The sequence below is a fragment of the Myroides sp. TSA_177.3 genome, from assembly GCF_052691955.1.
The window spans coordinates 1-52,734 of record NZ_JBQZGD010000024.1; the positions used below are offsets into that span (position 1 = coordinate 1).

The 52,734-nt window shown below is 36.6% G+C and carries 32 protein-coding genes and 1 pseudogene; 30 read left to right on the forward strand and 3 right to left on the reverse strand.

Annotated features, from left to right (window positions below):
- From ACUTSE_RS15960 to ACUTSE_RS15995, 8 genes and pseudogenes are all read left to right on the forward strand, one after another.
- Window positions 1-203 (forward strand): annotated as a pseudogene (locus tag ACUTSE_RS15960) (hypothetical protein); the annotation flags it as partial.
- Between the two features lie 484 nt (window positions 204-687).
- On the forward strand, window positions 688-1,050 hold the full coding sequence (locus ACUTSE_RS15965) for a hypothetical protein (protein ID WP_445640943.1): 363 nt from the start codon (window positions 688-690) through the stop codon (window positions 1,048-1,050).
- Window positions 1,051-1,337: 287 nt separating this feature from the next.
- Window positions 1,338-1,580, forward strand: coding sequence for a hypothetical protein (locus ACUTSE_RS15970; RefSeq protein WP_445640944.1), 243 nt, complete (start codon window positions 1,338-1,340; stop codon window positions 1,578-1,580).
- A 162-nt stretch (window positions 1,581-1,742) separates the two neighbouring features.
- Window positions 1,743-2,198 carry a hypothetical protein gene (locus tag ACUTSE_RS15975; protein WP_445640945.1) on the forward strand — a complete coding sequence of 152 codons (456 nt, stop codon included), beginning with the start codon at window positions 1,743-1,745 and terminating at the stop codon, window positions 2,196-2,198.
- A 379-nt stretch (window positions 2,199-2,577) separates the two neighbouring features.
- On the forward strand, window positions 2,578-3,099 hold the full coding sequence (locus ACUTSE_RS15980) for an STM3941 family protein (RefSeq protein ID WP_445640946.1): 522 nt from the start codon (window positions 2,578-2,580) through the stop codon (window positions 3,097-3,099).
- Between the two features lie 26 nt (window positions 3,100-3,125).
- Complete coding sequence (locus ACUTSE_RS15985) at window positions 3,126-3,452, forward strand: hypothetical protein (RefSeq protein ID WP_445640947.1); 327 nt, start codon at window positions 3,126-3,128, stop codon at window positions 3,450-3,452.
- A gap of 429 nt (window positions 3,453-3,881) precedes the next feature.
- Window positions 3,882-4,397, forward strand: coding sequence for a hypothetical protein (locus tag ACUTSE_RS15990; protein ID WP_445640948.1), 516 nt, complete (start codon window positions 3,882-3,884; stop codon window positions 4,395-4,397).
- Between the two features lie 489 nt (window positions 4,398-4,886).
- Entirely contained in the window at window positions 4,887-5,207 is a 321-nt protein-coding gene (locus ACUTSE_RS15995; RefSeq protein ID WP_002985127.1) for a hypothetical protein, read from the forward strand.
- Between the two features lie 259 nt (window positions 5,208-5,466).
- On the opposite strand, the gene ACUTSE_RS16000 is transcribed toward ACUTSE_RS15995, so the two are convergent.
- Window positions 5,467-6,693 (reverse strand): MFS transporter, encoded by a 1,227-nt coding sequence (locus ACUTSE_RS16000; protein WP_445640949.1) that lies wholly within the window; start codon window positions 6,691-6,693, stop codon window positions 5,467-5,469.
- 693 nt (window positions 6,694-7,386) lie between these two features.
- On the opposite strand from ACUTSE_RS16000, the gene ACUTSE_RS16005 reads away from it, so the two are divergent.
- The 4 genes from ACUTSE_RS16005 (at window position 7,387) to ACUTSE_RS16020 (ending at window position 12,402) form a co-directional block, all read left to right on the forward strand.
- The gene (locus tag ACUTSE_RS16005) at window positions 7,387-8,256 is read left to right on the forward strand and encodes a helix-turn-helix domain-containing protein (protein WP_445640950.1); all 870 of its coding nucleotides are present in this window, start codon (window positions 7,387-7,389) and stop codon (window positions 8,254-8,256) included.
- Window positions 8,257-8,341: 85 nt separating this feature from the next.
- Window positions 8,342-9,661 carry a TolC family protein gene (locus tag ACUTSE_RS16010; RefSeq protein WP_445640951.1) on the forward strand — a complete coding sequence of 440 codons (1,320 nt, stop codon included), beginning with the start codon at window positions 8,342-8,344 and terminating at the stop codon, window positions 9,659-9,661.
- Window positions 9,662-9,678: 17 nt separating this feature from the next.
- A complete protein-coding gene (locus ACUTSE_RS16015) occupies window positions 9,679-10,806 on the forward strand; it encodes an HlyD family secretion protein (RefSeq protein ID WP_445640952.1) in 1,128 nt (375 codons plus the stop codon).
- Between the two features lie 18 nt (window positions 10,807-10,824).
- On the forward strand, window positions 10,825-12,402 hold the full coding sequence (locus tag ACUTSE_RS16020; RefSeq protein ID WP_445640953.1) for an MFS transporter: 1,578 nt from the start codon (window positions 10,825-10,827) through the stop codon (window positions 12,400-12,402).
- A gap of 104 nt (window positions 12,403-12,506) precedes the next feature.
- Here the strand turns inward: ACUTSE_RS16020 and ACUTSE_RS16025 are convergent, their stop codons facing one another.
- Window positions 12,507-13,274, reverse strand: a complete 768-nt coding sequence (locus ACUTSE_RS16025; RefSeq protein ID WP_445640954.1) for a sulfite exporter TauE/SafE family protein — start codon at window positions 13,272-13,274, stop codon at window positions 12,507-12,509.
- Window positions 13,275-13,326: 52 nt separating this feature from the next.
- Window positions 13,327-13,866: an AAA family ATPase gene (locus tag ACUTSE_RS16030; protein WP_445640955.1), complete on the reverse strand. Its 540-nt coding sequence runs from the start codon at window positions 13,864-13,866 to the stop codon at window positions 13,327-13,329.
- Between the two features lie 580 nt (window positions 13,867-14,446).
- Between ACUTSE_RS16030 and ACUTSE_RS16035 the strand changes: the two genes are divergently transcribed.
- From ACUTSE_RS16035 to ACUTSE_RS16120, 18 genes are all read left to right on the forward strand, one after another.
- Window positions 14,447-14,779 (forward strand): hypothetical protein, encoded by a 333-nt coding sequence (locus ACUTSE_RS16035; protein WP_445640956.1) that lies wholly within the window; start codon window positions 14,447-14,449, stop codon window positions 14,777-14,779.
- Between the two features lie 68 nt (window positions 14,780-14,847).
- Window positions 14,848-19,185 (forward strand): CusA/CzcA family heavy metal efflux RND transporter, encoded by a 4,338-nt coding sequence (locus ACUTSE_RS16040; RefSeq protein WP_445640957.1) that lies wholly within the window; start codon window positions 14,848-14,850, stop codon window positions 19,183-19,185.
- A gap of 12 nt (window positions 19,186-19,197) precedes the next feature.
- Complete coding sequence (locus tag ACUTSE_RS16045; protein ID WP_445640958.1) at window positions 19,198-20,367, forward strand: efflux RND transporter periplasmic adaptor subunit; 1,170 nt, start codon at window positions 19,198-19,200, stop codon at window positions 20,365-20,367.
- Window positions 20,368-20,567: 200 nt separating this feature from the next.
- A complete protein-coding gene (locus ACUTSE_RS16050; protein ID WP_445640959.1) occupies window positions 20,568-22,010 on the forward strand; it encodes an SWIM zinc finger family protein in 1,443 nt (480 codons plus the stop codon).
- Window positions 22,011-22,029: 19 nt separating this feature from the next.
- Window positions 22,030-23,862: a HEAT repeat domain-containing protein gene (locus ACUTSE_RS16055; RefSeq protein ID WP_445640960.1), complete on the forward strand. Its 1,833-nt coding sequence runs from the start codon at window positions 22,030-22,032 to the stop codon at window positions 23,860-23,862.
- Between the two features lie 24 nt (window positions 23,863-23,886).
- Complete coding sequence (locus ACUTSE_RS16060) at window positions 23,887-24,984, forward strand: ATP-binding protein (RefSeq protein ID WP_002985106.1); 1,098 nt, start codon at window positions 23,887-23,889, stop codon at window positions 24,982-24,984.
- 10 nt (window positions 24,985-24,994) lie between these two features.
- Complete coding sequence (locus ACUTSE_RS16065; protein WP_445640961.1) at window positions 24,995-27,286, forward strand: DUF5682 family protein; 2,292 nt, start codon at window positions 24,995-24,997, stop codon at window positions 27,284-27,286.
- 30 nt (window positions 27,287-27,316) lie between these two features.
- Complete coding sequence (locus tag ACUTSE_RS16070) at window positions 27,317-28,471, forward strand: VWA domain-containing protein (protein WP_445640962.1); 1,155 nt, start codon at window positions 27,317-27,319, stop codon at window positions 28,469-28,471.
- A 210-nt stretch (window positions 28,472-28,681) separates the two neighbouring features.
- A complete protein-coding gene (locus ACUTSE_RS16075) occupies window positions 28,682-30,607 on the forward strand; it encodes an LTA synthase family protein (protein ID WP_002985104.1) in 1,926 nt (641 codons plus the stop codon).
- Window positions 30,608-30,862: 255 nt separating this feature from the next.
- Window positions 30,863-32,476, forward strand: coding sequence for a CTP synthase (locus tag ACUTSE_RS16080; RefSeq protein WP_445640963.1), 1,614 nt, complete (start codon window positions 30,863-30,865; stop codon window positions 32,474-32,476).
- A gap of 48 nt (window positions 32,477-32,524) precedes the next feature.
- Entirely contained in the window at window positions 32,525-34,423 is a 1,899-nt protein-coding gene (gene yidC / locus ACUTSE_RS16085; RefSeq protein WP_002985102.1) for a membrane protein insertase YidC, read from the forward strand.
- A 265-nt stretch (window positions 34,424-34,688) separates the two neighbouring features.
- Window positions 34,689-35,468, forward strand: coding sequence for a hypothetical protein (locus ACUTSE_RS16090; protein ID WP_445640964.1), 780 nt, complete (start codon window positions 34,689-34,691; stop codon window positions 35,466-35,468).
- Between the two features lie 355 nt (window positions 35,469-35,823).
- Entirely contained in the window at window positions 35,824-43,254 is a 7,431-nt protein-coding gene (locus ACUTSE_RS16095; protein WP_445640965.1) for an MBG domain-containing protein, read from the forward strand.
- Window positions 43,255-43,481: 227 nt separating this feature from the next.
- Complete coding sequence (locus tag ACUTSE_RS16100) at window positions 43,482-44,342, forward strand: hypothetical protein (protein ID WP_445640966.1); 861 nt, start codon at window positions 43,482-43,484, stop codon at window positions 44,340-44,342.
- A gap of 328 nt (window positions 44,343-44,670) precedes the next feature.
- On the forward strand, window positions 44,671-45,885 hold the full coding sequence (mnmA, locus tag ACUTSE_RS16105) for a tRNA 2-thiouridine(34) synthase MnmA (protein ID WP_002985096.1): 1,215 nt from the start codon (window positions 44,671-44,673) through the stop codon (window positions 45,883-45,885).
- 16 nt (window positions 45,886-45,901) lie between these two features.
- Window positions 45,902-46,846, forward strand: a complete 945-nt coding sequence (locus tag ACUTSE_RS16110; RefSeq protein WP_445640967.1) for an NAD(P)H-dependent flavin oxidoreductase — start codon at window positions 45,902-45,904, stop codon at window positions 46,844-46,846.
- A 175-nt stretch (window positions 46,847-47,021) separates the two neighbouring features.
- On the forward strand, window positions 47,022-48,929 hold the full coding sequence (acs, locus tag ACUTSE_RS16115; RefSeq protein ID WP_002985092.1) for an acetate--CoA ligase: 1,908 nt from the start codon (window positions 47,022-47,024) through the stop codon (window positions 48,927-48,929).
- A 580-nt stretch (window positions 48,930-49,509) separates the two neighbouring features.
- Window positions 49,510-52,734: hypothetical protein (locus ACUTSE_RS16120; RefSeq protein ID WP_445640968.1), on the forward strand; the 3,225-nt coding region annotated here is incomplete at its 3' end.

The window sequence follows — 52,734 nt, forward strand, 5'->3', positions numbered from 1 at the left end:
ATGTATTCTCAACCTTTCCAATAGGATTAAAGGGGGTTTTTATTGGAGAATGGAGTAAGGAAGAAATGGATACAGTACAAATTGGTGGAGTAAAAAAAATATCTAAAAATTATATTTTTACAGATTGGAATAATAAGAATATTTTGGTTTTAGATTCAATGGAATATTTACCATTACTTTCTGAAAAAAGTACCATTAAATAATATAGAGGGGCCTATGATAGATACGCTTATGATGGAATCAGATAAATCCATAGATTATGGTAGAAGTAATTTAGGTAGATCATTTTATCCTGGATATGATAAGTAGAGTTTTAGTATATATATTATTGTTGTTATGTGTTTATACAGTTATTTACACAATAATGAAAAAAGATTTTTGGGATAAAAATAGAACGCTTTATAGTAATTTATTTACTCTTAAATCTTTTATTATGGGAGTGATTTTTGGTTTAATTTTAATTTTTTTGATTGCAAAAGACAATGGTTTAATATGAAGTATTAGCCCCCTTATTGCATGGATTTACAGTCCGTACGCATAAATTATAAAAGAAGAAGATCGTAGTGAATATAAAAGGCTCATCGACGTGCTCTAAGTCAAGGAACAACAATTACTGGTTTATATTGGTATGCTGGAGGTAATCCTTTACCAAATGAAAGGAGTGTCTAAGTAAAAACGTGAAAGAATATGTCAAATAAAAAGATATTTAGTTTGTTGAGAAAGAGTATTGTATTCGTTTTTGTTATATTTTATGCTTGCCATACTTCTTCTGTTGCATTCTTGAAAAATGATATAATTTGCCATACAGGTTTTGAATATGAAGATTTAGTCTTTAATAAGAATAAAGAATTTAAGAAGATAACAAGATTTGTTGAAGAAAAATACCAGGCGAAAAAGATTAGGAACCTTTTTTATATTAAATCTCAAAAACAATACTATTGTGAATTTTATGTACATGACCATGCAATAGAATGTGTACTTATAAACCTAGATACGAAAGTTGAGTACTATAATAAAGCTGAATTTGATTGGTCAATGGTTGTTCAATAAAGTCATTATAGCAGCCCATTCTTGACATTAGTATGACGGAGTATATGGACTAGGTGTGATATTCAATAAAACAATCCTTTTTTACCCAGCAGATTCCTCTGATTCGTATGTCCTGAGGTAACGAAGAGTCGCATTTCTCACATCACAAAAAGCACCTAGCAAAAAACAAAAAAGCATATATTTATTGTCAAAGGAAAGTTTTGAATTTTCTAATGCTTGAAATAACGAGAATATAGGTGAAAAAGCCTTAGAATCATGAGTAGATGATATGGTTAACTAAATTTAGTATGAAAGAAATTTATATAAAGAAGTACTGGGACGAAGAAAGTGTATTGTTTTATTTGCATTTTCAAGAGGATAAAGCAGTAAGACAAGTGGAAATAACTCCTACATCTAAAGTATTGCTTACCTTGGATAATCCAATGATAGGAGATGCTATGTTGTATGATCAATCACTTGAAGAATTGGAGCTAAAAGAAGCTGATTTTATTACGGAAGCGGAGTTTAATGAAATTTGGGAGGAAAAATAGAGTAAAGAATAATTCTTTTTTTACCCAGCAGATTTCTCTGATTCGTATGTCCTGAGGTAACGAAGGGTCGCATTTGTCACCTCACAAAAAAACACCTAGCAAAAAAACAAAAAAACATTTCTCTAGAGTAGATCACAGTATAAGGATGTAAAAAATAGGATAATGAAAAAAATAATAGTTTTTGGTATTTTATTCCTCTGTGTATTGGGGTGTAAAAATAAGAATACAGAAGAAGAAACTGCACAGTTGCAAGAAGATTACGGTACGATATATTTTGTTCGATATATGGTTAATACAGAAATGGCAGTTAGTTGTAATAACTTTATGGACAGCTTAGGGTCTTTGAGTTCTTATTTTAAAATAGAGGATGAAAATTTCATAGATGAATTATTGTATGGTGCTGAAGTAGATGAAATGGTAGGCGTAAATTATGGGATGGATGTTCGGTATCGAATTGAATTGGCAGATAAAATAATCTGTATTGATGATTTTGGTTATTATTCTATTAATAATAAATATAGTGGCAAACTAAGTAATTTTCAACTACTTTTAGACTATGTTGAAAAACATAGAGAACATAGTATAAAACTGGAAGAAGATTTTCCTTTTGTAGATTAAAAATAACAGGGTAGTTCACTCGGTCAAATTATAGTATCGTAAAAAAAGAAAATTATGCCTAAAATAACATGTAATTGTGGTGAACACATAAATCTAAGTGGTATACCTTCAATTCATCAATATCTATTTATATCAGATACTGACTTCGATCAATATCATGATACAATTGATGCAGAAGACGTCTATGCTAAAATGAAAATTTGTGTACATTGTCCATCGTGCTTGCGCTTACATATTTACTTTGATGGTTTTGAAAAAGAACCCCTGATTTATACAGTAGAAAAGAATCCCTTACAATCACATTGAGTTGTCACCTTATATACAGGAGGTCATCCCTTCTAGTAGAAGCAAAATTTCATTTTGCATAAAAGATAAAATAATGAGTGAAAAAGTTGTATTTAAATTGAATAAAAAAAATATTATTAGTATCCTTTTAATATTGTTTTTATTAATTATTGCTGGAGCTTTATTTATATTTTATCCTTCTATTTTTACTTCTTCTTTGGTAAGAAGTGAGCTGTGGATTAAAATATGTGGAACAAGTATTTGCCTTTTTTCGATTCCTCTTTTTATAGGCTATTTTGTTCTATTATTCGATGACAATGGATTAATTGTATCGAAGAATGGAATGATAAATAATACTAATTTACTTAATTCGGGGGAAGTAGAATGGAGAGATATTACATCAATAAGAATAAAAAAAATTAAAAAAAATACTTTTTTTTTAATTTTTGTGAAGGATGAACGTAAATACTTTGGAAATAGAAATTTATTAAAAAAAATAAATGCATTTGGATATAGAAGTATGTATGGAACCTCGATTGTTATTGAAACAAAGAATTTGCTTTGTTCTTTAGAAGAAGTAAAATCAAATTTAAATAAGTATGTTAGATTTAAATAGTTAGATTTAATTTTTATTTAGGTGGTATGAAAATTAAAAATATTTGGCGACTATATCCATTGGGGATCCTTATAGGAATAGTTTTATATTTTTATTGGATAGGACGAGATAATAAAAAGCAATTTTATGATAGTATTCTAAATGAAAAAATAATAGCTAGTAATGATTGGCAAAAACGAACAATAGAATATTATTTAGAAAATGGTTTGTCCATAAATATTACGGTTTTGGATAGTATTGATTTAAAAATAGGTGACTCGATCTCAAAAGAATCTAACACCAACCACTTTAAGATATATAGAAAAGAATCAAAGGGTGTATATACGTTTTATGACAGCTACAATTTGAAGTAGTTTAACTTCGTATACTTCAAAAGTGATAAGAGAAATCACATCCAGTGCTTCTATTATAAGGGGTGTAATACTAATTGGTATAACAGACGTTGAGCAACAGATGCGATGCTTCCTTCGTCAGCATGACATGCTGGGTGTATGGACTGGGTCTAGGATCAGGTATGGATACTCAAAAGAACAACCCTTTTTTTACCCACCAGATTTCTCCGGTTCGTATGTCACCCTGAGGTTGCAGATGTTTAGGGTGCGAAATTCTAATCCATATAGATATTCTAAAAAAGAAATACCTTTGGATATCGTACCACAACAAAGGGATACTTTTTTACTTAGGAGTGTGATTTTAAATACTAATTGGACTAATTTTAAAAGTGAGGATTCATTGAAAAAATCAAATACAGCTAAAATGTTAAATAAAAAATATAATTTATAATGAAGAAGATAGGAATATTTTTAATAATGATTATGTTTTATTCTTGTGAAAAGAAAGGGAATCAACCAGAAGAGTATAAAGGGATACAGTTGACGGAATCATTATCTGAATCTTTAGGAGGTAATATCAATTATACCTTGGAATTACCTGATACCTTAAAAGTTAATCAACCCTATGATGCTGTTTTTTATTTCGATAGTCCTTTTGATACGATTGTTGAGCCTATGGTAGATACAATTAATTTTAGATCAATTAAATTTTCTTATTATAAGCCAATAAAACTAGGAAATAAGATTTTGAAAAGTGATATTGTTTTAAAAGATTCTGTATATATTCCTAATAGAGAGTTTATTTTGGGAAACGTTAAATTTGAAGAAAAGGGGAGATATCTTTTTTTAGTATTAATTGAAGATCAGATAATGTACAATTTTTATAATAATAAGGGAAAGCGTGATTCAATTCACTTTGATAGAATATTTGAAGAAATAAAAAAAGAAGTCGTGGTTATTGAGTAAACTGCTATCGTTAAAATAAACAATCCACCCCAACGATCCGTTTGGAAGGTTGGGGTTTGTTTTTAGTTAACCGTTTACGGAGGTATTATTCAATGCAGAGAGAATTAAAACTGTTCTCACGACGCATAGTAATCATTCTGAGGGCACGAAGGGGTGCATTTGTCACACAAAAAGAAAAACATAAGGAACAAAAAGCAGAACTACATGGAGTGACCGATGCGATGCTTCCTTCGTCAGCATGACATACTGGGTGTATGGACTGGGTCTAGGACTAGGTGTGGATACTCAAAAGAACAATCTTTTTTACCCAGCAGATTTCTCCGGTTCGTATGTCACCCTGAGGTAACGAAGGGTCGCATTTGTCACATCACAAAAAAGCACCTAGCAAAAAAACAAAAAAACATTTCCCAAAAAAGCCTGCATAACAAGTATTATTTTTCTTAATCAAAAATTTAAATTGTAGTTTTATCAAAATTAAATGTACACCCATTGAAAAAGAGTATTATCATTGTTGCAGTAGTTGTCATTGTTGCAATTCTTCAGTTTACTTATTTTATGAAGAATCAGCCTAGCACGGCAGAACAAAAAGAAGAAATTTATTTTGTTGTAGATCAAGTTGAGGTCGCACCTGATTCAACCTATTCTTTTTACGATGCCGAAGGAAATAAATTTACGAGCTATACGTTCCCTTCACCAACAACAATAACAAAAGGAGATATTATCGCTAAAGAAGCAAATTCAAGTGAAATTATTGTTTATCGATTTGACCAAAATGGCAAAAAAGATATCTTTTTAAGAGTTAATAGATAGGAAAGAGGAAATTCTTCTTTAATCGATAAATTATACAAAAAAGCAAAAACACAAAAGGCAAAAAAGCCTCCCCACAAATCACAAATCTCCAGCCAATGTGAATAACGGATGCGATGCTTCCTGCGTCAGCATGACATGGCGATAGGATACATTTTTTCTAATAAAGAAAATTTTATAATACCGAATCTCATCGCCTCACCCTCTCATCATCTCACCCCCTTACAACCTCACAAACCACAAACCTCACGAAAAGCAAACCTCACCTTTTCGTTTTAATCAATTGATTAACGCGATACATCAGCACAATACTCAAACAAGACACGCCCACCACAACATAACCCACGATATCATAATTCATTAACGGGCTATTTTTATGATCTTGGTACACGATTAATCCTGCAATAGCAGCGGCGATTCCACCTGCAATTTGCTGAATAGACGCGTTGATACTCATAAAAGCACCGCGATCTTTTCCTTCTGGAACAGCACTAGTTAAAGCAGAAGAAGGCACCATACGACTCATAATACCAAACATCATGAAGATATTGATCACCATAACCAACCAAAGTGGAATTTGCGCCATATTCGTATAGATCACACATACCAGCATCAACCAAATAGAAGCGATGCTGAATAATAAGTATTTATTCATTCTATCGCTCAACTTTCCAATGAATGGCATGAAAATAAGGGAAGTAACCCCAGAAACCATAAACAGCAAAGGCAGTTGATCCGGGTGAACCCCTAAGTTATTGACTGCAAATATCGTTCCGAAAGGCATCATCATAAAACCGCCGACCGATAAAAATGTAGTTGCGACAAAACCGATGCGGTATTCTTTATTCTTTAGGGTATTCCATAAGTGAGTTAATGGCTTATGATCCTGTTGCAAAGCTAGGTGTGCATTAACTGGACGGAGGTAGAACCCAATAAGGAGAGCGATGAGAATGGAGAGCACGACAATTAAAAAGAATGGCGCTTCCCAAACCCATTTATTGGCAATATATAACCCAATAGGAATTCCCAATACCTGACTAGCTCCAAATCCCATTTGGATGAATCCCATAACACGTCCACGTTGTTGTAAGCTAAAAATATCTGTAATAATAGCCATAGAGATAGAGCCAATTACTCCACCAAAGAGCCCTGTAAAGATTCGAGCCGCAACTAATGTTTCATAAGAATAGGCCAAACCGCAGAATAAAGTTCCTACAATAAAACCGATATAGAAAAACAGCAATAATTTTTTGCGGTCAAATTTATCCGCAAATCCCGCTGTTAATAAACCAGAGGCACCCGCACTAAAGGCATAAGCGGATACTGCAATACCGAAATCTTGCGTATCCATAGCCAAACTTTTGAGCAATAAATCCCCTAAAGGAGCCATGACCATAAAGTCTAGAATAACGGTAAACTGTGTAATAGCGAGTATAAAGATGACAAATTTCTCATACCTTGAAAAAGGCACTGTTGAAGTTGCTTCCATAATTGACAAATAAATAGGTTGAGCTTTTCTTGTGGTGGACTGTTTTATCCCTGTAGCAAAAGCATGCAAAGATAACAGATTATTCCCTCTTTCACTGAGTTGTTCATCATGTAGTCAGCTATTTAGAATAAGATAAAATAGAAGGGGGAGACTAGAGAGGTTTTGGGCCTTTTTTGTTGGTTTGGCTGTAAAAAAATCGTCTGTACTTCGAATAATAACAAAGAAAATAAGAAGAAAAAATAAGAAGAAAAAAGAACTACTATTTGCTACTTTAAGGATATATATGAATAATTTAAATTTTGCCTAACAAACATCAAAAAGTAGGGCAAATAGTAGTTCAAAACAAAAAAAAACAAACGGATGCTAACTTCTAGTTTGGTGATTGTGAAGGGAGAATTTAGTTCTTAACCAACGAAAAACTTGTAATTATACGATTACAATAAAATAAACTAAATCTTTCACCAATAACCACTAGCAAGCTTGCTTACCTTTTTACTGTAACTCAAAAAACATGCCGAGTTGAGCAGATAAAGCTAGATAGTACCAGGTAAATTTGAATATTATATGAAATACTCTTATTTTTTCTGATTTTAATTGAAAATTGTACGTTTTGGAGCAGGTCAAGAATATTGTTGGCCTTTTGTCTAATTATAGCCTAGCATTTTGTAATTTGTACCCCATAAGATTGAAAGCATGGCCGAAACGTCTATACCAGAACCGAAAATCTATGAAGCACTTCGCATTTATGACGAAGATACCATTTTTGAAACTGCAGCTTCAGGAAGGCCTTATCGCCCAAAACGTTCTTCTATTTTGTTTGTGCTGAAAGGGCGTATCCGAATGAAGGAGCAAATTAATGAAATTGAAATTGTCGGTTATTCGTTTCTCCTCATCAATACCAAATATGTATATGAAATTCTAGCCATAGATCCGCATACGGAATTGCGACTGTTGGGCTATGATCGGGCTTTTGTTGAAAATAGTACGTTCCAACTCAATAAAGTTAAAGTGTACAAAGACCTAAAGAATCAGTTGAAACGTATATTTACGATTTCAGCTCCTGAATTTGCCGTCTTTTGGGAAAACCTTACCTTAATGGATTATTATACCCAACACTTTCAAACGACAACTTATGCAGAGCAAATTATTCAGAGTTATTTCAATATTCTGCTGTATCATTTGGTAGGAATCGTCGCTCCGTTGCATGAAGAACAATTAGCACATTTAAGTAGACAACAAAAATTGGCGTATGATTTTGTCAATTTAGTTTCGGATCACTATTTACAGGCAAAAAACGTACAGTTTTATGCTGATGCATTGTCGATTTCGATTCGATATTTGAGTGCAGTTGTCAAGGAAGTGGCTCAACGTACGCCCAATCAAATCATAAGCGAATTTATTGTAAATGAGGCCAAAGCCCAATTGACAGATTCGTCTATTTCTCTCAAAGAAATTGCGGCCAAACTCCATTTTAGCGATCAATATGCTTTTACCCACTTCTTTAAAAAACATCAAAATATGAGTCCTACGCAATATAGAGCGTTGTTGAATAAGAGTAAATAGTACTTTTGAACATCTTATCGGTCATTTCAATCATTGTTGGCCCTGAGTGAGCATCTTACCTTTGTAAGCATCAAACAAAGGAAAAATGAAAAGAAAATTGCGCACAATCCTCGGTGGTTTAGGTGCTTTATTGTTTTCAACTATAGGAAGTTACGCACAAGAAAAAACAAAGCAACTATCCGTAGAAGAACTCATTGAATTAGCGTTAGCCAATCATCAACAACTCAAAATAAGTGTCCAACAAAAAGACATTGCTACCCAACAAACTCAAATTCTAAAACAACAACAATTACCGACAATTGGAGTATCTGCAACAGCTGCTTATATCGGGGATGCCTTAATTCTCGATCGTGATTTTTCAAAGGTCATGACGAAAGATATGCCTCATTTTGGCAATTCGTATGCTATTCAAGCATCTGAATTACTGTACAAAGGCGGGGCAATTAGAAAGTCAATTGAACTTGCTGAAATTGGCGAACAGTTGGCGGAATTAGATTGGGTCAACGATCAGCAAAGCATTAAGTTTTTAGTCATTTCCAACTATTTGGATCTTTACAAGTTGTTGAATCAACAAGAAGTGTATCAAAACAACAAGAAGTTGGGGCAGCTTCGCTTGGATAATGTCAAACAATTTTACAGTCAAGGGATGTTAACGCGAAACGAAGTGATTCGCGGAGAATTGGCGCTGCAAAATATTGATCAGGCCTTATTAGTTGTAAATAACAATAGAAAGATTGTCAATTACAATTTGAATATTGCCTTAGGACTAGATGCGAATAATCAATTAATTCCTTCAGAAACTCTAGAAGAGAAAGAATTGATGGGAATGTATGACAGTTATTTAGCTTTAGCTTATGAGCATCATCCAACCTTGCAAATGACACAAAAAGCAATAGAAGCAGCAGATAAAAAAATTGAATTGGCTAAGACAGATCAATACCCCGCTTTAGCTGCTATTGGTGGCTATACTATGAGTCGACCTATTACGACTTCTAATCCCGTGATGGATATGTATTCTAATACTTGGCAAGTAGGAGTATCCTTGAGCTATAGCCTAGATAATCTGTACAAAACACCTAAAAAAGTCAAGTTAGAACAACTCGAAAAAACAAAGGCTACGGATACGAAAGTGCTGGCGATGCAACAAATCGAAATGAGTGTACATGCTGCTTATGCTAAATATGAAGAATCCATTCAACAAGCGCATCTCTTAGAAAAAAGCCAGCAATTGGCGCAGGAGAATTACCGCATCATTGAGGCAAAATACTTAAATCAATTGGCCATTCAAGCAGAAATGACGGATGCTACCAATGCAAAGTTAGAAGCTGAATTGCAATTTGCCAATGCTCAAATCAACGTACTTTATCAATATTATAGTTTATTAAAAGCAACGGGAACGTTGTAAAAATTGCTACAATTACTATGGAACAAACAGACAAAACGACACATACCGAACCTCAAGTAGAACCTCAAGAAAAAAAGAGCGCACCAATAACGATTAACTACAAACAAGAAGTAAAAAAGAAACGCAAAATTATTCTAGTGAATACGTTGACTTTCTTAGTTGTTGCTTTTGCATTTTATTGGTTGCTAACTCAATATTTCCACATAGGGGATAAAGATTATACCGAATCTGCTCAGGTGGAAGAATATATTAATCCCATTAATACACGGGTATCTGCTTACATCAAGGAAATTAAATTTATTGAACATCAACAAGTTAAAAAAGGAGATACGTTAGTTGTATTGGATGATCGAGAGATACGCACTCAACTAGAACAAGCGGAGGCAGCCTATTTGAGCGCATTAGCAGCAAAAGAGGTTACCCAATCTAGCATGCAAACAGCGAGCAATAATATTGGGGTATTTGATTCCAATATTCAAGGTGCTCAAGCGCGTTTGTGGAATGCAGAACAAAACCAAAAGCGATATCAGAATTTACTTCAAGTAGAAGCGGTAACGCAACAGCAGTTTGATCAGGTGAATACAGAATATCAAGCTGCGAAGTCGGCTTATGAAGCATTGAAAAAACAACAAACAACGACGCGTTTATCAGTGTCAGAAATACAAACGCGTGTGGCGTTAAACGATGCGGATATTAAGCGTACAAAAGCAATGCTAGACATGGCTCAACTGAACTTGTCCTATACGGTGATTCAAGCACCTTATGACGGTACAATGGGGAGACGCTTAATTAATCCGGGGCAATTGCTGAACCCTAGTCAGCAGATTACAACCATTGTACGCGACGATGAGAAATGGGTAACGGCCAACTTTTTAGAATCTCAAATGCCCGATGTACAGGTAGGAACAATCCTAACAATGACAGCAGATGCTGTAAAAGGGGAGCGATTCGAAGGGGTAGTAACGGCTATTTCTGCAGCAACAGGAAATCGCTATTCGAGTATGCCAACGGATAACTCAACCGGTAATTTTGTAAAAGTACAACAGCGTATTCCTGTGCGTATTGAATTTACGGACGCGAATGCACAAGAAGCGATTCACCGTCTAAAGGCAGGGATGAATATGAATGTACAATTAAAAAAATAAGGATAGAACCAACGAAAGATGAAATATAATCAAGGTTTATTTTACGCTTGGGTTCCCAAGTCAGTCATGCTATTGCTTATTGTAGTGATTGCGCTGATTTTCTTTGGGGTAAGCGCCATTTACACCCCCAATATTACGTATTTGGTAGGGAGTACGGGCGCCATGAGCGAATATTACTTATGGGCTAACTACGCTAGTGTTGTAGGGATGGGAGCAGTTATGCCTTTGATTGTTCGCATCAAAGCGCGTTTCCGAACCAAAGAAATCCTGGTCGGTAGTTTAACGGGAATTGCACTCTTGTTTATCGTTATGGGAACAACGCATCAACCTCAGGTGATTATTGGCGCTTCTTTTTTGATTGGCGTTTTTAAAATGTTGGGGATGATGGAGGTCGTGTTGCCCTTGATGTTTATCCTTTCTAAAGATGGGAATCGCGGGCGTTTTTATAGTATTTTTTATACTGCTGTTTTACTTGTAACCCAAGTTTCAGCCTATTATATCACCAAAATATCGTACTATGCAAATTGGCAATTCGGCTATTTGGTTTATGCTTCGATTTGTTTAGTAGCCGCTTTGATTTGTCTGATATTTCAACACAATCAGCGTTTTATGCGCAAGGTGCCCTTGTTTTATATTGATTGGCTCAGCGTACTCTTGTATGTCAGCTCCTTTATGATTTTGGGTTATGTATTGGCTTTTGGAAAACAACAAAATTGGTTTGAATCCGATCAGATTAAATATGCAATCTTGACGTTTTTGCTCTTGGTATTTGCTTTTTTCTTGCGTCAACAATTGCTTACTCGTCCGTTCTTATCTTTAAAGGCTTTCAATAAAAATAATGTGCGCCATGGAATTGTGATGTTGCTTTGCTTGGGAATGTATTTGGCCACAACAAATTTACAGAATACGTTCGCCATGGGGGTATTAGGCTATAATGCTTTAACTAATGCTTCACTCAATATTATGATGATTCCAGGGCTATTAGTCGGGGCTATCATCGCTTATAAGTGGTTCAATCGTTTAGTGCCTATCCGCTTATTGACTTTCTTGGGATTTGCTTCTTTTATGCTCTATACCGTGATGATGTATTTTTTCATGGTACCCGAATTAAACTATAACCTGTGGTTGTTGCCTCAATTCTTTAAAGGAATGGGTATGAGTATTTTGTTTATCGTGATCTGGTACTATACGCTGGATAAGTTGGATATCCCTAGCTTGTTGAGTCTTATTGGTTTCGTTTTACTTTGGCGTACCTTTATTTCTCTAGGTATTTTTAGTGCACTATTCACTTGGATGCAATATAAATTGCAACTGCAGAGTATGAGTAATTTAGCTGTGTATTTGGATGATGTATGGCTGATTCAGTCTGGAGGAAATGTCAACCTAAGCGCTATGCAACTCAATGCAATCTTAGCCGCAAATAAAATAATCTTCGGATTTATTAATATCCTAGGAATAGGGATTCTGTTGTATGTGTTGTTCCATCATTATGGTCGAACAAAAGATGTATTAACGCGAATCCGTCTATCTAAAATTGGTCAGCTGTGGATTAGTAGTAAAGACCAAGAAAAAATTGAAGAAGAACTTCATACATAAAGTTATAGGTTTGTACGAAAAGCAGTTTTCTTTTATAGAGGCTGCTTTTTTTGTGCTTTGTGAGAATCGCATCCATCACTCAAGAACAGTATGGTGTGAATAGATCACCCCAAAACAACCTCATATCCAAATCTAAAAATAGCAATCAACATAATAAATAAGAAAACATACCTTACCCATTGTTGTCCTTTTAGGATGGCCATTTTTGCACCGAAATACCCGCCAATTCCATTGCATACCGCCATGGGTAAGGCTACAGACCAAAGGATTTGCCCTTTGATTAAGAATAGGATAATACTTCCTAGATTCGTAAATAAGTTGATGAGTTTCGCATAGGCAGATGCCTTAAAGAAGTCAAATCCAATGAGGAAGATAAATCCCATGATAAAGAAAGTACCCGTTGCAGGGCCAATAAACCCATCATAGAAACCGATTACGAGGGAAATAATAATCCCGTAAGTATATCTTTTTTGTTTGGTAATCTCCGTGAGGTGTTTTTTGGTAAAATCCTTCTTGAAATAGGTAAATACCCATAGCGCGATAAGGATAATTAGAAGCAGAGGCTTCATAAAATCATTATTGACGATGGTTAGCACATAAGATCCAAAGAAAGCACTTCCACAAGAAAGGAGTGCCAATAAAAGGAAGTAAGACCATTGGATGTTTGTTTGCTTCAAGTATTGCCTCACTGCAATAGCTGTTCCAGAGAAAGCGGGAATTTTAAGTGTTCCAATAACAGAAGAAACAGGAATATTCGGAAGTAGAGCTAAGCCTAGAGGCGTTTGAATTAATCCACCACCACCGGCAATAGCATCAATGAAACCTGCGCAAAAAGCAATGATACACAGGTAGAATATAATATCGAATTCCATACAGTGAAGAATAAAATAGTCGTTCGTTTGTTTGGGTGCAAAGGTAACTCATCTACGGTTTTAAATGCAGATATTCAAGGATAAATTCGACGCGTTCTTCAATAGCAGTACACGGAACTTCAACTAGTTGATAACCAAATTCTTTATATGTTGCATGCATGACTTCATACGTTTGAATGGCAAGGGCAAAATCTTGTTTGCGCTCCTTGTCATTGGTGTAGATAGCTTCCCAAGGCGGGAAGATAAATACAGGAGAAGCATAAAGCATTTGTTTGGCTATATACAGCTGATTGGGTTGTATGTCCAAGTGTTCCAAACGCGCATATCCAATACTGTCGAGTAAACCTCGATCAAAGAATAGCGGTGTTTCACGAGTCTGCGATTGATAATCAAGAATGGACTGATTAAACATCGCCTCAAAAAAGCGTTGCTTATTTAGCCACGGCAGTGCATTGCCTTCTGTTTGCATTTGCTGTTGAATAATAGCGCGTCCTACTTCAGGTACAGTTGGATAAGTTAAACGAGCTAGGGCTTCGAGCACAGTAGACTTGCCGCTACCAGGACCTCCAGTAAAAATGTAATATGGTTCCATATAGAATTAAATAGATAAAGGATTAGTGTATTGGATTGTATGGGGTAGCAACAACGCATAAATAGTTGGTTGACGACCAGATCAATCCCAAGAGAATTCATATTCGGATGTAAAAGGAGCATGTGGAAATGTAAAAAATAACTTGATTGGTGTATGAGACACACCTTGTAGAAAATTTCCTAAAAAAGTAGAAGATTGATGCAGTATAAACGGTACTAAGTACGAAATAAGTAAAGCAAAGATACTTATTTTTAGGATTATGTGTTTCAAAATGAGCTGTTTTTTGCAAAAAATATAATTTTTTGAATCGCTGAATTGTTTTTGGCACGAGTTTTGAACTAAACAAAGTACGATAATTGCAAACAACAATTAAACATAATACCCAAAAGTAGCCTGCATATCACATGCAAAAACAACAAGTCCTAAGTAACCTTTTCCCAAGACAGAAAAGGTTACTTTTTTTATATACCTATGTTTTGTTGATGTAGTAAAGAGAAAGAGAGCAAAAAATGATGCAATTGCATTGCAAATGAAGGAGAGGAGGTATGGAAATTAAAAAAGTCTTGCTATTTTTGTAGGGATGAAACATTATAAGTACATAGTATCTTTACTTTTAGCAATAACCATAGCGGTTATTTCTTTCTATCCATGTGCGGATAGATATGTTTCTCCTGTGGTGTCAACAGAAACGGTTGCAACTTCGGTTGTTGAAAAACAACACGCAGACCATGTAGCTGATGCTTGTTCTCCATTTTGTGCTTGTGTATGTTGTGCTGTTTCCGTGAGTTTAGCACTGCCAAATTACACCGTACCACAAGTTGTACAACTTGTCGTTACTGAAAAAACACTTTTACCTTATCCTTTTGTAGAGCCTGTAGTATACAGTATCTGGCAACCACCTAAACTCGTATAGTTACTCCGTATTCTTGTCGTTAATCTCAAAGAGATTGATGCCTTTTTTCACGTTTTAATTATACAGAGATGCTAGATAAAATCATTCAATTTAGTATTCGTAATAAATTCATTGTAGGACTTTTTGTACTCGGACTTATCGCAGTAGGGAGTTACTCGTTGATGAATTTACCTATGGATACCCAGCCTGATATTACGAATAATCAGGTACAAATTATTACAAGCTCGCCAACGTTAGCTACGCAAGAGGTAGAGCAATTTATTACTTATCCCATTGAACAAGCGGTTAAACCCATTCCTAATATTACAGAACTCCGTTCGATTAGTCGTTTTGGATTAAGTGTGGTGACTGTTGTTTTTAGTGAAGATACCGATATTTATTGGGCTAGAAATCAGATTAATGAAAATCTGAAAGCGGCAGAAGAAGTTATTCCTAAAAATGTAGGTACGCCAGAGTTAGCTCCAGTGAGTACAGGGCTAGGCGAAATTTATCAATATGTAGTGTATGCCAAAGAAGGGTATGAGGAGCAATACAACAGTATGGAACTTCGTACCATTCAAGATTGGATTATTAAACCTCAATTGATTGGGGTAAAAGGAGTGGCGGAAGTTAACACCTTAGGTGGGCATCTAAAGCAATATGAGGTGTCTGTACAGCCAGATCGCTTGAAAAGTATGAATACCTCCATCATCGAGATATTCGATGCCTTAGAGCAAAATAACGAAAATACGGGTGGTGCTTATATTGATAAAAAACCCTATGCTTATTTTATTCGCAGTATTGGAATGGTGCAATCCATGGAAGATATTGAGAAAATTGTGGTTAAAACAGTAAATGGTACACCGATTTTAATTCGCGATGTAGCAGAGGTTAAAATTGGAAGTAGCATTCGCTATGGGGCCGTAACCAAAGATGGAAAAGGAGAGGATGTAAGTGGGATGGTGATGATGCTGAAAAATGCAAATACCCAGGAAGTAGTGAAATTGGTCAAAGAGAAAATGACGCAAATCGAAAAAACACTGCCTGAAGGGGTTGCAATTGAGCCATTTATTGATCGTACTAAGTTGATTGATAAAACAGTAAATACCATTCAAACAAACTTAATTGAGGGAGCCTTAATTGTAGTATTTGTTTTGGTTTTACTACTTGGAAATTGGCGTGCAGGACTAATTGTAGCTTCTGTAATTCCGTTGTCCTTGCTATTTGCCATCAGTTTGATGAAGCTGTTTGGGGTCAGTGGAAACTTGATGAGTTTGGGAGCGATTGACTTTGGACTTATTGTTGATGGGGCTGTGATTATTGTGGAAGCCATTGTCCATCGACTGCATCTAGGAAAGAATAGGAAGCTCACCCAGCAAGAGATGAATGAGGAAGTGTATAGTGCGGCTTCAAAAATCAGAACGAGTGCTTCTTTTGGAGAGATTATCATTCTGATTGTTTACCTTCCAATCTTAGCTTTAACGGGAATTGAAGGAAAAATGTTTGGACCTATGGCGATGACGGTGTCTTTTGCTATTTTAGGTGCGTTTATTCTTTCTTTGACCTATGTTCCGATGGCTTCTTCTTTGTTCTTGAAGAAAGAAGCGGGTAAAACCAAACCAAACTTTAGTGATAAATTAATTGATAAACTCTATAGCATTTATAAACCAATTTTAGAAAAAGCATTCAAAATCAAGCGATTCGTTTTGGTTATTGCCTTTGGTTTATTCGCCTTAGCTTTAGTCGTGTTTAGTAAAATGGGAGGGGAGTTTATCCCTACCTTAGATGAAGGAGATTTAGCAACGCATATTATTATTTCTTCGGGAAGTTCGCTGTCTCAAGAAATTGAAACAACGACCAAAGCAGAGCAAATCTTGATGGAGAACTTTCCGGAAGTAAAGATGGTGATTTCCAAAATTGGAAGTGCGGAAATTCCTACCGACCCAATGCCGATGGAAGCAGCGGATATGATTATTGTCCTCAAAGAGAAAAAAGAGTGGACATCAGCTACAACAAAAGAAGAATTGATTGATAAAATGGAAGCCGCTCTGGAGCAAATTCCAGGTGTTACGACTGAGTTCTCTCAGCCCATTCAGATGCGTTTTAATGAATTAATGACGGGAGTCCGCAGTGACGTTGCCATCAAAGTATTTGGTGAAGATTTGGATCGTTTAGCGAGTATTGGTGATGAGATTAATGGTATGATTGCCAATGTTCCTGGAGTTTCAAGTCCGAAACTAGAACGCGTTACGGGTTTACCGCAGATTTCGATTAAATATGACAAGGATAAATTGGCGCTTTACGGATTGAAAATCGCCGATATCAGTCAGATTATTCGCGCGGGATTTGCTGGTGAAACCACTGGATTAGTATATGAAGGAGAAAAGCGATTTGATTTGGTGGTTCGTTTGGATCAGGCATCGAGATCAGATATTGAAAACCTAAAGAATTTCTTTGTTCCTCTTGCAGATGGACAACAGATTCCATTGAGTCAGTTGGCTGATATTGATTATGAAGATGGACCACAGCAAATTAGCCGTGAAGATGGAAGAAGACGCATTGTATTGGGATTCAATGTGAAAGGACGCGATGTTAAGAGTGTTGTACACGATATTCAAGCTAAATTAGATGCTCAGTTAAAGTTACCTGATGGCTATTATCTTACCTATGGAGGGCAGTTTGAAAACTTAGTGGAAGCAACTAATCGCTTGATGATTGCCGTTCCTATCGCTTTAGCGCTCATCTTTGTTTTGCTGTATTTTACCTTTAAATCAGTGAAGCAATCCTTAATTATTTTTACCGCAATTCCATTATCCGCTATTGGAGGTGTAGCAGCGCTGTGGTTGAGAGATATGCCTTTTAGTATTTCCGCAGGTGTTGGCTTCATTGCTTTATTTGGGGTGGCAGTATTGAATGGTATTGTATTGATTGGTCAGTTTAATCAACTAAAAGAACAAGGAATGGATTTATATGAACGAATTATAGAAGGAACCAAAATTCGCTTGCGTCCCGTATTGTTAACGGCTGCAGTTGCTTCTTTGGGATTCCTACCGATGGCATTGAGCACAAGTGCTGGTGCTGAGGTACAAAAACCATTGGCGACAGTGGTAATTGGTGGGCTAATAACAGCGACGTTATTGACGTTGATCGTTTTACCGATTATTTATTATTACGAAGAAAGAGGGTTTAAGAAACCAACAAAAATACAAACTCTTAGTTTGACCTTACTTGCATTTTTAGCTGTAGGTGGAGCACAAGCACAAGAAGTAAAGCGATTGTCCCTAGATGAGGCTTTAGCATTAGCACGTGAGAATAACCAAAGCTTACAAGCTTCTAGAGCCAATGTATTGAGTCAGGAGCAACTCGTTAAAACGGCCTATGATATCCCTAAAACAGAAGTATCTATGGGGTATGGTTACCTCAATGGAAAAGCACAACGAGACATGAGCTTAAACGTTTCTCAAGCCCTAAGTCCTTTTACCTACGGGAAAAAGAAAAATATCTTGCAAAAGGAGTATGAAAGCGCTGAAATTCAATTGCAAGGAAAAACGATTGCAGTCGAATTTGAAATAAAACAAACATGGGAAAATATCCTGTATGCACAATCAAAAAAGAAATTACTAGAACAACAATTTACGCTGTTAAAGGCCTTTTCTAAATCTGCAAAATTGCGTTATGAAACGGGAGAAACAACGTTGATGGAAAGTAATGTAGCCCAAGCCAAAGAACAGGAAATTAGTGTTTTAATTACGCAGAATACTACGTTTTTACAAAATGAAAAGTCGAAAATTAAAACCTTTTTAAACTTAGAAACGGATTTTGAATTGAGTGAACGTGAATTGATATACGATGAACATGATCCGTGGGCTGATTTGAATTTAGAGGAAAATAATAGCTTGCAATTAGCCAATAAGGAAATAGAACGCGTGGAGGCTACACGTAAGTTAGAAAAATCCTTGCTTTTACCTGATGTAACGCTTGGTTATTCGATTGAATCGGAAGCTGGACTAAGAGCAAATGGAACAAATTATGGACGAGAATTGCGTATTCCGAGTTATACGGTAGGACTGAGTATTCCAATCTTCTTTGGCAGTCAGTCCAAAAAAATAAAAGCCATGAAGTACAGCTTGGAACAAGCCGAACTAGAAAAGAATTATTTGCACAAGCAGTTGAGTGAATCGGTTCAGCAGCAGTTGGAAATTATCAGTGCGCAACAATCTGTAATTGATTATTATAAAGAGAGTGCGTTATTGAATGCTTCCATCATCCAAGATCACGCGAATAAATCGTACAATAATGGAGATATCTCCTATGTGGAGTATATCCAATCGATGGAAACCGCATTGAACATACAGATTAATTACTTAGATGCTGTATTGCAATATAATTTGGGACACAATGCCCTTCATTATTTAGTTAACCAATAATTCGAATTTAAAATGAAAAGAATATATATAGCTTTATTTGTTTTTGGAACGATTTTCTTTACTAGTTGTCAAACTAAAACAACAACGGAAGAAACTGTTGTAACGCAAGAAGAAGAGCAGGAGGAAAATACAGGGAAAGAAGTTGAACTAAATAGCGCACAGAAAAAGGCCGCCGGTATTGTATTAGGGCAGTTGGAAGACAAGAATCTATCGGATGTAATTAAAGTCAATGGACAAACGGAATTACCGCCTCAAAATCAGGCAGATGTCACTACTTTTTTAAGTGGAACCATTACGCAGATCCTCGTTAATATTGGTGATCGTGTGAATAAAGGACAGGTATTGGCCATTGCGGATAGTCCAGAGTATATAAAATTGCAAGAAGACTACCAGATTTCAAAGAATAATTTGGAGTATTTAGACTTGGAATATAAGCGTCAACAAACACTTCGAGCAGAGAATGTCAATTCAGAAAAGACCTATCAGAAGACTAAATCAGAATTGAATATTGAGAAATCGCGTTATCAATCGCTGACCAATCAGTTGTCTTTGGTAGGAGCAGGTTCTTCTCGAACGTTAAAAATTGTCGCACCAATTAGTGGAAACGTATCCGCAATTCCGATTCGAATTGGCACGAATATAGTGAATGGACAAACGTTGTTTTCTTTAGTGGATAATTCTAAAATACATTTGGATCTAAAGATTTACGAAAAAGATTTGCCTTATGTACATGAAGGACAAAAGGTATCTTTTAATTTGACGAATATCAACAAAGCAGAAGTAACAGCTACTATTTTTAGTATTGGGAAAGCGTTTGAACCAGGAACTAAAACGGTTATTGCTCACGCAAATATTGAGCAAGTGCCGGATAATCTGATTCCTGGATTATATGTAAATGCTTTGATTGATGTTGGAGAAAAAACGGTAAAAGCCTTGCCAAATGAAGCCGTTATCAAAGCAGATGGACGAGAATTTATCTTTATTGCTGAGGAAGGTGAAGCGCATGAAGAACATTTTCACTACAAACGTGTAGAAGTGAAAACAGGCGTAAAGGAATTGGGATTCACCCAAGTAGATATCATCGAAGCTGTACCTGATCAATATAGTATTGTAACCCAAGGAGCTTACTATTTACAAAGCCATTTGATTAAGAATGAAGGTGGCGGTGGACATAGTCACTAAAAACAGGGATTGTTTTAAATAAGAGAAAGTCGGAAGTTTGTTCTTCTGACTTTTTTTATGCGAAAAAACGACGAAAATTTCAGTAGTAAAACGAATAATAAATTTGTTGAAAGATGGGAGTTCGCTGTGCCAAATTAGGGGAATATTCTATCTTTAACAACAAGTAAAAAATGCAATTAAATATACGATAGTAGTAAGCTATGGAAATAACACAAAATAAAATTGAGGAGCTTGCCCCCAATGCTGCTGCGGCAAAAAATGGGCGTGATCTTTTGAAGAAGAACAAATTTTCGAATTTGCAAATTTCAGCGGAACAGAACCTTATTTGGGGTGAATGCGCAGGAAGTGGTAAAAATCCTTATCGTTGTTCAGCAGATTATGTAGATGCGATGAATCCTGTATTTCGATGCACCTGTCCAAGTCGACAGTTTCCGTGTAAACACGCCCTTGGTTTACTGTATGCCTATGATGAAAAGAGTACGGCATTTGAAATTGCAGAAATTCCAGAAGATATCGCGTCAAAACGCGATAAAATAGAAAAGAAACAGGAGAAAAAGGCACAACTTAAAGAATCAATCAAAGAAAAAGCAGAGAAACCTAAAAAAATCAATAAAGCAGCTTTTAGTAAAAAAGTAGAGGCTCAGTTGACAGGAATTGAATTGGCTCAAAAAATACTCAAAGACATTACATTAACGGGGTTATCTAGCTTGGATACTAAAATGAAAAGAGCACTTGCTGTTCAAATTAAAGAGCTAGGAAACTATTATATCAATGGAATTCAAACAGCCTTTAATCATCTGTTATTAGAACTAGACGCAGTACGCGAAGAAGAATATACTGGTGTGATTGATCAAGTGAATTTTATTTCAGCTTTGCTGAAAAAAAGTACGGAGTATTTAAATAAGCGCAAAGAAGATCCCGAAGCAACTCCTGATTTAGCATCTGCTATTGAAGAGCAAATAGGTTATACTTGGACTTTAATTGAGTTGATGCAATATGGTCTTTATGAGGAGAATGCGAATTTGCTTCAGTTGTCTTTTACGAGCTTTGATCACTTTGCGCGTAGGGAATATGTAGATGAAGGCATATGGCTTAATCTAAAAACGGGAAAAATATACAAAACGAAAAATTATCGTCCATATCGTGCTACCAAATACATCAAAGAGGACAATAGTAATTTTGAGGTCTTACAACTCAATGAAATTTACATCTATCCAGGGGATCAAAACCCACGCGTTCGTTGGGAAGCAGAAAATACCAACGCACGTGCATTAACTCAAGAAGACTTAGCTGTGATTCACGCTTTTGGTAGTATCAATTTTGCAGAAACGATTAAAGAGGTGAAAAACACCATTAAAAATCCGTTGATGGATAAGAATCCAGTGGTTCTTCTTGCGCTAGAAAAAGCGTACTTGATGGGAGAGCATCTGGTAGTGGAAGATGCGCTAGGCAATAAGTTGACTTTGCAAGATCTACCCGGTGAAACAGGCCTGCCTTCTTCGAATTTAAAGTCAATCTTGCCCGCAGCTGCCAAAGGGTATACCTTAACGGCCATGGTGAATAATGATGTACAACGTGGTTTGTTTTCTATTCAACCCTTGTCTTTGATTACCCCTAACAAAATTGTAAGACTATTGTATTAATACCTGAAACAAAATTAGCATGAGAATTCAACCCTTATATGACCTCCAACAAGAAATAAATCGCTTATTTATAGCGGGAAGTAAATTTGCTAAAGGCGATCCTCGTTTGCAAAAACACATCGCTGTATTGAGTAAATTAGGAGAAAAAGCTCCCGTTTTTAAAAAAATGGCTACAGATATTGAAGATTTAATTCAAGCAGATACGCAAGAATCCGCAGAAAAATTGATGAATCTTTCCAATTTGCTGTATGCTGTATTGTATACACAAGGGGAATTTACTGTAGAGGAGGCAGAAGTAACAACACAGCAACCCAATTTAGCCATTGCGGAGATAAGTACCACGTATTCTTATCTACAGTTGAAACCAGTAATAGAGGCTTTAACGATTTCTAATTCGGGGCGATTGGAAGTTTTAAAAGATGCCTTTGAGCGCAATCTATTCCAAGATTCACGTACTTTTCAATATTTAAATATAGCTTTGGCGGATAAGTATAGCGAACTGTGTGAATATGTTGAAGAAACGATTATTCCAAGTATTGGAAAACCAATGCTTTACTTTTTGGTCGAAGGATTTAAATACGAAGATAAAACTGAACAGGTTAGGCGATTGCGTTTACTTGCCCTATTGGGGTATAGCGACTTACAAACGGTGATAGATACTATTATGGCTGAATCTTTGCCTGCTTTACAGGCAGAAGCAATAACAATTTTAAGTGTAGATGTCAAACACGAGCCCCTTATTATCAGTTTAGCAGAGGACAAGAACAAATTAGTTCGAGAAGCGGTTTACCAAGCTTTGGCTGTACTGAATACCCAAAGTAGTCTTGAAAAACTGAAAGACGTTTACGTGAAAAATACAAAAAATAAAACGAACCTTCAATTGGTTACCAAAGCATTATCCACTTCCTCTATGCCTTTCTTCTTTGCAGAAGTAATGGATCAAGTGGTGGGAGCTTTTGAAACGCTTATAGCCCTCGATCAAGAGACAGAAGATAAGAAAGTGGGGGAAGCTGTAGAGCGATTCATTCTCCATTTGGATGTGTTGAAAGAAAAGGGACAACCCGAAGTATTCGCTTTTTTAGCTCAAGTAATCACGAATAAACAGTTGGGGATAGTATTAACAGCGAAAAAGGCCTTTCTAAATTACAGTGTTAGCAATTTGTTCTTTGCCATTGAAGCTTGTTTAAAAACCTACGATAAGGCTCAGGTATTGGAGTTTTATGAACAGCACATCCACAGAGCGTTTAGTAGCGAATACCAATCGCGTTGGTGGTTTGATTATATGGAAGTGGCTGTACAATTTTATACTCCTGAAAAGGTATATGATATATTCGGTCCACGATTTGGCAAAGACAAAGCCCTGATTACGCCAACTGCTCTTTTTCATGTGTATACTGATGTGTATGGCTATCATTATCAAAATACAGAAGCAATACAAGTTACAGGGGATAAAATAGATCGACGCTGGATTCCGTTGTTGTTTGGATACTTTGACGGTAAAATTCGTTGGGATAATACATATAACGAAGTGCTATTGCTCCTGCATACAGTAGAGCCAATAAACAAAGAGTTGGACAAACTATTGAAGGAGTTAACACTTCAAATTGCGCCAGAAGAGCAAATTACAATCTTTGAATTGCTGATGGAGCGACAAGTAAAAGATCGCTTTGAAGTGATTTATAAAGCGATGGATCGCTTCCCGAAAAACTCGTATTATTACGCCCTTTATCGCTTGATGAATAACGGATTTTGGACGCAATTTCCCAAAGAGTATGCGCCTAAATTTAAGGAGATGTTCGAGAAGAAAAAGGTTGATATCTACAACCAAATTGCTGAAGAAATAGCAAAATAAGTTTAATTATTTATACGATAAAAAATGACAGATACAAAACAAGATATACTGAGATTACCAGCGGAGCAATTATATGCGCATGAGTTAGAAGCTTTAAGAGAGGAAGATAAAAATGTTGAAAAACCTGTGGGCTGGCAGCTTTCACCCAAAGCAGTTTTAAAATTTATTGTTGGAGGAAAAGCTGGAAAAACGGAAATCACGCCTAAATATATTGGGCATAATCGCTTGGTAGAAATTGCCATTGCGACTTTGCTAACCGATCGTTCGCTTTTGTTAATTGGTGAGCCAGGAACGGCAAAATCATGGTTATCAGAGAATTTAACTGCAGCTATTTGTGGGGATTCTGCCAAAGTGGTACAGGGAACAGCAGGAACAAGCGAAGAACAAATTCGCTATTCCTGGAATTATGCTATGTTGTTGGCTAATGGTCCCTCCAATGAAGCGTTAATTAAAAGTCCGATTTACAGAGCGATGGAAACAGGGTCTGTGGCGCGTTTTGAAGAAATTTCACGTTGTGCTTCTGAAGTGCAAGATGCTTTAATTTCAATTCTTTCGGAGAAGAACATTGCCATTCCTGAATTGGGAAATGAATTAGCCGCTCAACGCGGGTTTTCAATTATAGCGACAGCAAATACAAGAGATAGAGGTGTAAATGATATGTCCTCCGCCTTAAAACGCCGTTTTAATATCATCGTTTTACCAGCTCCAGCAAATTTAGAAACCGAAGTATCCATTGTTACCAAACGCGTGGCTGAAATTTCCAATAGCTATCAATTGAAGGCTACTTTACCTAACCAGGAGGCCATTGAGAAGATTGTTACGATTTTCCGTGAGTTGCGTCAAGGAGCCACTTTAGATGAAAAACAAAAGCTGAAATCACCAAGTGGTGTTATTTCTACAGCAGAAGCCATTTCTTTGATTACAAATAGCATGGCTTTGGCAGCTAGTTTTGGCGATGGAACAATCACAGATGAGGATTTAGCAGCAGGCTTACAGGGAGCTGTAGTCAAAGATGAGGATAAAGACAAATTAGTCTGGAAAGAATATTTAGAAAATGTAATGAAAAAAAGAGGCGCATCGTGGCGAGGTCTATACAATACTTGTAGTGAGATGAATGCTTAACCGAAGGTAAATGAATGCAAAAGTAAATATATTTGGTGTCAGACATCTTTCGCCTGGAGCATCTCATCATCTTTTAGCGTATCTAAAAGAAAAGAAACCGAAGTGTATTTTGATTGAAGGCCCTTCGGATGCTACTGCAATGATTGTTTCTATGGCCCAAAAAGAGGTAAAACCTCCGATTGCTTTATTGGCGTATACAACGGAATTACCTATTGAAACGGTACTTTATCCCTTTGCTTTTTATTCGCCCGAATATCAGGCAATTAATTGGGGAGTGAAGAACAAAAAGGAAGTGCGTTTTATTGATTTGCCTACGCCAATTATGTTGCGTTTACAACAGGAACGCAAGCGTGAAGTTGATGAAAAAGCACAAGCTTTTTATACCTTTCACAATGGTTTGTATGAGGCGATTGCCCATCATAGTGATGAAACGGATTATGAGCATTATTGGGAACGCGATTTTGAACATAATTTAAATACAGATGCTTTTCGTGAGCGATTGATTTATCAATCAGGAGCAATGCGTGAATTGGTGGTTAATCAAGAATATGAGGACGCACCTTATGATTTTTCTTACAATCTGATTCGAGAAGCACATATGCGTCGTGAGATTCAACGTGCAATTACAGAGGGATTTAAACCCGAAGATATTGTTGTAATTGTTGGAGCTTATCACGTTTTAGGTTTGGATTTAGACCTACCTGCATTGACAGATCAAGAGCTGAAAAAGATTCCAACAGTAGACGCTCAATTGACGCTTATGCCGTATTCTTACCTGCGTCTCAGCAGTCGAATGGGATATGGAGCTGGGAATAGGGCACCTTATTATTTTGAGTTGATGTGGCAAGCAATGACGCAAAATAAATTGGAGGATTTAGCCGCTATTTACCTTTCTAAAGTAGCGAAAACGATGCGAGAGATGGGAAATAATGCTTCTTCTGCAAGCGTGATAGAAGCGGTGCGATTAGCACAAGCTTTGACAGCTATGCGCGGTGGAGCATTCCCTGTTTTAGAAGATTTACACGATGCCGTAATTACTTGCTTTGGTGGAGGAGAACTTGCACCTGTAGCAGAAGCCATTAACCGCATTGATATTGGAACGGCTATTGGTTTCTTACCTGAAGGGGTAAGCCAAACGCCAGTACAAGTAAACGTCAATCAAGAGTTGAAACGATTGAAGTTAACCCAATATAAATCTGCTGTGGCGCAAGAACTGAGCTTAGATTTACGAGAAAACTTTAAAGTTAAATCAACAGAAGCAGCATATATTGATTTAAATCGCTCTACTTTTTTACATCGTTTAGCTGTGTTGGATATTCACTTTGCTAAACCAATTCGCACCCATCAAGATAATGCGACTTGGTCTGAAAAGTGGGAATTACAATGGACGCCAGAAGTAGAAATAGAAATTGTGGAATCCAATCTAAAAGGAGAAACACTTGAGATAGCAGCAGCTTATCAATTGAGGGAACAATTGGCAGACTGCACAGATCTTGCTTTGGCTGCTCAAATTATTCGCTTAGCGTGCGAGTGTCAATTGACGCATATTTTTGAAAATGCATTGCGTACATTACAAGCGCTTTTGGTTGAAGCAGTTGATTTTAAAGCGACAGCTTATGCTGCTCATGAATTAGCAGTATTGATTCAGTATGGTGATTTGCGTCAGTTTAATTTAGAGCCTTTAGTACCAATTTTACAGCAGTTGTTCTTGCGTGCGGCTCTATTGGTACAAGAAGCGGCTTCATGTGATGATAAAGCGGCGACAGAAATGATGAAGGCGATTAATGTGATGGAATTAATTACACAACAGCAATACGAAATTGTCGATGTAGAATCTTGGCAAAAGGAACTCCATCAAGTGGCTTGGCGCGATGATTTAAATACCAAACTATCGGGAGGAGCTTTTTCAATTTTATTGGAACACAATTTAGCGGATGAAGAAGATTGTGCAAAAGAAGTTTCGCGTCGCTTATCGCCAGGGGTTCCCGCAGATTTGGGTGCTGGTTGGTTTGAAGGGCTATCTGGACGAAATCGCTATGCGCTCTTGTCTAGAACAATGTTGTGGAGGGAACTCGATCAGTATATCGCTCAGTTGGATGAGGAAGAGTTTTTGCGTTCTGTTGTTTTTTTACGCCGAGCTTTTGGAGCGTTTGAACCTAATCAAAAGAATAGTATTGCCGAATTACTCGGAGATATTTGGGGAACAGGTGAAGAAGAGACCGCTGAAGCATTACAAGGTGAATTAACACAGGCAGAAGCAGAAAAACTAGATGAATTGAACGATTTTGACTTTGAGTTTTAATCGAAGTTTAGCTATAGAAAAGAGAAGGCAATGGAACAAGAAAATAAAAATACAACGCGTTGGCGATTGATTTTAGGGGAAGATACACGGGCTTTGCAACAAGTAGCGCTCGATGAAAAAGCATCTATTATGGATGCTGCTTTAGCGGCAATTTACAATCGTACTGAAGAAGGGAAAAGTGGTCGAAAAGGCGCAGGATTAGGTGCCTCAGCGCCTAATTTAGCCAAGTGGTTAACGGATGTACGTACTTTTTTTCCAGAAGATGTCGTTAGTGTGATTCAATCTGATGCTATTGAACGCAAAGGGTTGACAAAATTGTTATTTGAACCAGAAACACTGAAAAATGTAAAACCAGATATGGCCATGGTGGGAACACTGTTGGCGCTAAAAGGTCAAATCCCTGAAAAATCGAAAGAAACAGCGCGAGAACTCGTGCGCAATGTCGTCGATGAAATCATGAAAAGAATGGAGCAAGATATGCGTCGTGCAGTTACGGGAGCTTTAAATAAAAAAGCCCATTCGCCCATTCCTAATTTTGCTTCAACGGATTGGAAAAGAACAATTAATCGCAATTTAAAAAATTACGATGTTCAGACTAAGCGACTAATTCCTGAAAAGTTTTATTTCTTTGAACGTAGTCAAAAGCAAAAGAGCTGGACGGTTATTTTGGATATTGACCAAAGTGGATCCATGGCAGATTCGATTATTTATTCCTCTGTTATGGGATCTATTTTTGCGAGTATGCCAGCACTCGATACGCATGTGGTTGCCTTTGATACGGAAGTGACTGATTTGACTGAATTATGCCGTCAAGATCCTGTGGATATGCTGTTTGGTGTACAATTAGGTGGAGGAACCGATATCAATAAATCGGTTGCTTATTGTCAAACTTTGATTGAGAATCCGCGTAAAACTATTTTCATCTTGATTTCAGATTTATATGAAGGTGGGGTGCGCAAGGGACTACTACGTCGTTTGAATGAAATGCACCAAGAAGGGGTTAAAGTGATTACTTTATTAGCTTTGACTGATCAAGGTAAACCAGATTATGATGAGAATTTAGGAAAGGAAATCAGTAAACTAGGTATTGCTTGCTTTGCTTGTACTCCTGATCGTCTGCCTGATTTAGTGGCATCTGCATTGAAAGGAAAAGATTTAATGGCTTTTGGAAAAGAGGATAAGTAAATCAGAACATAGACTTTTAGCAGTGTTTGTGTACAGGGAAAAACGTAAATAATGTCAAAATAAACCTCGTCTTTTTAGACGAGGTTTATTTTTTATACCCCTCAATCCATAGCATTCCAAGCGAAAAGACAAAAAGAATTGTGTTATCTCATAGCTAAAGCCCTAGAAATAATTAAATTTGTATTTCAATTTTTAAATGAGGAACCTATCATGCTTTCAAATCGCTTCAGATTAAATGAAATGTTGGTATTTGCATATCGACTTTTTTTAGCATTCTTTTTTTACTTTATAGCGCGAGTTTTATTCTATTTTTACAATAGTGATTTGCTTGCCGTTGATTCTGCAGGACAGTTTATGAAACTGGCTTATCACGGATTGACCTTTGATAGAATGGCTATTTTTTATGTCAACATTTTATTCATTTTGTTGTCTATTGTGCCAATCTTTAAAAGTACATCGAAAGGATACCAAAAGGTTGTTTTTTGGAGCTATATCATTCCCAATTTATTGGCCTATGCAACCAATTTTATAGATTTTATTTATTACCGCTTTATATATGCTCGTACCACAATTGCTGTATTTGATAGCTTAGAACACGAATCAAATAAAGGACAGTTATTCTTGAACTTCTTGGTGAACTATTGGCATGTATTTGCTTTGTGTATTGCACTTTGCGTTTTATGGGTGTTTTTGTATAAGCGAGTAAAATTTACGCAAACACTAGAAGTAGAGAGCAAAAAGAATTACTTTATTTCAAGTGCTTGTATTATCGTTATTGTAGGGGTAGGATTTATTGCGGGTGTACGTGGAGATTTAAAGAAAACAACACGCCCATTGAATATCATTGATGCCAATCGCCATGTGGAAAAACCAGAACACGCCGATATCGTATTGAATACGCCTTTTGCTATTTTGCGCACCATCGGTAAAACGAGTTTCAAGAAAGTAGAGTATATGGATGAGGCGACATTGAATCGCTATGTTAGTGGAACAAAACAGTACTATTCTACGGATCCATCAACACCGAATATCGTTTTGTTTATTACGGAAAGTTATGCCAGAGAATATATTGGCGCTTTTAATCAAGATATGAATATTCCCAATTTCAAAAGCTATACTCCATTTATTGATTCCTTAGCACAACACAGTTTGATTTTTCCGAATGCTTTTGCTAATGGCTACAAGTCTATTCACGGTGTATCTTCTGTTATTGCAGGAATTCCTTCATTTAAAGATGCTTTTACATCTTCGCCATTTCCAAAACAAAATATTGAATCGTTGGTTTCTACATTGAAATCAAAAGGATATGATACGTCTTTCTTCCATGGAGCACCAAATGGTTCGATGGGATTCTTAGGATTTGGAAATATCTTGGGATATGACCATTATTACGGAAAAACAGAATACAACAATGACGATGATTTTGATGGAACTTGGGGAATTTGGGATGAACCTTTCTTCCAATACATGCGTAAAACATTAAACGAGAAAAAAGGACCATTCTTTGCAACGTTATTTACGGTTTCTTCTCATGAACCTTTTCAAGTGCCTAGTCAATATGAAGGGAAATTTCCAAAAGGGAATCAACAAATTCACCAAACCGTAGGGTATACTGATTATGCGTTTAAACGTTTCTTTGAGGAAAGTAGCAAAGAACCTTGGTTTAAGAATACGATTTTTGTAATTACAGCGGATCATACCAATCAAATTGATTATGATGAATATAGAAAATTGGTGAATCGCACAGCAGTTCCTATTTTATTCTATACGGCTGATGAACGTTACAAAGGAGTAGATAAGTCCTTGGCACAACAAATCGATATTTATCCAACGCTATTAGATATGATTGGATATGATAAACCTTTTAGAAGTTGGGGAAGAAGCTTGTTAAACGATACAATCGTCAAACCTTTTACAATTAACTATGGAGGAAATGAATATACATACCAAGAAGGAAACTATATTGTTCGCTTTAATGGAAAAGAAGTAACGGGATTCTATGCAATCAATGACAAAGGATTGGAGCACAATTTAATCCAAAACAAGAATAAAGAAATGGAAGAGTTAGAAATGAAGTGTAAGGCTTTTGTTCAGGATTATTTCGATCGAATTATTGATAAGCGTTTGGATCGGTAGGGAGAAGGTTAAGAGTGAAGGGTTATGAGAAGGTGAGGCGATGAGAAGGTAAGGCGATGAGGTGATGAGAATAATCAATTGCGTGGAATTAATTGAATTAAATAAGGCAATTAGAGAAGATTTCATTTGCTAATCGCTTTATATAGAAACGAGTAAATTTTAAAGTTATTTTACGACTTTTAAAATTAGAAGAATAGCTGGAAATGTTGTATTTTTGCCAAGTTTTATTCTTTACAACACAACAAATAAATATAAATGAGACAAGCTAAGTATATTTTCGTAACAGGGGGCGTTACGTCATCCTTAGGAAAAGGAATTATAGCAGCATCGCTGGCAAAATTGTTGCAAGCGAGAGGTTATTCTACAACAATTCAAAAATTCGATCCGTATATTAATGTGGATCCTGGTACATTAAATCCGTATGAGCATGGAGAGTGTTTCGTAACGGATGATGGAGCAGAGACGGATTTAGATTTGGGTCACTATGAGCGATTTTTGAATGTTCCAACTTCTCAGGCAAACAATGTAACAACAGGACGTGTCTATTTATCTGTTATTGAAAAAGAGAGAAGAGGAGAGTTTTTAGGAAAAACAGTTCAAGTGGTTCCTCATATCACCAATGAAATTAAAGATCGCATGCAGTTACTTGGTAAAACAGGAGACTATGATATCGTAATTACAGAAATTGGGGGTACTGTAGGGGATATTGAATCTTTACCGTATATCGAATCTGTACGTCAATTGTTATGGGAATTAGGGGACAACAATGCTATTGTGGTTCACCTTACTTTAGTTCCTTATTTGGCAGCAGCAGGGGAGTTGAAAACAAAACCGACACAACACTCTGTGAAAACATTGATGGAAAGCGGAATCAAAGCGGATATCTTAGTTTGTAGAACAGAACATAATTTAAGCGCTGAAATTCGTCAAAAATTAGCACAATTCTGTAATGTAAAACCAGAAGCTGTAATCCAATCTATTGATGCGGAAACGATTTATGACGTACCTAATTTGATGTTGCAAGAAGGGTTAGATAAAGTAGCTTTAAAACGCTTAGACTTACCTGAAAAACAAACGCCAGATTTAGTGAAATGGAATGAATTTATTCACCGCTTAAAATTCCCTAACCATGTAGTTAACATTGGTTTAGTAGGAAAATACGTTGAATTACAAGATTCATATAAATCAATTTTAGAAGCTTTAGTTCACGGTGGTGCACAAAACCAAGCCAAAGTAAATATCATCACGATTCAGTCTGATTTAATTACAGCAACAAATGTAAGTGAGAAATTGAAAAACTTAGATGCTATTTTAGTAGCTCCAGGGTTTGGATCACGTGGTATTGAAGGAAAAATTGAAACAGTAAAATACGCAAGAGAAAACAAAATTCCTTTCTTGGGAATTTGTTTGGGAATGCAAATGGCGGTAATTGAATATGCTAGAAACGTTCTGGGATACCAAACAGCCAATACAACCGAAGTAAACGAGAGTACACAATATCCAGTAATTACTTTTATGGAAGACCAAAAAGATATTACAGATAAAGGAGGTACCATGCGTTTAGGAGGATGGGATTGTAAATTAAAAGAAGGTTCTAAAGTATTTGAAATCTATGGAGACAGTATGATCAATGAGCGTCACCGTCACCGTTATGAATTCAACAACCAATATTTAGAAGATTTCGAAAAAGCAGGATTAACCGCTTCAGGATGGAATCCAGAAACAGGATTAATCGAAATTGTAGAGTTGGATACACATCCATTCTTCGTTGGGGTTCAATTCCACCCAGAGTATAAAAGTACGGTAGCGAAACCGCACCCACTTTTTGTTCATTTTGTAAAAGCAGCGATTGATTATAAAACAAACTAATCAATCGACTTTTTTATATCATAAATTTTATCACTTACAAACTAAGTAATGGAGAAAAAAAAATTAGATCGTAACAGTATTATAGGCTTTGTGATTATTGCAGGATTGCTGATTTGGATGATGTTGAATAACATCAACAAAGAGCAAGAGTCTATCAAGAAAGATACTGAATTAGCAGAGAAAGAAATCGTTAAACAAGAACAATCCGCTACATTTGAGAAAGCACTTCAAGAACCAGTAGCTGGAGATTCTTTACAATCGGAACAAGTTCGCGCTACATTCGGTCCTTTTGCTTATAGTGCTATGTTACCAGCAGCTAAAGGAGGAACTACAACTTTAAAATCAGATTTACTTACACTTGAAGTTGATAATAAAGGAGGGAAATTATCTCATGTTGTTGTAAATGATTTCAAGAGATTTAGCAAAGATTCAAATGAAATCGTTGCTTTGATCAAAGATCATAACGCAAAATTCAATTTACAATTACACACTACTGATAATCGAGTTTTCAATACAGAAGACTTATATTTTGAACCTACTTTAACTAAAGAAGGTGAAAATCAAGTATTAGCTATGCGTTTAAAAGCTTCTGAAACAGAGTTTTTAGAGTATCGTTATGTATTGAAACCGAATGATTATATGCTTGATTTTTCTATCCGTACACAAGGATTGAGCAAAATCGTTGACGCATCAAAAACACCAGAATTAAACTGGGAAATGAAAACATACCGCAATGAGAAAAGTATTGCGTATGAAAATAGATACGTTCGTTTATACTATGAACACGAAAAAGGAAAAGACAACAACCTAAGTGAGTCTAGTAAAGATGATACTAAGGAGTTGAAAGACGTTTCGTATATCGCGTATAAACAACACTTTTTCACTTCTGTTTTATTGACTAATAAGAACTTTGAAACAGCAACATTAAACACGAAAAATTTAGTGGCTGATGAAAAAGTAGATACGGTATTTACGAAACAATTTGCGAGTGTTATTCCGTTGAACTATAGCAATGGAGAGTTAAACTATGACATGAATTGGTATTTTGGACCATCTGATTTCAAAATATTAAAATCATACGATCGTAACTTAGACAATATTGTACCATTAGGTTGGGGAATTTTTGGATGGATTAACCGTTTCTTATTTATCCCAGTATTTGGATTATTGACTAGTTTCTTACCTTACGGTATTGGTATCATTGTATTGACGATTTTAGTTCGTTTATTTACTTCACCGTTGACGTATAAGTCATACGTTTCTCAAGCGAAAATGAAAATGATTCGCCCAGAGGTAAATGAATTGAATGAAAAGTTCAAGAATGATCCAATGAAGAAGCAACAAGAAACAATGAAATTGTATTCTAAAGCAGGTGTGAATCCGATGGCAGGTTGTATTCCAGCCTTGTTACAGATTCCAATCTTCTACTCGTTGTTTCAATTCTTCCCGTCTTCATTTGATTTAAGACAAAAGAGCTTCTTATGGGCAGATGATTTATCATCGTATGACTCTGTGTTACAATTGCCATTTAATATTCCTTTCTATGGTAATCACGTGAGTTTATTCCCATTATTAGCGTCAATTGCAATTTTCTTCTATATGAAGATGACTACAGGAGATCAACAAATGGCTCAACCAACACAAGAAGGGATGCCAGATATGAGTAAAATCATGAAGATCATGATTTATGTATCACCGATTATGATGTTATTCTTCTTTAATAACTACGCTTCAGGTTTATCGTTGTACTACTTCATCTCGAACTCCATTACAATTGGAATTATGTATGTAATTAAAAACCACATTGTAAAAGACGAAAAGATCTTAGCTACAATCGAAGAGAATAAAACGAAAAAGCGTCCGCAAGGAAAATGGCAAAGAAAAATGCAAGAAATGATGGAACAAGCACAAGAACAACAGCGCTTGAAAGATCAGAATAAAAAATAATACTTTGGTATAGATAAAAAACTCCTCTTCTTTAAGGGGAGTTTTTTTGTTTTATATAGGCTGTCTAATAGGCAGCCTTTTTCATGTTGTATTTTTTTAGATGTAACTTTTTCACTCCGCTATGTATGTCAAAGGAAGACCTCTATTGCGCATGTCTTTTTAAAAAGATAGTTCGATAAACTATAGCTACAAATACAGGTATATATTTTTTATAAAAAAGCATTTGGTAACATATTATTGTTACTTTTGGTTAAATTTATATTTTATGAAAAAATTAATACTTTTTAGCTTTTTAGCTGCTGCGTCAGTGATGAATACGCCGATACATGCACAAGAAAAAGTGAAGTTTACAAAAGAACAGTTAAAAATGATGGATGATATGCTTTTTGATGAAGTATTCGTTAGCGTAAGTTCTAAAAAAAATTCAACCCTTATTCTTAAAGATGGAACCAAAAAAGTAGGATCTGTTTCTGGAGTAAATCGAAAAAAAGGTCAAATTACATCAATCAAAATGAAAGATGCGGCTGGTAAAAAAGTAGAATACCAAGCGGATGAAATTGAAGAGATGTATTTGCCTATTACAGGATTTGAAAAAGGAGCTAAAGTAGCTAACTATTTTGGCACATCAAAAAACTGGGGAAGCAAAAACTTAACTAAATCAACCAATCCAGATGAAGTGTATGTAAGAAACATTACAGCTTCTTTAAAAAACAAAAAAGCAGAAAAGGAATACTTGATGCAATTAATCAATCCAAGCTTCAGTAGTCAAATTGAAGTATATGCTGATCCAATGGCTTCTGAAACAACCTCTATTAGCTTTGGTGGAGGACCTGGTATCGGTGGAGGAGTAATCAAATCGTATTACATCAAAAAAGGAGAGGAAGTAATGTGGCTTAAAAAAGGAGAATTTGAAGAAAACTACAATTTCCTTTTTGGAGACAATCAAGAATTTCTACAAAAATTCCCATACAATTCAATTAAATGGGAACACTTAAGCTATTTAGTCGCTGAGTACACAAAGATGACAGAAGAAAAAAACGCGTAAATTAATAAGAAGAGGGTGTCCCAATAGGGCACCCTTTTTATTTTAAAAGAGTAAGGTAAAAGGTCTTGTTTTTTGTTCTCGATCTGTGGTTTCTGCTGGGTGTTGTTAGTCAATATCACCTTTTGTCCGATTTAAATTGAGGCGTTGTAGTTGCATACTCAAAAAAGAAGAGATGTATATGGTGTTGATTTTTAGTTATTTAAAACGCTATTTTTATTTGTCCACCCATTTGTCCACCCCTCATTTTGTCATTTTTTTGGAGGAAGACCCTAATTTTACGAAGAATCAGGTGGTGTGATACACGATAATCTCATTCAAAAGCTAAAACAAACCAATTTTTTTTCTTCCCTTATTTATGAAAAAAGTTCTACTCTTTTTCGTCTTCATTTTGCTATTTGTGCAGTCTCTTCTATTACATGCACAACCTTATCAACCCTTAGCAATGGATGGCTTCAATGCCGATGTCATTGCCAATGGTGTTGGAGCGGTTGGAAGTTCAACTACGCATGATATCGATAATTCAGGACATTACCTACTTGCAGAAGATTGGAAGTTAGATGCGAATCAACTTTTGAGTGGAACAGGCTTACCGATGAATGGGAGTATTTCTTCTGCTCATACACCAGGAATGAAATTTCTTTTACAAAATTACAGTGCGAATAATTCGATTCGTTTAACTACCACTATATCTAGTGTCACATCTAACTTAGTACTCCCTGTAAAAGCGAGAAAACTTTTTGTCCTAACTACAGCCGGACTAGCAAGTACAGCGTTAGACGTAACGGTAATCTTTGAGGATGATACCACGGAAACATTTTCAAGTCGTGTACCCGATTGGTATAACGGAACTTCTTTACCTGTGGTTCATAAAAATTTTGGGCGATTAACAAGAGCAAGTATTTTAGAAAAGCCAACAGATAACCCTAGACTATATCAAGTTACTTTAAATATTAGCAAACATAATCAGCTAAAGAAAGTCAAGCAAATTAAGTTTTTACGTCCCATTACATTTGAAGGGGTTGTAAATATCTTCGCTGTTTCAACAGAATTGTTAGATAGTTGTCCGAGTCCTGAATTTGTTGATTTCAGCAAATTGACGATGAATAGCGTAGTTGCAGCAGTTGATTTACCCGTGTTACCAGCAACAACCTATCAGTATGAATTACGCACCTCAGGTTTGCCAGGGTCTGGGGATACAGGACTCATTCAAAGGCAGGATTTTAGTGAAAGTAACCATCAAATTACTTTTACTAATTTAGCTAATGCAACAACATTTTTTTTCTATGTTCGTTCGTTTTGCTCAGATACAAATCAAGGGTATTGGAAAGGCTCTTTTACTTTTACTACCTTATGCAATGCTGTGAATACACCCTATAAGGTGCCGTTTGATACGGTAGATGTTCCAAATGCACCTGCTTGTACGACGATTCTAAATGCAAATGAAGATGATTATACTTGGATCACTGAAAGTAGTGCCATTGGTTTTGAAGGTCCTGTTTTGAGATACCGTTATAATCCTACTCAAGCAGCAGATGATTGGTTTTTTACCCGTGGAATTAATGTAACTAGAGGAGAAACGTATCGTTTGCGATTTAAGTATAGAGATAAAAGATTTAATGAAAAGCTACGAATAAGCTTGGGTAAATTCGCTTATCCCGAAGCGATGACCACTGAAATTTTTAATGTAGATACAGGCGGAACCGATCAAGTAACGGATAAATTGATTGAATTTACTGCGGATGAAACGGGTGTTTTGTATATTGGTTTTCAGATACATTCCCTTGCAGATCAATTTTTATTTTACTTGGGCGATATTGAAGTAACACAGTCAAGTTGCCACAGGCTACTTTGGGGGCTAAGTGGATGGGTGTGTGAAGGCGGGCCTGTAACCTTGGAGGCTCAGGCTAATTATGGCACACTCCGTTGGTATGACTCGCGAACGAGTACGGAAGTTTTAGGAGAAGGCTCTACTTTTGTAACCCCTCCCTTAACAGAATCAAAAAGTTACTATGTCAGATCTTATTTAGAAGATAGCAAAGGTGGTAAACAAAGTTTATCTACCAATTCCAACGATACCCAAACGAATGCAACTTGGGGAATTTCATTTGATCTACTAGATCCAGGTACGATTAAAAGTACCACCGTATATGCCAGTCAATCGGGAAGCATCCGCGTTGCGATTCTAAATTCAAGTGGAAGAGAGGTATATGTATCAAATGTTATAGCGATTAATGCCGCGGGTCCTACTGTACCAATCACTGTCCCTTTAAATGCTGAATTAAATGCAGGCAATGGGTATAAAATGATTTTGAAAGAGGTAAATAATGCGAAGCTTTTTATTGATCAAAAGGTTCTTTTCCCGATGTATGATAGCCACAACAGCTTGCGGGTAACTTCTAGTCTAACACCTGTAGAGAATCGAGCTTTCTATGCCTATTTTTTTGAACTGGTATACCAAAGAGGATGTACAACCTCAGGTGTTATGCTCGATGCTACAGTAGTTAAAGCAGTTGCACCTACAGTGGATCAGGCGGTACAAACTTTTTGTAAAAGCTCAAATCCAACCTTGGCAGATATAACAATCACAGGAACAAATATTCACTGGTATGCAAATGAAACTGGGGGAGTTGCATTGCCTAATACGACTCCTTTGGTACACAATAGAACCTATTATGCTTCTCAATTTCTCTATGCTTGTGAAAGTCCAAGGCGTACCGCAGTAAAAGTAGTCTTAGAAGAAGCTCGCCTTCAGACATCAGGAATGAATGTGCATTATAATTATGGAACCGATTCCCAAACGGTTGGAACTAGCATTTATAATGCACTAGGTTCAACAGAGTTGCAATGGTACACAGAGGAGACAGGTGGCATACCTGTTGACACTCCAGCCTTTTCTACCTTAGCTGTAGGAAATTATGACTATTGGGTGAGTGGAGTAGTAAATGGTTGTGAAAGTATAAGAAGTCGTATCGGTATGACTGTACGTCCTGTGTCTGTATGGGTGACTGCACAACCTACTAGAAAAGTGTATGGAGAGGAAGACCCTGCTTTGTTATATCGTGTTAGTGGGTTAGTCAATGATGATGAATTAACGGGTTCGTTGACTCGTGCTCCAGGAGAAGATGTAGATACTTATATAATTAGCAGAGGAACTTTGGCAGCCTCGTCCAATTATATACTTAATGTGGATAATGCGAACTTTAGGATTCTTCCAGCAACATTAACGGTAACAGCAGCGGATAAAATCAAAGTGTATGGTGAGGAAGATCCAGCATTTACCTATACCGTTACTGGATTTAAACGTGGTGAAGAAGCTACTGCCATTTTAAGTGGAGCCTTAAATCGCGAGTTGGGTGAAGAGATGGGAACCTATGAAATCAGACAAGGAAGTTTAACTGCTACAGCCAATTATGAAATAGCGTATCACAAAGCTGATCTTGAAATTACGCCTACTGTTTTAACGGTAACAGCGCAACCTTTGGGAAAAATATATGGAGATGTTGATCCACTCTTAACCTATACGGTTTCTGGGTTAAAACTTGGGGACTCAGCTGCTAGTGCTTTGCGTGGAAATTTAGCTCGTACAGGAGATGAAGCAGTTGGAAATTATACGATTACACAAGGAACTTTAGAAGCTAATTCCAATTATACGTTGGTGTTTGAAGGGGCCGATTTTACGATTACTCCAGCTACAATCACCGTAATGGCACATCCAAAAGCAAAAGTTTATGGTGCACCAGAACCGTTGCTAACCCATACAACCGCTGGTCTGAAAAGAGGGGAAAGTAGTGCAACCGTATTAACGGGTCATTTAACTCGTACGGGTACGGAAGATGTGGGAGTCTATACGATTGAGCAAGGAACTTTAGTAGCCAATGCGAATTATGTTGTCAATTATGTAGCTGCGAATTTTGAAATTAAACCTGCGGAGTTAACGGTAACAGCAGAGGCTAAAACAAAAATATATGGCGATACGGATCCAGCTTTAACGTATGCCGTTACAGGATTACAAAGAAGTGAAGAGGCTTCAGCCGTTTTAACGGGAAGTTTAACGCGTACGGGTATGGAAGAGGTGGGAACCTATACCATTAACCAAGGAAATCTGTTAGCTAATAGAAATTATACGCTTGTTTATGAAGCAGCTGATTTTGAGATTACACCTGCAACATTAACGGTAACTGCAGATGCCAAAACCAAAATTTACGGTGAACTAGACCCAGCGTTAACCTATACAGTTTCAGGACTGAAACGAAATGATAAAACAGCAACAACATTAACCGGAAGTTTGGTGCGCAATGGTAGAGAAGATATTGGAACGTATGCTATTACAAAAGGAAGTTTAGTAGCAACGCCAAACTATACCCTAGTATATGAAGGGGCAGATTTTACAATTACATCTTCTGTATTAACGGTAACGGCCAATCCTCAAACGAAAATTTATGGGGATGCGGATCCTGTATTGGACTATACGGTTGCTGGATTAAGACCTTCAGATCAGTTAGCTACTGTTTTAACCGGAAATTTAGTCCGCAATATTGGCGAAGCAGTTGGAATTTATACCATCAACCAAGGAAGTTTAGCGGTATCACCAAATTATACGTTAGTATACGAGGAAGCTGACTTCACCATTGAACAAGCGATATTAACTGTAACCGCTAATGCTCAAACGAAAACATATGGAGAACCGGATGCTGTATTGTCTTATACAGTGGCTGGATTAAAAAATAACGATCAAGAAACAAGTATTACAGGAGTACTAGTCCGTGATAATGGTGAAGAAGTGGGTTCATACACCATTCATCAAGGTACTATACAGGCATCCACCAATTATACTTTGGCTTTTCAATCTGCAAATCTTACGATTATCCCTGCTTTACTAACGATACAAGCAGAAGCGAAAACCAAAGTATACGGTGATGCTGATCCAGTCTTTACATACACCGTATCTGGACTGAAAAACAACGATCAAGCAATAAATATTTTGACAGGTAGTTTATCGCGTGATAGCGGAGAACATGTGGATACTTATGGTATTCATCAAGGAACGATACAAGCATCCACCAACTATACTTTGGATTTTCAATCGGCAAATCTTACGATTACCCCTGCTTTACTAACGATACAAGCAGAAGCGAAAACCAAAGTATACGGTGATGCCGATCCGGTGTTAACGTACACCGTATCGGGACTTAAAAACAACGACCAAACCAATATTTTTACAGGTATATTAACCCGCGATAATGGAGAAGATGTGGGCTTCTATTCTATTAAGCAAGGTAATATACAAGCATCAACCAACTATACTTTGGATTTTCAACCTGCGGATCTTACGATTATCCCTGCTTTACTAACGATACAAGCAGAAGCGAAAACCAAAGTATACGGTGATGCTGACCCAGTGTTAACGTACACGGTATCTGGACTTAAAAACAACGACCAAACCAATATTCTTACAGGTATATTAATCCGCGATAATGGAGAAGATGTGGGCTTCTATTCTATTAATCAAGGTAATATACAAGCATCAACCAATTATACTTTGGATTTTCAATCTGCAAATCTTGCGATTACATCCGCCTTACTAACGGTTCAGGCAGAAGCGAAAACCAAAGTATACGGTGATGCTGATCCGGTATTAACGTACACGTTATCTGGACTTAAAAACAACGATCAAGCGATAAATATCTTGACAGGTAGTTTATCGCGTGATAGCGGAGAACATGTGGGTACGTATGGTATTCAACAAGGTAATTTACAAGCATCAACCAACTATACTTTGGATTTTCAATCGGCAAATTTAATTATTACGACTGCTTTACTAAAAATCCATGCAGAGGCGAAAACCAAAGTATACGGTGATGCCGATCCTATATTGACGTATGCCGTATTGGGGCTTAAAAACAATGATGTCGTACAAGCTACTGTTACAGGAAATCTTGTGCGCCAAAGGGGAGAACATGTGAGAACGTATCCGATTCAACAAGGTGATTTACAGGTAGGAGCAAATTATACTTTTACTTTTGAAGAAGCGTTATTTACGATTACTCCTGCTACATTGAACATCCATCCTGTTACGGGGCAAGAAAAAATATATGGAGCAACAGATCCAATATTAGCCTTTACCGTTACAGGTTTCAAATTCAATGATGAAATAGGGACAGCTTTAACAGGTAGCTTGACAAGAGCTGCTGGAGAAAATGTCAATCGATATGCGTATCAAATAGGAAGTCTACAAGCTGTGTTAGCCAATTATAGCTTAACCTTGGATAGTCAAGAAAAATTTGAAATTAAACCCGCTCCTTTGCGTCTTGTCGTGGAAGAAAATCAGTTCAAGCGATTTGGGGAAGCTGATCCAGTATTGCGCTATCGTGCGGATGGATTACAACGCGGTGATTTTATCATTCAAGCGGTTACTGGTCAATTGACGCGTAGCGCTGGAGAAGCAGTAGGAATCTATGCAATAGAACAAGGAAGCCTAACTGCAAGAGCCAATTATTATATTGATGCTTTTATTCCTGCATCTTTTGAAATCAAGAAAAATAGCATCAAAGGGTTGACTTTACCAGCGCAACGCTTTGTGTATGATGGTCAGGCAAAACAAGTACAAGTGCAAGGAAATATTGAACCTCAGGCAACGATTGTTTATACGAATAACAATCAAACACAAGTTGGACAATATACGGTTACAGCTACGGTCGATTATGGTCCAAACTACGAGGTCTTACATTTACAAAGTATACTGACGATTGTAAAAGCAGATCAAGAGATAACGTGGAATCAAGTATCGGAAGTGGTACTAGAAGATACACCTACCTTGCAATTAACCGCAAGAGCAAGTTCTAACTTGCCTGTTTCTTATGCTATTGATGAGGCCGCCGACCGTGAAATAGCTGTAATAGAAGAAACGGGACTGCTGCGCTTTTTACAACCAGGTTTTGTAACGATAACTGCAACTCAAGGAGGAAATGCTAATTTTAATGCGGCAAAAACGGTATCTCATACTATTGAAGTGAGCAGTAGAGATGCTAGTATTTGGGATTTAGTTGTCGATGGTGTTTCCTATGGTAAAATTGCCAAAGAAGTACACCTAGTTTTAGGATGTGAAACCCAACAAGACGAAGTAACATTGGCTGTGCATACTCAGGTGAGTGCAGAGGTACAACCGTCCAATCATTTTACACTATCAGTGAAAGACTATGGGCTATATGAACAAATCATTACCGTTCAATCTCCCAATAGAAAAGTGACGGAGACTTATAAAATTATAATTGATAAACGTATTCCGACAGAGAATCTAGTGATACAAAAATACAACAATGTGCTTTTGGTAAACAATAACAAACAAACCAATGGAGGTTATGTTTTCCATACCTATCGTTGGTTTAAGAATGGAGCATTAGTAGGGGAGAAACAAGCCTATTCTGCTGGAGATGAATATGGTGCAACTTTAGATCCGAATGCAACATATCAAGTAGAATTAACCCTGTATAACGGTAAGAAAATCAGAAGTTGTCCAGTTGTTGTCAAAGGAAAAGCAGCCGCTAATTGGGCGGTATATCCGAATCCTGTACAGAAAAGCCAGTGGTTATATGTACAGATGAAAGAAGAAAAACAAGGTGTGGTGCACTATATCATTTACAACCTGAAAGGACAGTTGATTAAACGAGGCTCTTTAGAAGGTGGTAACAAGGGAATAGAAATCCCAAGTACAGCAGCTTCTGGTTCCTATTTCCTTATTCTGAAAACGGAAGATACCCAAGAAGGAGTTCAATTCATTATCCAGTAGGAGTAGGGGGCGAATGATTATTCGCCCCATTAAGTTCGAATAATGGAAAATAAACGATAAAAGGCATCATCCCCGTAGGGGGCGAATGATTATTCGTCCCATTAAGTTCGAATAATAGAATACAAACGATAAAAGGCATCATCCCGTAGGGGGCGAATGATTATTCGCCCCATTCAGTTCGAATAATAGAATACAAAAGACAAACGACAAACGAGTTCAAACAACACATGAAGTTAAAGTTATATATCACGTTAATAGGCATGGTAGGCAGTGGATGTTCTACCCTACAAGCACAATATAAACCCTATTACTATCCAGATCATGAAGTAGGGGTTACCCTAAAAGCAGGTTTGAATCAAGCGTATGGGAGTTTACCTCAAGGAATAGGAAGCGATAGAGCCTTTACGATGGCCTTCGGACTGCAATACGATTATTATGTAAGTCCCACTTGGAGTATAGGAATTGCAGGGCAATATGCAACGCAAACAACTAATTATACAGGAACGAATCTAAAAGGTCAACGCCAATATATCGACTCAGAAAATGAAGCTTTTATCTTTAGCTATCACGGTAAAAACTACAAAGAAGAATGGAAAGTGAATCAGGTGGACCTTCCATTAACCGTGCAGTATGTAGGAAAAGCAGAAACAAGCCTATATGTTCGAACAGGTTTGCAATTTTCGCTGGTGATGCAAACAAATACAACATTGACGTGGAATAACGTAGAAGCATCAGGGTATTTTCCACAATACAATGTCGTCTTGGAAGAACCTTGGTTTGCAGGATTCGGGAACAAAGAAAAAATAGAAGCCAAACCAGCCTTTGATATCAAAAACAGATGGGCCTGGATTGCTGAAGTAGGCGTGAAGCACAACCTCAAAACCAATCAGAATCTATACGTAGGTATTTATTTTGACTTGGGATTAAATAACCAAAAACCAGAAGTTTCTACCCCTAAAGAAGAGCTTATTGCCTATAAACCTGAACTAAATAAAACGATAGAACTCAACAGTATCCAACAAAGTTCGAAAGCGGTGTTCAAAAATTACAGCATCGGCGTTCAACTGCGTTATGGTATTGGTTTGTAAGTGCCTTTTATAATATGTTTTCTTGTATAAGGCAAAATGAAAATTTCGTTTTTATTGCATATTTTCTTGTATAGAGGGCAAAATGAAAATTTGCGTTTTTATTATAAACTTTCTTGTATAGGGGCAAAATGAAATTTTTCGTTTTTATTATAAATTTTCTTGTATAAGGGCAAATTGCCATTTGCCCCTACGTGTACGTTCACCTCCAACCCATAACCCATAACCCTCAACCCATAACCTCGAACCCAACAACCCTTCTTAATACAAATGTAAAATCCTGTGTGTTTCGCACAATTCTCCTTACCTTTGCAACTTAGTTTTTTAAATTATGAAAAGAGTAGTAGTAGGACTTTCAGGGGGGGTAGATTCAAGTGTTGCCGCCTACTTATTGAAAGAACAAGGATACGAAGTAATCGGATTATTCATGAAAAATTGGCATGATGATACCGTTACGATTTCGAATGAGTGTCCGTGGCTAGAAGATAGCAACGACGCTCTAATGGTTGCCGAAAAGTTAGGCATCCCTTTTCAAACCGTGGATTTAAGTGAACAATATAAGGAGAAGATTGTAGATTATATGTTTAAGGAGTACGAAAATGGTCGTACCCCAAATCCCGATGTATTGTGCAATAGAGAAATTAAGTTTGATGTATTCATGAAGATTGCTTTAGAATTAGGAGCAGATTATGTTGCAACAGGACACTATTGTAGAAAAGCGGAAGAAGAAGTAGTGTTAGAAGATGGCACTACACAAACGGTTTATAAATTAATGGCAGGTGTAGATCCTTCTAAGGATCAATCGTACTTCTTGTGTCAATTGTCTCAAGAACAATTGGCTAAAGCTTTATTTCCCGTTGGAGAATTATATAAATCGAAAGTAAGAGAAATTGCTGCAGAAGCAGACTTAATTACAGCAGAGAAAAAAGATTCACAAGGGTTGTGCTTCATTGGAAAAGTTCGTTTACCAGAATTTTTACAACAGCAATTAAAACCCAAAGATGGTTTTATCTATGAGATTTCCAAAGATGCACCTATTTTCTCAACGGGTCAAGCAGTGACTTATTCGTCATTGGAGGAGGAATTGTATGCAGAAGCTAAAGCGTTTCACTATACCCCTGAGATGGGTAAAAAAGTCGGAGATCACTATGGTGCGCATTATTTTACAACAGGTCAACGTAAAGGATTGAATGTAGGAGGAACAGTAGAACCGTTGTTTGTTATTGCAACGGATGTAGAAAGCAATACTATTTATACTGGTCAAGGTAATGCACACCCAGGATTATTCCATAAAACACTATTTGTAAAAGAGCACGAAATCCACTGGATTCGCGAGGATTTACAATTGCAACCAGGAGAAACGATGCGTATTAAAGCGCGTATTCGATACCGTCAACCGTTACAAGAAGCGACGTTGTACAAAATGGAAAAGGGGATGTATGTTCGTTTTGATGAACCACAATCTGCTATTACAGAAGGACAATTCGTATCTTGGCATATCGGAGAAGAATTAATCGGCTCTGGAGTGATATCCAAAGTAGAATAAATACCAAACAAAACAGATGGCACAAAATAGAATAACTGCCCTTTTGGGCATACAATACCCTATAATACAGGGGGGAATGGTATGGAATAGTGGCTATAAACTCGCGAGTGCAGTAAGCAATGCGGGAGGATTAGGATTATTAGGGGCAGGGTCTATGTATCCAGATGTTTTGAGAATCCACATTCAAAAATGTAAACAAGCAACGGATAAACCTTTCGGGGTTAATGTTTCCTTGCTGTATCCAGATCTTCAAGAAGTGATGGATATCATCGTAGAAGAAGGCGTTAAAATTGTATTTACCTCGGCAGGTAACCCCAAAATATGGACTCCATTTTTAAAAGCACATGGCATTACAGTGGTGCATGTAGTCAGTTCCTCTAAGTTTGCACTAAAAGCGCAAGAGGCAGGGGTTGATGCTGTTGTAGCCGAAGGATTTGAAGCAGGAGGACATAACGGAAGAGAAGAAACTACAACATTGACTCTAATTCCGATGGTCACTGCTAAAGTGCAAATTCCTGTGATTGCCGCAGGAGGAATTGCAACAGGACGTGCTATGTTAGCCGCTATGATTCTCGGAGCGGAAGGTGTACAAATGGGAACCCGTTTCATTGCATCTACTGAAAGTTCGGCACATGAAACTTTTAAAAATAGAGTGATTCAAGTCGAAGAAGGAGATACCATCGTTACGCTAAAAGAATTGGCTCCTGTTCGCATGATTAAAAATGAATTTTATCAAGGAATTGAAGACCTGTATAAGAAGGGAGCAAATGTGGACGAATTAAGAGCCTATTTAAGTAAGGGACGCTCCAAAAAAGGAATGTTTGAAGGCGACTTAGTGGAGGGAGAATTAGAAGCAGGACAAGTAGCGGGGTTAATCCGAAGCGTAGAACCTGTCGCACAAATTATCTCAAGCATTATGGAGGAGTTCCGAGCAGCACAACAAAAAAGTTTCGATTTTTAATCGATTACATCCAATAGATAAGACCCAATGACGCGTAAAAATGGAGGGGATCTTTTGTGATATTCTAAAAACCATGTGAATTTTAAATAAAAAGTTCGTATGGTTTTTTGCTATATACTAATAATCCTTTATTTTTATAGGAAGTAAAACAAAATAAAAAATCTACACACTACATATGAGTTATTATAAGATAGAAAACCTTGAACAGTATTTTAAACATTATAAAAAATCTGTACGAGAGCCAAGAAAGTTTTGGAGTAAGATTGCGGAGGAAAATTTCGTATGGTATCAGGTATGGGATAAGGTTTTTCAATTTGATATGGAAGAATCTAAATTTGAGTGGTTTGTCAACGCCAAATTAAATATCGTAAAAAACTGTGTCGATCGTCATTTGGCGAAAAGAGGAGAGAAACCGGCTATCATTTTTGAACCGAATAATCCGGAGGAATCCGCTCAAATTATTACGTATAACGATTTGTTTAATCGCGTTTGTAAAATGGCAAACGTATTAAAAGAACAAGGAGTTAAAAAGGGAGATCGCGTTTGTATCTATTTACCTATGATTCCAGAATTAGCAGTTGCGATGTTGGCTTGTGCTCGAATTGGAGCTATTCACAGTGTAATTTTTGCTGGATTTTCTTCTTCTGCTGTAAGTAAGCGAATTAACGATGCGGATTGTCATTATGTGATTACTTCGGATGGAAGTTTTAGAGGAAACAAGAGCATTCCGTTAAAACCAATTATTGATGAAGCATTAAAATCATGTCCTTCTGTTGAAAGAGTATTAGTTGTACAACGTACAGAAGCAGATATTGAAATGATGGCGGGTAGAGATATTTACTTAAACCCTTTATTAGAAGCAGCTTCAACAAACCACGTGGCTCAAGTGATGGATGCAGAAGATCCGTTGTTTATTCTTTATACCTCAGGGTCTACAGGAATGCCAAAAGGAATGGTGCATACTACAGCAGGCTATATGGTACAAACGGCTTATTCGTTTAAAAATATATTTGATTACAAAGACGATGATATTTTCTGGTGTACAGCCGACTGTGGATGGATTACAGGACACTCCTATATTGTATACGGTCCGTTGTTAAACGGTGCTACTACTGTAATGTTTGAAGGTGTACCAACATATCCGACTCCAAGTCGTTTCTGGGATATTATCGATAAATACAAAGTAACACAATTCTATACTGCACCGACAGCTCTTCGTTCTTTAATGACAGAAGATTATAAATATGTAAATGAACATGATTTATCGAGCTTACGTGTTATTGGTTCAGTAGGAGAACCTATTAATGAAGAAGCTTGGCACTGGTACAATGACCACGTAGGGAAGAAAAAATGTCCGATTGTTGATACATGGTGGCAAACAGAAACAGGAAGTATCTTAATTTCACCACTGCCTTTCATTACTCCAACAAAACCAACGTATGCTACGTTGCCTTTACCGGGAATTCAAGCCGTATTAATGGATGAAAAGAGAAATGAAATCGAAGATAACCAAATTGATGGATCTTTGTGTATTAAGTTTCCTTGGCCTTCTATGGCAAGAACAATTTGGGGAGATCACCAACGTTATAAAGATACCTATTTCAGTCAATTTCCTGGAAAGTATTTCACAGGAGATGGTGCTTTGAGAGATGAGGTGGGGTATTACAGAATTACAGGACGTGCAGATGATGTGGTGATTGTATCTGGACATAATTTGGGTACTGCACCAATTGAAGATGCAATCAATGAACACCCAGCAGTTGCAGAAAGTGCTGTGGTAGGTTACAAACACGACATCAAAGGAAATGCATTATATGGTTTCATCACGCTAAAAGTGGAAGGGGAATACAGAGATCGTGAAAACGTGAAAAAGGAGATTAACCAATACATTAGCAGTCATATTGGCCCAATTGCGAAGCTGGATAAAATACAATTCGTTGATAGTTTGCCTAAAACTCGATCAGGTAAAATCATGCGTCGAATTTTGCGATCTATTGCGGATGGAGAAACAAAAGATTTTGGAGATGTATCTACATTAATCAACCCAGAAGTAATTGAAAAAATTCAGCAAGAGAAATTGTAATATAAAGGAGATAAATCAGTTATATAACGGAATTATTTTATAAAAAAGAAAGAGAAACAGGGGAAATACCCCTGTTTTTTTTTGTGCTTTTTTTACCCTTAGTATCGTTTTTTTTGCTTGGTGTTTTTTCGCGAAAAGAGATTTTTTTAGAGGTAAAGTACCGTGTTTCTGCGATTTTCTGCTGTTTGTTACTACTCAGTTGTGCATTTTTGGTTTATAATGATGTTATTTATTGGTGTTTTTGATTTTTTTTAGGGTGTTTTTTACGTTTTATTTGTTAATTTCAACGAAACCGTAATTTGCATTAATTACTTATTGTTTTACTTTTTTACTTATTTGAGTACACCATTTTCTTTCTATTTATCGTTTTTTTGATGATTTCAGACTTTTATTTTTATAAGAAATATTTTTTTGAGAACATTTTATTGCGTATTAATCGCAAAAAGGGACTTTAAAATGGAGATAATTTAAAGTATCCTTTTGGTGTAATTATTGGTTCTTTGGCTTTTTGGTGTTTTTGAGGTTTTAATTATGTTTAATTTTAATAAAATGTTGATTAAAATTTATTAAAAATTGTAATATGATTAGAAAAGTTATTCCATTGATGGCATTGTTTGCAACTGGTTTTGCAACTGCCCAAGTTGGTATAGGAACAGTAACTCCAGCTAATTCCAGTCAACTTGATATTGTCTCTGATAAGAAAGGGGTCTTATTTCCAAGAGTCAATTTAAAAGGTGAGAGAGATAAAGATCCGATTGTAGGTGATTTAACTGAAAGTTTATTTGTATATAATTTAGGACATGGCGGATTACCTGCGGGGTTCTACTATTGGGATAAAGAAAAATGGGTTCGCCTGTTGAATACTCAATCCTACGTTAATACAACTAACGTAAGTTTTACTTTGATTAATGATGATTTAACGATTACAGATTCAGAGGGTAATACAGTTTCAATGGGAATAGATGAAATTGTTAATAATTCGAATTTCATCACAGAAATCATCAATAAATTAAAAGGGAAATTCGGTAACGTGTATTATAATACCGTAGACCATAAGTTTTATTATATCGATGAGAATGGTGCACCAAATTTGATTACTTGGGAAGATTTAAATACAACAAACGTAAGTTTTACTCTAGAAAATGATTATTTAACGGTAACCGATTTAGACCGTAGTATAGTACAATTACACGTAGATGATATTGCGAACAACTTAACCTTTGTAACCAAATTAGCAGAAAATCAAAATTTCATTACTGAAATTATGAATAAGCTAAAAGGGAAATATGGTAATGTGGTGTACAATGCCACAGAAAATAAATACTACTATATTAAGGAAGATGGCACACAAGAGGAAATTGATTGGTCATCGATTAATACAACTAACGTAAGCTTTACGTTAGAAAATGATAAATTAACTGTAAAAGATTCAGATGGTAATAAAATACAATTAGACGTCAAAGACATCGCGAATAATACCGTATTTATTTCAGAACTTACGAATAATGAAGACTTCGTTACAACTATTGTAAACAAGCTGAAAGGTAAATACGGAAACGTATTCTATGATGTGACAAACAACAAATTCTACTACATCAAAGAGGATGGAACTCAAGGCGAAATTGATTGGTCATCAATTAATACAACCAACGTAAGCTTCACTTTAGATGCAGATATGCTAACAGTTACGGATTCCGATGGAAACAAAGTACAGTTAGACGTTAAGGAAATTGCGAACAACTCAACATTCATTACAGAGTTAACGAATAACGAGGAATTTGTAACTGCAATTACCAACAACAACGAATTCATCACGGAAATCATCAACAAGCTAAAAGGCAAATACGGAAATGTATTCTATGATGTAACAAACAACAAATTCTACTACATCAAAGACGATGGAACACAAGGCGAAATCGACTGGTCTTCAATCAATACAACCAACGTAAGTTTTACGCTTGACGCTGATATGTTGACGATTACCGATTCTGATGGAAATACAGTACAGTTAGACGTAAAAGAAATTGCGAACAATTCGACGTTCATTACCGAGTTAACGAACAATGAAGAGTTTGTAACTGCAATTACCAACAACAACGAATTCATCACGGAAATCATCAACAAGCTAAAAGGCAAATACGGAAACGTATTCTATGATGTAACGAACAACAAATTCTACTACATCAAAGAGGATGGAACTCAAGGCGAAATCGATTGGTCATCAATCAATACCACCAACGTTAGCTTCACTTTAGATGCTGATATGCTAACGGTTACCGATTCAGATGGAAACAAAGTTCAGTTGGATGTTAAGGAAATCGCGAACAACTCAACGTTCATTATGGAATTGACTAATAACGAGGAGTTTGTAACAGCGATTACCAACAACAATGAATTCATCACAGAGATCATCAACAAGCTAAAAGGCAAATATGGAAACGTATTCTATGATGTAACGAACAACAAATTCTACTACATCAAAGAGGATGGAACCCAAGGGGAAATTGATTGGTCATCAATCAATACAACCAACGTGAGTTTTACGCTTGATGCTGATATGCTAACGGTTACCGATTCTGATGGAAACAAAGTTCAGTTGGATGTTAAGGAAATCGCGAACAACTCTACGTTTATTACCGAGTTAACGAACAATGAGGAATTTGTAACGGCAATTACCAACAACAACGAATTCATCACAGAAATCATCAACAAGCTAAAAGGCAAATATGGAAATGTATTCTATGATGTAACGAACAACAAATTCTACTACATCAAAGAGGATGGAACTCAAGGTGAAATCGATTGGTCATCGATCAATACCACCAACGTAAGTTTTACGTTGGACGCTGATATGTTGACGGTTACCGATTCTGATGGAAATACAGTACAGTTAGACGTTAAGGAAATCGCGAACAACTCAACATTCATTACAGAGTTAACGAACAACGAAGAGTTCATCACAAACTTAACGAGTAACGAAACGTTGATTACTGAGATCGTGAACAAGCTGAAAGGCAAATATGGAAACGTATTCTATGATGTAACGAACAATAAATTCTACTACATCAAAGAGGATGGAACCCAAGGGGAAATTGATTGGTCATCAATCAATACAACCAACGTGAGTTTTACGCTTGATGCTGATATGCTAACGGTTACCGATTCAGATGGAAACAAAGTTCAGTTGGATGTGAAGGAAATCGCGAACAACTCTACGTTCATTACCGAGTTAACGAACAATGAAGAGTTTGTAACGGCAATTACCAACAACAACGAATTCATCACAGAAATCATCAACAAGCTAAAAGGCAAATACGGAAACGTATTCTATGATGTAACGAATAACAAATTCTACTACATCAAAGAGGATGGAACTCAAGGCGAAATTGATTGGTCATCAATTAATACAACCAACGTAAGTTTTACGTTGGACGCTGATATGTTGACAATTACCGATTCAGATGGAAACAAAGTTCAGTTGGATGTGAAGGAAATCGCGAACAATTCTACGTTCATTACCGAGTTAACGAACAATGAGGAATTTGTAATGGCGATTACCAACAACAACGAATTCATCACGGAAATCATCAACAAGCTGAAAGGCAAATACGGAAACGTATTCTATGATGTAACGAACAACAAATTCTACTACATCAAAGAGGATGGAACCCAAGGCGAAATCGATTGGTCTTCGATCAATACCACCAACGTAAGTTTTACGCTTGACGCTGATATGTTGACGATTACCGATTCTGATGGAAATACAGTACAGTTAGACGTGAAGGAAATCGCAAACAATTCTACC

Excerpts from the sequence above, each read along its gene's own strand:
- ACUTSE_RS16035 (WP_445640956.1), top strand. The coding sequence starts at position 14,447 with ATGAAACATTATAAGTACATAGTATCTTTACTTTTAGCAATAACCATA.
- ACUTSE_RS16075 (WP_002985104.1), top strand. The coding sequence starts at position 28,682 with ATGCTTTCAAATCGCTTCAGATTAAATGAAATGTTGGTATTTGCATAT.
- ACUTSE_RS15970 (WP_445640944.1), top strand. The coding sequence starts at position 1,338 with ATGAAAGAAATTTATATAAAGAAGTACTGGGACGAAGAAAGTGTATTG.
- yidC (WP_002985102.1), top strand. The coding sequence starts at position 32,525 with ATGGAGAAAAAAAAATTAGATCGTAACAGTATTATAGGCTTTGTGATT.
- ACUTSE_RS16080 (WP_445640963.1), top strand. The coding sequence starts at position 30,863 with ATGAGACAAGCTAAGTATATTTTCGTAACAGGGGGCGTTACGTCATCC.
- ACUTSE_RS16100 (WP_445640966.1), top strand. The coding sequence starts at position 43,482 with ATGAAGTTAAAGTTATATATCACGTTAATAGGCATGGTAGGCAGTGGA.
- ACUTSE_RS16010 (WP_445640951.1), top strand. The coding sequence starts at position 8,342 with ATGAAAAGAAAATTGCGCACAATCCTCGGTGGTTTAGGTGCTTTATTG.
- ACUTSE_RS16095 (WP_445640965.1), top strand. The coding sequence starts at position 35,824 with ATGAAAAAAGTTCTACTCTTTTTCGTCTTCATTTTGCTATTTGTGCAG.
- ACUTSE_RS16070 (WP_445640962.1), top strand. The coding sequence starts at position 27,317 with ATGGAACAAGAAAATAAAAATACAACGCGTTGGCGATTGATTTTAGGG.
- ACUTSE_RS16090 (WP_445640964.1), top strand. The coding sequence starts at position 34,689 with ATGAAAAAATTAATACTTTTTAGCTTTTTAGCTGCTGCGTCAGTGATG.
- ACUTSE_RS15975 (WP_445640945.1), top strand. The coding sequence starts at position 1,743 with ATGAAAAAAATAATAGTTTTTGGTATTTTATTCCTCTGTGTATTGGGG.
- acs (WP_002985092.1), top strand. The coding sequence starts at position 47,022 with ATGAGTTATTATAAGATAGAAAACCTTGAACAGTATTTTAAACATTAT.
- ACUTSE_RS16005 (WP_445640950.1), top strand. The coding sequence starts at position 7,387 with ATGGCCGAAACGTCTATACCAGAACCGAAAATCTATGAAGCACTTCGC.
- ACUTSE_RS15985 (WP_445640947.1), top strand. The coding sequence starts at position 3,126 with ATGAAAATTAAAAATATTTGGCGACTATATCCATTGGGGATCCTTATA.
- ACUTSE_RS16000 (WP_445640949.1), bottom strand. The coding sequence starts at position 6,693 with ATGGAAGCAACTTCAACAGTGCCTTTTTCAAGGTATGAGAAATTTGTC.
- mnmA (WP_002985096.1), top strand. The coding sequence starts at position 44,671 with ATGAAAAGAGTAGTAGTAGGACTTTCAGGGGGGGTAGATTCAAGTGTT.
- ACUTSE_RS16110 (WP_445640967.1), top strand. The coding sequence starts at position 45,902 with ATGGCACAAAATAGAATAACTGCCCTTTTGGGCATACAATACCCTATA.
- ACUTSE_RS15990 (WP_445640948.1), top strand. The coding sequence starts at position 3,882 with ATGAAGAAGATAGGAATATTTTTAATAATGATTATGTTTTATTCTTGT.
- ACUTSE_RS16055 (WP_445640960.1), top strand. The coding sequence starts at position 22,030 with ATGAGAATTCAACCCTTATATGACCTCCAACAAGAAATAAATCGCTTA.
- ACUTSE_RS15965 (WP_445640943.1), top strand. The coding sequence starts at position 688 with ATGTCAAATAAAAAGATATTTAGTTTGTTGAGAAAGAGTATTGTATTC.
- ACUTSE_RS16065 (WP_445640961.1), top strand. The coding sequence starts at position 24,995 with ATGAATGCAAAAGTAAATATATTTGGTGTCAGACATCTTTCGCCTGGA.
- ACUTSE_RS16045 (WP_445640958.1), top strand. The coding sequence starts at position 19,198 with ATGAAAAGAATATATATAGCTTTATTTGTTTTTGGAACGATTTTCTTT.
- ACUTSE_RS16020 (WP_445640953.1), top strand. The coding sequence starts at position 10,825 with ATGAAATATAATCAAGGTTTATTTTACGCTTGGGTTCCCAAGTCAGTC.
- ACUTSE_RS16025 (WP_445640954.1), bottom strand. The coding sequence starts at position 13,274 with ATGGAATTCGATATTATATTCTACCTGTGTATCATTGCTTTTTGCGCA.
- ACUTSE_RS16050 (WP_445640959.1), top strand. The coding sequence starts at position 20,568 with ATGGAAATAACACAAAATAAAATTGAGGAGCTTGCCCCCAATGCTGCT.
- ACUTSE_RS16060 (WP_002985106.1), top strand. The coding sequence starts at position 23,887 with ATGACAGATACAAAACAAGATATACTGAGATTACCAGCGGAGCAATTA.
- ACUTSE_RS16015 (WP_445640952.1), top strand. The coding sequence starts at position 9,679 with ATGGAACAAACAGACAAAACGACACATACCGAACCTCAAGTAGAACCT.
- ACUTSE_RS16040 (WP_445640957.1), top strand. The coding sequence starts at position 14,848 with ATGCTAGATAAAATCATTCAATTTAGTATTCGTAATAAATTCATTGTA.
- ACUTSE_RS15980 (WP_445640946.1), top strand. The coding sequence starts at position 2,578 with ATGAGTGAAAAAGTTGTATTTAAATTGAATAAAAAAAATATTATTAGT.
- ACUTSE_RS16030 (WP_445640955.1), bottom strand. The coding sequence starts at position 13,866 with ATGGAACCATATTACATTTTTACTGGAGGTCCTGGTAGCGGCAAGTCT.